The sequence below is a fragment of the Mucilaginibacter sp. L196 genome, from assembly GCF_009765905.1.
Taxonomy (GTDB): Bacteria; Bacteroidota; Bacteroidia; order Sphingobacteriales; family Sphingobacteriaceae; genus Mucilaginibacter.
The window spans coordinates 115,344-172,727 of the sequence record NZ_LMUO01000011.1; the positions used below are offsets into that span (position 1 = coordinate 115,344).

58 protein-coding genes (2 of these 58 running past the window's edge) are annotated in these 57,384 nt (G+C 40.7%); 31 read left to right on the plus strand and 27 right to left on the minus strand.

Annotation, left to right across the window (positions count from 1 at the left end; all coding sequences use genetic code 11):
* The 3 genes in view from GSQ74_RS07950 to GSQ74_RS07960 are tightly spaced (at most 25 nt apart) and all read left to right on the plus strand, a layout consistent with a single transcriptional unit that may run on beyond the window.
* Positions 1-764: the 3' portion of a cyclopropane-fatty-acyl-phospholipid synthase family protein gene (locus GSQ74_RS07950; RefSeq protein ID WP_158991972.1), read on the plus strand. 271 nt of this gene lie to the left of the window's left edge; the window shows 764 of its 1,035 coding nt (coding positions 272-1,035); its start codon lies off the left edge, out of view; the stop codon is at positions 762-764.
* A complete protein-coding gene (locus GSQ74_RS07955) occupies positions 761-1,900 on the plus strand; it encodes an alpha/beta hydrolase (RefSeq protein ID WP_158991974.1) in 1,140 nt (379 codons plus the stop codon). Before GSQ74_RS07950 ends, GSQ74_RS07955 begins: the two co-directional genes overlap by 4 nt.
* Positions 1,901-1,925: 25 nt before the next feature.
* On the plus strand, positions 1,926-3,257 hold the full coding sequence (locus tag GSQ74_RS07960) for an NAD(P)/FAD-dependent oxidoreductase (protein WP_158991976.1): 1,332 nt from the start codon (positions 1,926-1,928) through the stop codon (positions 3,255-3,257).
* Between the two features lie 39 nt (positions 3,258-3,296).
* Here GSQ74_RS07960 and GSQ74_RS07965 read toward each other — a convergent pair whose 3' ends face one another.
* Positions 3,297-5,087, minus strand: coding sequence for an RICIN domain-containing protein (locus GSQ74_RS07965; RefSeq protein WP_158991978.1), 1,791 nt, complete (start codon positions 5,085-5,087; stop codon positions 3,297-3,299).
* A gap of 215 nt (positions 5,088-5,302) precedes the next feature.
* Here GSQ74_RS07965 and GSQ74_RS07970 point away from each other — a divergent pair, with 215 nt between their 5' ends.
* Both GSQ74_RS07970 and GSQ74_RS07975 read left to right on the plus strand, forming a co-directional pair.
* Positions 5,303-6,112, plus strand: coding sequence for a DUF1365 domain-containing protein (locus GSQ74_RS07970; protein WP_158991980.1), 810 nt, complete (start codon positions 5,303-5,305; stop codon positions 6,110-6,112).
* A 61-nt stretch (positions 6,113-6,173) separates the two neighbouring features.
* Complete coding sequence (locus GSQ74_RS07975; protein WP_216846705.1) at positions 6,174-7,415, plus strand: cyclopropane-fatty-acyl-phospholipid synthase family protein; 1,242 nt, start codon at positions 6,174-6,176, stop codon at positions 7,413-7,415.
* A gap of 8 nt (positions 7,416-7,423) precedes the next feature.
* Here the strand turns inward: GSQ74_RS07975 and GSQ74_RS07980 are convergent, their stop codons facing one another.
* The 9 genes from GSQ74_RS07980 to GSQ74_RS08020 form a co-directional block, all read right to left on the minus strand.
* Positions 7,424-8,929 (minus strand): S41 family peptidase, encoded by a 1,506-nt coding sequence (locus tag GSQ74_RS07980; protein WP_158991982.1) that lies wholly within the window; start codon positions 8,927-8,929, stop codon positions 7,424-7,426.
* 28 nt (positions 8,930-8,957) lie between these two features.
* Entirely contained in the window at positions 8,958-10,301 is a 1,344-nt protein-coding gene (locus GSQ74_RS07985) for an MFS transporter (protein ID WP_158991984.1), read from the minus strand.
* A 46-nt stretch (positions 10,302-10,347) separates the two neighbouring features.
* Positions 10,348-11,139 carry a molybdopterin-dependent oxidoreductase gene (locus GSQ74_RS07990; RefSeq protein WP_158991986.1) on the minus strand — a complete coding sequence of 264 codons (792 nt, stop codon included), beginning with the start codon at positions 11,137-11,139 and terminating at the stop codon, positions 10,348-10,350.
* Positions 11,136-11,813, minus strand: coding sequence for a cytochrome b/b6 domain-containing protein (locus tag GSQ74_RS07995; protein WP_174236921.1), 678 nt, complete (start codon positions 11,811-11,813; stop codon positions 11,136-11,138). The genes GSQ74_RS07990 and GSQ74_RS07995 overlap by 4 nt, the downstream gene beginning before the upstream one ends.
* Positions 11,814-11,853: 40 nt before the next feature.
* On the minus strand, positions 11,854-12,615 hold the full coding sequence (locus tag GSQ74_RS08000; protein ID WP_158991988.1) for a thioredoxin family protein: 762 nt from the start codon (positions 12,613-12,615) through the stop codon (positions 11,854-11,856).
* Positions 12,616-12,864: 249 nt separating this feature from the next.
* Positions 12,865-13,752, minus strand: a complete 888-nt coding sequence (locus GSQ74_RS08005; RefSeq protein ID WP_158991990.1) for a hypothetical protein — start codon at positions 13,750-13,752, stop codon at positions 12,865-12,867.
* An 80-nt stretch (positions 13,753-13,832) separates the two neighbouring features.
* Positions 13,833-14,048: a DUF2442 domain-containing protein gene (locus tag GSQ74_RS08010; RefSeq protein WP_158991992.1), complete on the minus strand. Its 216-nt coding sequence runs from the start codon at positions 14,046-14,048 to the stop codon at positions 13,833-13,835.
* A 93-nt stretch (positions 14,049-14,141) separates the two neighbouring features.
* The gene (locus GSQ74_RS08015) at positions 14,142-14,867 is read right to left on the minus strand and encodes a YebC/PmpR family DNA-binding transcriptional regulator (protein WP_158991994.1); all 726 of its coding nucleotides are present in this window, start codon (positions 14,865-14,867) and stop codon (positions 14,142-14,144) included.
* Between the two features lie 106 nt (positions 14,868-14,973).
* Positions 14,974-15,924, minus strand: coding sequence for an NAD-dependent epimerase/dehydratase family protein (locus tag GSQ74_RS08020; protein ID WP_158991996.1), 951 nt, complete (start codon positions 15,922-15,924; stop codon positions 14,974-14,976).
* A 271-nt stretch (positions 15,925-16,195) separates the two neighbouring features.
* Between GSQ74_RS08020 and GSQ74_RS08025 the strand changes: the two genes are divergently transcribed.
* Together GSQ74_RS08025 and GSQ74_RS08030 are read left to right on the plus strand one after the other, a co-directional pair.
* Positions 16,196-17,203 (plus strand): aspartate-semialdehyde dehydrogenase, encoded by a 1,008-nt coding sequence (locus GSQ74_RS08025; protein ID WP_158991998.1) that lies wholly within the window; start codon positions 16,196-16,198, stop codon positions 17,201-17,203.
* A gap of 160 nt (positions 17,204-17,363) precedes the next feature.
* Complete coding sequence (locus GSQ74_RS08030) at positions 17,364-18,065, plus strand: hypothetical protein (RefSeq protein WP_158992000.1); 702 nt, start codon at positions 17,364-17,366, stop codon at positions 18,063-18,065.
* On the opposite strand, the gene GSQ74_RS08035 is transcribed toward GSQ74_RS08030, so the two are convergent.
* Positions 18,066-18,260, minus strand: a complete 195-nt coding sequence (locus GSQ74_RS08035) for a hypothetical protein (RefSeq protein WP_158992002.1) — start codon at positions 18,258-18,260, stop codon at positions 18,066-18,068.
* Between the two features lie 398 nt (positions 18,261-18,658).
* On the opposite strand from GSQ74_RS08035, the gene crtD reads away from it, so the two are divergent.
* Entirely contained in the window at positions 18,659-20,125 is a 1,467-nt protein-coding gene (crtD, locus tag GSQ74_RS08040; RefSeq protein WP_158992004.1) for a 1-hydroxycarotenoid 3,4-desaturase CrtD, read from the plus strand.
* A gap of 313 nt (positions 20,126-20,438) precedes the next feature.
* The gene (locus tag GSQ74_RS08045) at positions 20,439-20,639 is read left to right on the plus strand and encodes a hypothetical protein (protein WP_158992006.1); all 201 of its coding nucleotides are present in this window, start codon (positions 20,439-20,441) and stop codon (positions 20,637-20,639) included.
* Between the two features lie 52 nt (positions 20,640-20,691).
* Here GSQ74_RS08045 and GSQ74_RS08050 read toward each other — a convergent pair whose 3' ends face one another.
* Positions 20,692-21,120 (minus strand): CBS domain-containing protein, encoded by a 429-nt coding sequence (locus GSQ74_RS08050; protein ID WP_158992008.1) that lies wholly within the window; start codon positions 21,118-21,120, stop codon positions 20,692-20,694.
* A gap of 164 nt (positions 21,121-21,284) precedes the next feature.
* Here GSQ74_RS08050 and GSQ74_RS08055 point away from each other — a divergent pair, with 164 nt between their 5' ends.
* The 3 genes from GSQ74_RS08055 (at position 21,285) to GSQ74_RS08065 (ending at position 24,482) form a co-directional block, all read left to right on the plus strand.
* Positions 21,285-21,983 carry a DUF1080 domain-containing protein gene (locus GSQ74_RS08055; RefSeq protein WP_158992010.1) on the plus strand — a complete coding sequence of 233 codons (699 nt, stop codon included), beginning with the start codon at positions 21,285-21,287 and terminating at the stop codon, positions 21,981-21,983.
* 104 nt (positions 21,984-22,087) lie between these two features.
* Positions 22,088-23,824, plus strand: coding sequence for a GMC oxidoreductase (locus GSQ74_RS08060; RefSeq protein WP_158992012.1), 1,737 nt, complete (start codon positions 22,088-22,090; stop codon positions 23,822-23,824).
* Positions 23,825-23,843: 19 nt separating this feature from the next.
* Entirely contained in the window at positions 23,844-24,482 is a 639-nt protein-coding gene (locus tag GSQ74_RS08065) for a gluconate 2-dehydrogenase subunit 3 family protein (RefSeq protein ID WP_158992014.1), read from the plus strand.
* A 183-nt stretch (positions 24,483-24,665) separates the two neighbouring features.
* Here GSQ74_RS08065 and GSQ74_RS08070 read toward each other — a convergent pair whose 3' ends face one another.
* Positions 24,666-25,070, minus strand: a complete 405-nt coding sequence (locus tag GSQ74_RS08070) for a hypothetical protein (protein WP_158992015.1) — start codon at positions 25,068-25,070, stop codon at positions 24,666-24,668.
* Between the two features lie 36 nt (positions 25,071-25,106).
* Here GSQ74_RS08070 and GSQ74_RS08075 point away from each other — a divergent pair, with 36 nt between their 5' ends.
* Positions 25,107-26,447, plus strand: coding sequence for a sigma-54 dependent transcriptional regulator (locus GSQ74_RS08075; RefSeq protein ID WP_158992017.1), 1,341 nt, complete (start codon positions 25,107-25,109; stop codon positions 26,445-26,447).
* 55 nt (positions 26,448-26,502) lie between these two features.
* On the opposite strand, the gene GSQ74_RS08080 is transcribed toward GSQ74_RS08075, so the two are convergent.
* The 5 genes from GSQ74_RS08080 to GSQ74_RS08100 form a co-directional block, all read right to left on the minus strand.
* Positions 26,503-28,065 (minus strand): FAD/NAD(P)-binding protein, encoded by a 1,563-nt coding sequence (locus GSQ74_RS08080; RefSeq protein ID WP_158992019.1) that lies wholly within the window; start codon positions 28,063-28,065, stop codon positions 26,503-26,505.
* Positions 28,065-29,156 carry a DegT/DnrJ/EryC1/StrS aminotransferase family protein gene (locus tag GSQ74_RS08085; RefSeq protein WP_158992021.1) on the minus strand — a complete coding sequence of 364 codons (1,092 nt, stop codon included), beginning with the start codon at positions 29,154-29,156 and terminating at the stop codon, positions 28,065-28,067. The genes GSQ74_RS08080 and GSQ74_RS08085 overlap by 1 nt, the downstream gene beginning before the upstream one ends.
* A 1-nt stretch (position 29,157) precedes the next feature.
* Positions 29,158-29,532: an FdtA/QdtA family cupin domain-containing protein gene (locus tag GSQ74_RS08090; protein ID WP_158992023.1), complete on the minus strand. Its 375-nt coding sequence runs from the start codon at positions 29,530-29,532 to the stop codon at positions 29,158-29,160.
* Positions 29,516-30,385, minus strand: a complete 870-nt coding sequence (locus GSQ74_RS08095) for a beta-1,6-N-acetylglucosaminyltransferase (RefSeq protein ID WP_158992025.1) — start codon at positions 30,383-30,385, stop codon at positions 29,516-29,518. The genes GSQ74_RS08090 and GSQ74_RS08095 overlap by 17 nt, the downstream gene beginning before the upstream one ends.
* Before the next feature lie 163 nt (positions 30,386-30,548).
* On the minus strand, positions 30,549-31,559 hold the full coding sequence (locus tag GSQ74_RS08100) for a sensor histidine kinase (protein ID WP_158992027.1): 1,011 nt from the start codon (positions 31,557-31,559) through the stop codon (positions 30,549-30,551).
* Positions 31,560-31,757: 198 nt separating this feature from the next.
* Here GSQ74_RS08100 and GSQ74_RS08105 point away from each other — a divergent pair, with 198 nt between their 5' ends.
* From GSQ74_RS08105 to GSQ74_RS08115, 3 genes are read left to right on the plus strand one after another with little or no spacing between them, the layout of a single operon-like run.
* A complete protein-coding gene (locus GSQ74_RS08105) occupies positions 31,758-31,961 on the plus strand; it encodes a hypothetical protein (protein ID WP_158992029.1) in 204 nt (67 codons plus the stop codon).
* A complete protein-coding gene (locus GSQ74_RS08110) occupies positions 31,955-32,854 on the plus strand; it encodes an ABC transporter ATP-binding protein (protein WP_158992031.1) in 900 nt (299 codons plus the stop codon). Before GSQ74_RS08105 ends, GSQ74_RS08110 begins: the two co-directional genes overlap by 7 nt.
* Before the next feature lie 4 nt (positions 32,855-32,858).
* Positions 32,859-33,662, plus strand: a complete 804-nt coding sequence (locus tag GSQ74_RS08115) for an ABC transporter permease (protein ID WP_158992033.1) — start codon at positions 32,859-32,861, stop codon at positions 33,660-33,662.
* Positions 33,663-33,852: 190 nt separating this feature from the next.
* Here the strand turns inward: GSQ74_RS08115 and GSQ74_RS08120 are convergent, their stop codons facing one another.
* The 4 genes from GSQ74_RS08120 to GSQ74_RS08135 all read right to left on the minus strand — a co-directional run bounded on the left by GSQ74_RS08120 (position 33,853) and on the right by GSQ74_RS08135 (position 38,200).
* Positions 33,853-34,614: a 1-acyl-sn-glycerol-3-phosphate acyltransferase gene (locus GSQ74_RS08120; protein ID WP_158992035.1), complete on the minus strand. Its 762-nt coding sequence runs from the start codon at positions 34,612-34,614 to the stop codon at positions 33,853-33,855.
* A 58-nt stretch (positions 34,615-34,672) separates the two neighbouring features.
* A complete protein-coding gene (locus GSQ74_RS08125; RefSeq protein ID WP_158992037.1) occupies positions 34,673-35,233 on the minus strand; it encodes an NUDIX hydrolase in 561 nt (186 codons plus the stop codon).
* A 36-nt stretch (positions 35,234-35,269) separates the two neighbouring features.
* Positions 35,270-37,678, minus strand: coding sequence for a beta-galactosidase GalB (gene galB / locus GSQ74_RS08130; RefSeq protein WP_158992039.1), 2,409 nt, complete (start codon positions 37,676-37,678; stop codon positions 35,270-35,272).
* A gap of 129 nt (positions 37,679-37,807) precedes the next feature.
* A complete protein-coding gene (locus tag GSQ74_RS08135) occupies positions 37,808-38,200 on the minus strand; it encodes a DoxX family protein (protein WP_158992041.1) in 393 nt (130 codons plus the stop codon).
* 205 nt (positions 38,201-38,405) lie between these two features.
* On the opposite strand from GSQ74_RS08135, the gene GSQ74_RS08140 reads away from it, so the two are divergent.
* From GSQ74_RS08140 to GSQ74_RS08170, 8 genes are all read left to right on the plus strand, one after another.
* Entirely contained in the window at positions 38,406-38,702 is a 297-nt protein-coding gene (locus GSQ74_RS08140; RefSeq protein WP_158992042.1) for a hypothetical protein, read from the plus strand.
* Positions 38,703-38,796: 94 nt separating this feature from the next.
* The gene (locus GSQ74_RS08145; RefSeq protein WP_254060830.1) at positions 38,797-40,560 is read left to right on the plus strand and encodes a TonB-dependent receptor; all 1,764 of its coding nucleotides are present in this window, start codon (positions 38,797-38,799) and stop codon (positions 40,558-40,560) included.
* A gap of 107 nt (positions 40,561-40,667) precedes the next feature.
* On the plus strand, positions 40,668-40,961 hold the full coding sequence (locus tag GSQ74_RS22740; RefSeq protein WP_371724291.1) for a hypothetical protein: 294 nt from the start codon (positions 40,668-40,670) through the stop codon (positions 40,959-40,961).
* 125 nt (positions 40,962-41,086) lie between these two features.
* Positions 41,087-41,665, plus strand: a complete 579-nt coding sequence (gene msrA / locus GSQ74_RS08150) for a peptide-methionine (S)-S-oxide reductase MsrA (protein ID WP_254060831.1) — start codon at positions 41,087-41,089, stop codon at positions 41,663-41,665.
* 19 nt (positions 41,666-41,684) lie between these two features.
* On the plus strand, positions 41,685-42,479 hold the full coding sequence (locus tag GSQ74_RS08155) for a 5'-nucleotidase, lipoprotein e(P4) family (RefSeq protein WP_158992044.1): 795 nt from the start codon (positions 41,685-41,687) through the stop codon (positions 42,477-42,479).
* A 101-nt stretch (positions 42,480-42,580) separates the two neighbouring features.
* Positions 42,581-45,016 carry a bifunctional YncE family protein/alkaline phosphatase family protein gene (locus tag GSQ74_RS08160; protein ID WP_158992046.1) on the plus strand — a complete coding sequence of 812 codons (2,436 nt, stop codon included), beginning with the start codon at positions 42,581-42,583 and terminating at the stop codon, positions 45,014-45,016.
* A gap of 41 nt (positions 45,017-45,057) precedes the next feature.
* A complete protein-coding gene (locus GSQ74_RS08165) occupies positions 45,058-45,924 on the plus strand; it encodes an aldose 1-epimerase family protein (protein ID WP_158992048.1) in 867 nt (288 codons plus the stop codon).
* A gap of 3 nt (positions 45,925-45,927) precedes the next feature.
* Positions 45,928-46,689, plus strand: coding sequence for a class I SAM-dependent methyltransferase (locus tag GSQ74_RS08170; protein ID WP_158992050.1), 762 nt, complete (start codon positions 45,928-45,930; stop codon positions 46,687-46,689).
* A 179-nt stretch (positions 46,690-46,868) separates the two neighbouring features.
* Here GSQ74_RS08170 and GSQ74_RS08175 read toward each other — a convergent pair whose 3' ends face one another.
* From GSQ74_RS08175 to GSQ74_RS08185, 3 genes are all read right to left on the minus strand, one after another.
* Positions 46,869-47,249 carry a DUF2784 domain-containing protein gene (locus tag GSQ74_RS08175; protein WP_158992052.1) on the minus strand — a complete coding sequence of 127 codons (381 nt, stop codon included), beginning with the start codon at positions 47,247-47,249 and terminating at the stop codon, positions 46,869-46,871.
* Positions 47,250-47,261: 12 nt separating this feature from the next.
* Positions 47,262-49,976 carry a DNA gyrase/topoisomerase IV subunit A gene (locus GSQ74_RS08180; protein WP_158992054.1) on the minus strand — a complete coding sequence of 905 codons (2,715 nt, stop codon included), beginning with the start codon at positions 49,974-49,976 and terminating at the stop codon, positions 47,262-47,264.
* A gap of 141 nt (positions 49,977-50,117) precedes the next feature.
* Positions 50,118-50,669, minus strand: a complete 552-nt coding sequence (locus GSQ74_RS08185) for a YdeI/OmpD-associated family protein (RefSeq protein WP_254060832.1) — start codon at positions 50,667-50,669, stop codon at positions 50,118-50,120.
* Between the two features lie 120 nt (positions 50,670-50,789).
* On the opposite strand from GSQ74_RS08185, the gene GSQ74_RS08190 reads away from it, so the two are divergent.
* A complete protein-coding gene (locus GSQ74_RS08190; RefSeq protein WP_158992056.1) occupies positions 50,790-51,215 on the plus strand; it encodes a nuclear transport factor 2 family protein in 426 nt (141 codons plus the stop codon).
* A gap of 59 nt (positions 51,216-51,274) precedes the next feature.
* Here the strand turns inward: GSQ74_RS08190 and GSQ74_RS08195 are convergent, their stop codons facing one another.
* Positions 51,275-51,814, minus strand: coding sequence for a GNAT family N-acetyltransferase (locus tag GSQ74_RS08195; RefSeq protein ID WP_158992058.1), 540 nt, complete (start codon positions 51,812-51,814; stop codon positions 51,275-51,277).
* Positions 51,815-51,998: 184 nt separating this feature from the next.
* A complete protein-coding gene (locus GSQ74_RS08200; RefSeq protein ID WP_158992060.1) occupies positions 51,999-52,655 on the minus strand; it encodes a GDSL-type esterase/lipase family protein in 657 nt (218 codons plus the stop codon).
* A gap of 93 nt (positions 52,656-52,748) precedes the next feature.
* Here GSQ74_RS08200 and GSQ74_RS08205 point away from each other — a divergent pair, with 93 nt between their 5' ends.
* The 6 genes from GSQ74_RS08205 to GSQ74_RS08230 all read left to right on the plus strand — a co-directional run.
* Positions 52,749-53,285 carry a YceI family protein gene (locus tag GSQ74_RS08205; protein WP_158992062.1) on the plus strand — a complete coding sequence of 179 codons (537 nt, stop codon included), beginning with the start codon at positions 52,749-52,751 and terminating at the stop codon, positions 53,283-53,285.
* Between the two features lie 202 nt (positions 53,286-53,487).
* Entirely contained in the window at positions 53,488-54,552 is a 1,065-nt protein-coding gene (locus GSQ74_RS08210; RefSeq protein ID WP_158992064.1) for a cell wall metabolism sensor histidine kinase WalK, read from the plus strand.
* Between the two features lie 50 nt (positions 54,553-54,602).
* Positions 54,603-55,253, plus strand: coding sequence for a DUF47 domain-containing protein (locus GSQ74_RS08215; RefSeq protein WP_158992066.1), 651 nt, complete (start codon positions 54,603-54,605; stop codon positions 55,251-55,253).
* A gap of 16 nt (positions 55,254-55,269) precedes the next feature.
* Positions 55,270-56,280: an inorganic phosphate transporter gene (locus tag GSQ74_RS08220; protein ID WP_158992068.1), complete on the plus strand. Its 1,011-nt coding sequence runs from the start codon at positions 55,270-55,272 to the stop codon at positions 56,278-56,280.
* 43 nt (positions 56,281-56,323) lie between these two features.
* Positions 56,324-57,046, plus strand: coding sequence for a DUF4197 domain-containing protein (locus GSQ74_RS08225; RefSeq protein WP_158992070.1), 723 nt, complete (start codon positions 56,324-56,326; stop codon positions 57,044-57,046).
* 85 nt (positions 57,047-57,131) lie between these two features.
* Positions 57,132-57,384: the 5' portion of a hypothetical protein gene (locus GSQ74_RS08230; RefSeq protein WP_158992072.1), read on the plus strand. The gene runs 146 nt beyond the window's last position; only the first 253 of its 399 coding nucleotides appear in the window; it begins with the start codon at positions 57,132-57,134; its stop codon lies beyond the right edge, outside the window.

Here is a 57,384-nt window from a genome sequence, read left to right on the forward strand (position 1 = left end):
AACCCGGTGTTACCGATTTGGATACTGCCGAGCGTGATATGCTGGAGCTAACCTGTGAACGTGCCGGGTTACAACCGGGACAAAATGTGTTGGAATTGGGTTGTGGCTGGGGATCATTGTCGTTGTTTATGTCGGCTAAGTTTCCGCAGAGCACATTTACTGTGGTATCAAACTCGCGTACCCAAAAGATTTATATAGACGAGCAAGCCAAACAGCGTAATATCAAAAACCTGAAGGTGATCACCGCCGATATGAACACCTTCGAGATTGAAGACAAATTTGATCGCGTGGTATCGGTTGAGATGTTTGAGCATATGCGCAATTATGAGCTGCTGATGAAAAAAGTGGCATCGTTTTTAAAGGCGGACGGTAAACTGTTTATTCACATCTTCACCCATAAAGAATACACCTATTTATTCGAAGTAAAGGATGCCAGCGATTGGATGAGCAAATACTTTTTCACCGGCGGTATTATGCCGAGCGATGACCTGATGTTTTATTTTAATGATGATTTGATCGTTGAAAACCACTGGCATGTAAACGGCACCAATTACGGCAAAACTGCCGAAGCCTGGTTGGTAAATATGGATAAACATAAAGCCGAAATTATGCCTTTATTTGAAGAAACTTACGGCAAGGACCAGGCCGTAAAATGGTGGGTTTACTGGCGTTTATTTTATTTAGCTTGCGCCGAGTTGTGGAACTTTAACAAAGGCAACGAGTGGTTTGTAAGTCATTATTTATTCCATAAAACCAACGCATGATCCGCTTAATACTTATTGTACTATTATTTCTTCTTTCCTTATTAGCAGTTTTTAAAGCCTTTGAATATCATGTATGGTTACTGGCTATTGCGGTAACAGAGTTTCCATGGTTGCTTTCGAGCATTACCATTATCGTATTGCTAACAGGTTTTTTTGGAGGCAGATATGTATTTCCGGGAACTATCATCGGTTTGGTTGCCTTATTGTTATTCCTATCACCAATTGCAAGGGCTTATATAGTAGCCGGTAGCATAAGGGCAAATTTTGATAAAAGCTTCGGCGTTACCAATACCGACAGTACCAGCGCGCCATTCAGTTTTTTAAAGATGTTTAAAAAGCCAGTAAGTATCTCCTACAAAAAAATAACCTATGTAAAATATGCGGATACCAGCATGAGTCTCGATTTTTACCCCTCGCAAATTTTGGGTAAAAAGCCTTGTGTAATTATGGTTCACGGTGGTTCGTGGGCGGGCGGCGACAGTCAGCAATTGCCGGAGCTAAACAGTTACCTGGCAACTAAGGGCTATAACGTAGCATCTATTAATTATCGCATGGCGCCAAAGTGGCAAACACCTGCGCCGGTTGAGGATATTGTTAACTCCATTAAATACATCCGCGAACATGCAGAAGAGCTACATATCGATACAACTCAATTCGTATTAATAGGCCGTTCGGCAGGTGCGCAAATTGCCTTGCTAGCAGCCTACACCATGAATGAGAAAAACCTGAAAGGAGTAGTAGATTTTTATGGCCCTGCGGATATGGTTTGGGGTTATTCTATCCCCTCAAACCCGCTGATAATGGATTCACGCAAGGTGATGGATCAATATATTGGCGGTTCATATTCGCAAGTGCCTCAAAAGTATTTTGATTGTTCGCCATTGATTTATGTAAACAAACAGTCCGTACCGACATTGATTATACACGGCAGTAACGATGTATTGGTTTCGCCGGAGCATAGTCACCGTTTAAATGGCGCGTTGCAAAACAGCGGTGTTAAACATTATTGGCTTAAATTGCCTTGGGCTACCCACGGGTTCGATTTTAATTTGAACGGCCCGGGCGGGCAGTTATCAACTTACACAGTTTTACAATTTTTAAATACCATATGCCCCCAACCCCTAAAGAGGGAGTAATTAGGCATACGATAACAAATATTAAATGAATAATTCCAATCATAACTCCCCCTTTAGGGGGCTAGGGGGTAAAACAGCAATCATAGGAACAGGCATTGCCGGGATGGGCTGCGGGCATTTTTTGCACAAGCAGGATGACCTTACTTTTTACGAGCAGAATGATTATACCGGCGGCCACACCAATACCGTAACGGTTGATGAAGATGGCAAGCCCGTTTATATTGATACCGGCTTTATGGTATTTAATTACCACACCTACCCTAACCTGTGTCGCTTGTTTGATGAGCTGAAAGCACCGGTCAAAAAAACCGAGATGTCGTTCAGCGTACAGCATTTGCCAACGGGTTTGGAGTACAGCGGATCGAGCATTAACCATCTATTCGCGCAGCGGAAGAATATATTTAACCCATCATTTATCAAAATGCTGATGCAGATCGGCCGGTTTAATAAGGAGAGCATTAAAATTGTTGATGACCCTAAATACGCCAATTACTCCATCGGCCAATATGTAAAGGAGTTTGGTTTTGGCGATGACATGCTTTGGAAATATCTGGTACCCATGAGTTCGGCCGTATGGTCGACCCCAATGGAGCAGATGCTGGATTTTCCGATTGTTACGCTAATCAAATTCTTTCAAAACCACGGCTTTTTAGGTTTGGACACCCAGCACCAGTGGTACACGCTGCACAACGGCAGTCAATCTTACCGCGAAAAGCTGATAGCGCCTTTTAAGGACCGGATACATTTAAGCCGTAAAGCTACCAAGGTAGTACGCAACGAGGACGGCAAAGTAACCGTACATGCCTCAGATGGCACGCAGGAAGTGTTTGATCGCGTTATTATAGCAGCGCATGGCGATGAGGCGTTGGCTTTGTTAGATCAGCCTACGACAGATGAAAAGCGCTTGCTATCAACCTTTAAATATCAATACAACAAAGCGGTGCTGCATACCGACGAAAGTATTATGCCTAAAACCAAACTGGCCTGGAGCAGCTGGAACTACAGTATTGATAATCAGGGCGACAAGTTAATCCCCACCACCATTTATTGGATGAATGAATTGCAGCAGGTATCAGACAAGAAAAACTATTTTGTATCGATCAACCCGCATGATAACATCGACCCTAAAAAGATTTTAAAAGAGATAGATTACTACCACCCACTGTTTGATGTACCTGCCATAAACGCGCAAAAGGAATTACATAAGATTAATGAGAGCGGCCCAATATATTTCTGCGGAAGTTATTTTAACTATGGTTTCCACGAGGATGCTTTTACCAGCGCGGTAAATTTATGCTCGCAATTGTTGGGCAAACCTGTTTATGACGATAAAGTTTTGATCCAGCCACCGGTTTAAAAAAGTTAAAGCCGTAATAGTTTTATTACGGCCTTAACATTATACAGTTGGAGTTTTGGGAGGTATTTCGCTATACTTCCAGTGGAAGTTGAGCTGCTCTAAAGTATGCACATCATTAAAACCGCTTATTTTTTCTAAGCGCCCTTTTAATCCATCGGCAATATCAGCACAAAAATAAGCATGGTATTCTTTGCCGGCACCCACAATTTTACCATGGCTTGTTACAAACCATAAGCCATAAATATGGTCTAAATAATGACCATAGACACTGGTTATAAATTCATCCTCTTCACCGTTGGTTCCTTTATCTAAATTAAGTCTGTCTGTTTTATTACCTGCTTTGCCTTGCAAGCCATTTCCGGTGCCATTGTAGAAAACCTGCAGCCCGCAAAGGTCACCATTTAACGAGTATACCTCAATTGCGGTAATGGTTGAATTATCCACCCCATTAAATGGATTAAAGTGGTTCAATCCACCAAATGCACCTACTTTTACCCGATAGGTTACAGGAGCAGGCAATGGGGTTATCTGATCGAAATATTCCCATAGCAAAGCGGCTTTCCCTAAATCTCTCATCTCAGTGGCATACTGCGCCTGGATCTGTAATTTCCGTTGGTTATAGGCAAACTCGGCCCATTCCTTATAATTTTTAAACCTTGCATTTTTGATATACTCATCATACCAAAAAGTTAAAGACCAGCCGTCAAAATCGTCAGAAACACGTCCTCCTTTTATATAGAAACTGCTTGTGGCTGTTCGCCTTCCCGTAATTTCCTCCCAATGTATCTTCGCCATCCGATTTGTAACCAGCGTTGTAATAGCCTCGTCAAAGGTGGTTTTATACTCGGCAATGGCCGTTTTCAGTTCTGTGAGGTTTTGCTGTTTACTTCTTAGCAATTTTGGACCATCTCCGGGTTCACTTTTTCCCGGAGGAAACAATGTATCATAATCAGTATATAGGGTGCGGCGCAAAGAGAGTTGTACATTTCCCAATGCAACTAAATATGGCAATGCTGTTTTGGCAACCGCCATGTATTTTTCTTCAATATCTACAATGGAATCAACTTTGCCTGTTATACGGGCACCTTTGGGTTTATCATCCCTTGATATTTCAGCAACGCTCTTTAATATGCCTTTAATTTCCATGCTCATATCATTCAGTTTATTTTCCATCAACAAAGTGCGGATACGGACATCAACATAAGTTTTCATCTGTTTCCAAAGATCGGCCAATGGGTCATCTGCCTTCCAAAATAAGCCTACAACAAATGACAAGCCCGCCCCAACTTCGGGTATTTTACCAAGTATGGTTAAAGTAGCGGTTCTTTCAATACCACTTTTTTGGCTAAACGCTATCGGAGGTATATTTGAGGGTACATTAGGCACAGGTGTTAATGAAAAAAGCTGGCCATCATTTTTATTATAAGAACATTGCACGAGCTGACCTTTTTCAGTGGCAGACAGATCGACAATCTCTAGGAACTTATGGCTGTGTAAAGCCATAATACGATAATAACCATTACCTGCGGGCAAAAACTGAAACCGCAAATTGTGTTTCGCAGGCTCCCACTGCCATTGAATAGCCGGTGCTTTTTCGTTCCCTGAACTATCGTGAATGGCTATATAATGTTCCTTAAATGGCGGCAACAGCAACCACCAGTTTTTTTCTCCAGCGGGATCAAACTGAAACCGCTGATGTTCATTATCGCTTTGATATAATTGATTGTTCAAATGTACTCCAAGACTTGCATTTGGAGCTCCAATTACGTGGTTTGTTTTGCCTTTGGGAATCAGATAATAAAGCTGATTAGGCTGTGGTTTAAATGACATGATGATAAGGGTTAAGTTGCCATAAAGATAGATGTAATTATTGCAACACAAAGGATTTATAGTTATTAGGTATAATGTTGCGATGTAATCTGTTCGTTACAATTCTATAAATCATTATACAGCAACGTGCTGACCTCAAAACACCAAGTGCATCCGCTCATTAAAAAATTACGTATATTCAATTAAATAAAACGATCCCTGATTCCGATTAATAAATGAACTCCTGTTTATATAAAGCCACAGTAATGCATCACCGGTTGTCACCGAAAGTTCATCGGTTCAATTACGATGTATTTATGTTTTACCTTGACTTGGATGAGATAGACGGATTGGCTAAACGACTTAAATTTATGAGTCGGAATAAATTCAATCTTTTCAATTTCAGGGATAAGGATCATTTGCAACTACCGCGTGAGAATCCCGATACTACAAAAAATATCCGCCAGCATATTACTGATTATTTGCAGAGTAATGGCGTAACCATCGGTAATGGCCGCATCACGGTACTCACCAATTTGTGTACCGCAGGTTACCAGTTTAACCCGGTGTCGTTTTATTTTTGTTATGATGAACAGGGGCAAATCGTTTGCTCGATAGTAGAGGTATGCAATACATTTTTGGAGATGAAACCCTACTTTTTAGACGCGAAAACCCGCCAGGGCGATCAATTTAAATTAAATACTGAAAAATATTTTTACGTATCGCCATTTACGGATATGGATACCAATTTTGGTTTCGACCTGCATATACCCGGTGAAAAGTTGCAGGTAAAAATTGATGATTATGACAAGGAAGGCAACCGGTTTTTTATCAGCACCTTAAGCGGTGTTCGCAAGCCTTTAACCGATGCTAATTTGCTGCTTTATTTTCTGAGCTTTCCACTCATTACACTAAAAATTATTGGCGCTATCCACTGGCAGGCATTAAAACTTTTTATGAAGAAAATTCCTTTTCACAAAAAAGAGGCAGACAAAAATCTCCAAAAGGGTGTTTTTAGGCCTTACAAATCAAATTATGTATCTTAGATAAAACCTTACCCGGCAGAATATCCGTATATCATTAAAATAACATACGAACATTTTAACCATGTCTAACACCCTTACCCTTGTTAAAAAAAGCAGCTTTTACCAGGATGTAGTCTTAAAGCTAATGTCCAAAATGGATAAAGGCAATTTACACATCACTTTATCCGATGGTGAACAATTGGTTTTAGGTACAGGCGAGGGGAAAATATCAGCCAACATGACTATTAACGATAATGAGTTTTACAAACGCGTTATCCTGTTTGGCGATATTGGTTTTGGCGAAGCTTATACCGATGGTTTGTGGGATACCGATAACATTACCAACGTAATTAAATGGGTGTTACTGAACATTGAGAATGCGCCCAGCGTATCGGGCAGCAATACACAAACGTTAGCCACTAACCTACTTAGGTGGTTCAATAAGCTATCCCATTTTAAAAGGGCAAATACGGTAGAAGGATCACGCAAAAACATTTCGGAGCATTATGATCTGAATAATGATTTCTTTGCCAGTTTCCTCGATCCAACCATGACTTATTCCAGCGCTTATTTTTATAAGGATGGTTTAAGCTTGCAGGAAGCGCAAATAGCCAAATACGATCGCCTTTGCAAGCAATTGAATTTAAAAGCGACGGACCATGTGTTAGAGATTGGCAGCGGTTGGGGTGGCAACGCGATTTACATGGCTAAAACGTATGGTTGCAGGGTAACTTCGTTAACCATTAGCGAAGAACAACACAAAATGGCTGTTGAACGTGTGGAAGCCGCGGGCTTAAGTGATCGCGTGAGCATATTGATAAAAGATTACCGCCAGATGGAAGGCCAGTTTGATAAGATCGTATCTGTTGAAATGCTGGAAGCCGTTGGGCATAATTATATGGAGGTTTACTTTAAAAAAGTAAACGACCTGTTGAAGAAGAATGGTATCCTGGCTTTACAGGTAATCACTTCACCCGACTCTCGTTATGATAGTTTACGCAAGGGGGTGGATTGGATCCAGAAACACATTTTCCCAGGCTCATTATTGCCATCGGTAGGTGCTATCAATAGCGCCGTTAACCGTACCGGCGATTTAACAATGGTTGATTTAAAAGACATAGGTATGGATTACGCTACAACACTAAAACTTTGGTTTGATGCATTTAACGCCAACCTGCCAAAAGTAAAATCATTGGGTTTTGATGACCATTTCATCCGCAAATGGAATTACTATTTGTGCTACTGCGAAGCTGCTTTTGCTATGCGTAACATCAATACCATGCAATTGGTATATGTAAGGCCTAATAATACCTCAAGGGGGTAATTGTTTGACTATTTAATCAAGCTTATCGCTTTTTGTAAATCAAGGTCTTTTTTATTAACAACGTCCTCCGCGGTGTAGTCCACATAATACATGGGCATAATACCACGCCCATGTATGGGGTTGTTTGCTACCGATACCAGGTGCATCCAGGGAAAATCAACTACAATTTTAGTGTTGGGCAGCGTTAATCGCTGTAATGTACCACCGTTGCAGCCTTCCTCGTTACCTGCGGTTTCTCTGCCAATAAATTTTACCTGCTTGCATTGGGCTTTAAAGGCTGCTGTAAATAGCGCTGCCGATGAAAAAGTAGCACCATCAATTAAAGCATATATATTGCCATGGTAGTGATATTTTTTTGCAAGTGATAGTCTGCCGTATAATTGCCCGAACACTGGCTTTATATTAATATGGTACCAATTACCTTCCTTGTTCCCCGGAGCGAATCCATTTTTAAAACTTTCAGTACGGGAGGTGTCAAAATATTCCTCAAAGCGGGTTGCAGAAGGATCTGCTACTCTTGATTTTACATCTCTAACAATATAAAAAGAGGAATCTGCCAAAAATGAAAGCAGTTTTTCCGCTATCCTGATGTCGCCACCGGTATTATGGCGCAGGTCAATAATTAAGTTTTTTACACCGTGTTGCTGTATCTGTTTAAAAGCTTCCGTATAAATGGTGGTATCGGTATATTGAAATGTTTTTGCCTCAAACAATGCCGTTGAGGTGTTTTTTAAAAATCGTAGCGGCAAGTATCCTGTATTTTTTGCTAAAGTCCATCCGGCATAATTATCTACCGGCTTTTTAGGCAGGCTTTGCCATGGACCACCTGTTGCTGCTGCAGTCGCCGTAACTGAGTTTATTGCACCCTGTTTGGTAAGCAATTTAATTCGATACGATCCTTGCCAATGGTAATAGTTAAAGCAGGCATCTTCAAAACCATCGTATTCACTTAAAAATAATTCTTTAAATGTTTGTATATAGCCATCGCCACTATATAAGTCGTAGCCGTTATTTATTATTTGAGTTACCGGTACATCATTAATACTTATTATTTCGTCTCCGGTTGAAAGCTGTTGGGTAGCATGTGTGGTAACCCAGGCGCGGTGATTACGAACCAGCACCTCGAAAGGCAAATGTGGTTCTTTTGGATCAGATGGTAATGGTTTATAACTATCTGAATGGCGTATTTGTGTATGGCCGCATCTAAGCTTACATATTAATGGGTAAATATGAGCTATAAATTCATTCTCAGATAGCGGATGGTTTATAGTTTGATAGGTCTTATCGTATGCTGCCTGTAAACTATCTGCCGGAGTATATAAGCCATATCCCGGGTGCATTTCTTTAATAGCTGACCATAAGATAAAAAGATCACTTTGCATGCTTTTTACCGTTAATTTGCTTGTAGTACTTGTTGTAGGCTTAGTTTGCCTTTGTTGTTGATTGCAGCCAGTAATTACAACGGCAATCAATAAACATATGAAAGTGCAAAGTGTGCCTATAGCTTTTTTCATCACGATTGGTTTTCGGTTAATTGTTTTACTATACCCGCCTTTTCTCTTTAAATCTACTAAAAAATACTACTGCCAAAAGGCATAGTACAAAGCCACATAAGCCATTTAAGCGCAAGCCGTAATCATTACCGGGGTCTTTACCATAAACGGTTAGGAAAGCGAATAAGGCTATCCCCAACGTTTGGCCAAGCTTCACAAACAGGTATTTAACAGCGAAAAACATCCCTTCCCGGTTTTCTTTGGTTTTGATGGCATCATCCTGGGCTATTTCGGCAAGTATAGCATTGGGTAAAATACCCAAAGACGCTAACGGGAAACTCGCCAAAAGTAACAGGCAATAAATTTGTGCCGTAGGCGATATAGGGAACTTCCCAAGGAAATAGATCGCGATAAACACCACACATAATAAGCAAAAGGAAAAAAGCACAATAGGTTTTTTGCCGATCTTTTTAGAAAGATAATTAATGAGTGGATAAAACATCAGCGATACCAAAACCATTACCCCTAATAGTGGGCCGCCTTCTGATTCCGACAGGCCGAGTAATACCGTTACGAAATATAATAAGCCGCTGGATATAATGCTCAGCGCCATATAGTAGGAAAAATCCGAGATGAGGTAATATTTAAAGTTTCGGTTACTGAATGTTTTACGAATAGCAGGCAAAAGCGGTAAATGCGATGGCTTGCTGGTTGAATATTTCTTTTCGTCGATAAACAAAACAGGTATCAGCATAAAAAAACCTGCTACCAAGCTCAGGCCTCCAATGGTGTATTGAACCGCTGAATCGCGACTAACGATATGTAAAAACTTTTGTACTAAATCGGCATAATTATTTACAAAGCCGGAGATGATCATCCCCAATACAAAACCCACCTGTTGAAAAGAGGACAGCTTTACTTTTTCGGATGCGGTTTCGGTAAGCTCGGGTAAAAGCGCATTGTATGGGATGATATAGGTGGTAACGCTCATGAAAAACAAAATGAGCGTACAGGTTAACCATATGGCATTTTTAGCGCTTTCGGTTCTTTCAATCGGGCAAAAAGTGAGGAAACAAAAAATGATGGCAGGCAATATAGCCCATTTCATAAATGGAATCCGGCGGCCTTTAGGATTCTCGCTTTTGTCGCTTAATGATGCGATAAAAGGATCAAAAATGGCATCGACAAGCCGCCCTGATGCGGCAATAACCGACAAGATATTCAATACCCCAAACAACATTAACTGCGGAATAAGCGGCCTTAAACCCGCATTGCTTGGCGGCAGGTAGAAGTAAGGCAGCATAACGATGATAATATTCGTCATGATACTCCACCCGATCATGCCGCAGGCATAAGCTAGCTGTTTTCTGAAAGGGAAGTATACTGCAGGCATTCACCGCAATATGCAAATATTATGGTGAAATTTTGATGATAGAGTGCTACAAGCCTGAATAATAATCATAACCCTGCTCGGCCCAGTAATCATGCGGGCGATGGTTGCTGAAGTTAATGCTGCCTATACGCTTTAAATTTTTGATGCCGTATTTTACAGGTATAATCAACCGCAAAGGTGCGCCATGGCCTACCGGCAATGGCATGTCATTCATTTCATAGGCCAGTATGGTTTGCGGGTGCATGGCGCTATCCATATCCAGGCCAATATAGTAACCTTTATCGGGGGTTTCCATGCCTACATAGTTCAGTTTTGTTTCTGGCTGTAGTCGAAAGTGTTCTACAAAATCAACAAAGCGCACGCCACCCCAATGCTGTATCTGGTCCCATCCCTCAACACATTTAAAATCGAAAACCAAATCTGTTTTCGGCAACGTTTTTATTTCATCTAAGGTGATTGCCAACACTTCGCCTGATAGTTTTTTAACCTGTAATCTCCAGTTATCGGCATCAAGCTTGCTATCGGAACCTATGCTGGTATTTTGGCGCACCTTTTTGGCTGCCATTGATTTTGGATAGGTTTTAACCAGGTGATTATTACTAAAAAAGTTCCTGAAAAATAATTCACTCTTATTCAGCGCGCGGCGTAAGGGTTTATGCGCCCCGCCGGTAATACCGGTAGTTTCAATGGCTGAATTGTAAAGCGATTTCCATCCCCCAAAAGCCGTAGCACCCAAAACCGCGAACGTGCCAAAGGAAATAAAATTACGCCGGTTGATCTGCTTTTGTACAGCTGCCCCGGTATCTGGTTGCTTATCTTCTTCTTCCGGATTGCTCATTCTTCTGTTACTGTTTTAGGTTCTTCATTCACTACCTCAAAGCCGGAAATTACCGACCTGAAGTTATTCCACCCCGCAATAATTACCTGTACTATGTGTATCAAAAAGAAAAACACATAACCCAGTGTAAGAGCAAAGTGAATGATCCTGGCAAAATGATAACCGCCACAAAGCCAGGTTAAATAATAAAATTGCACGGGCTTATAAATTGCCATGCCTGTAATTACTGAGCCAATTCCCATTACAATAATAGCGGTATAGGCTATACGTTGCGCGGCGTTGTATTTGTTTTGCGGAAGTGCCATTTTACGGATGTGCAGATCGTGCAATAAAACCAGCCATGCTTCTTTCCATGATTTTTTTTGCGGAACAAGCTCGCGCCACGCACCCGAAATGATGGTGTAGGCCACGTAAAATATCCCGTTCAGCGTAAAAAACCACATAAATAAAAAGTGGAATGCCATACCCTCCGCTAGCCGTGCCGGGATATGCAGCAGGTTATAATACCAATCCGGGAAAAAACGTACATAGGTATGCCCGAAAATGGTGATCTTATATTCATCATTAGCCCAATAGATCAGCATGCCGCTCCATATCATCACGGTCAATATCGGGAAGTTGACCCAATGCGTCCACCGCATAACTAAGGAGTGTTTTTCTTTTATGGTTTTCATTAATGCTTTATATTAACTACGATAAAATAGATCAAAAGGATTAATTAAGTACCGATTTTGTTGCCCCGGTGATCTCCCCATCTGCTGTATTCTGCACAAAGGCGATAATTTCCGATCCGTGTGCATCAAAATCCTTTGGCAGTTCAATAGTTGCTATGCCTTTATCGCCCTTTAAAGGTATGCTTTCTATGCCGCGTACAATTTGTACATGCAAAAGCGTACGGCCGCTATTCTCGCCACGCTCAACTTTGGTTTGCGCCGATTTTTGGACAACAGCTAACAATAAAACAGAATTAGCGGTTTCCCCTTGTGTTTGATACCGCAATTCAGCTTTGTTTTGGTTGATGGTAATATCGCTTAAGCTAATTTGAGCTGAGGCGTTCTTAGCTAGGTTGATTTTAATGGCGTTACGCAAAGTGCCTTCTTCTGAACCTACAAATTCAGTGCGCCCGTTTACAACAATTTGCGGGGTATAAACCGATGATAGATTTAACCAACGTGCATACTGGTTTTGCCTTTGTGAATAAGCTGCACTGCTGAAAACATCCTTCCAACCCAAACGGTTCCAATAATCAACATGAAAAGCAAGAATATAAATGGGTTTTCCCGCACTCTCTTTCTCAACTTTGGCAACCACCGCATCAGCAGGCGGGCAGCTGGAGCAACCTTCGGAAGTGAATAACTCGATAACGGCAAAGCCCTTGTCGACACCGGTTGGTTTGGTGTTATGTTTATAGGTAAACGAGCTTAACGCTAAGGCAACTACTAATGTGGCTATTGATAATATTTTGATCGACTTCATCTTAATCTGATTTAGAATTATTGGTTAGTCGGCGGTAGAAAGGAATCCTTACAATAAAGTTAAAGTTTTTTTTGGGGTGAATAAAGCTTTATTTGCACATGGGAGGTATGGTTAAACCTGGTAAGTCTACTTATCTATAATTGTCATTCTGAACGCAGTGAAGAATCTCAGAACTTTGCTCGCCGTTTTGTATTGGCGGATAGATTCTTCACTGCGTTCAGAATGACAAATGGTTATTGGAAGTAAGTACTATTCTTCCTCTTTTTTTTTCGGAAGGTTATGCATTTTAAAACGTGGCTTGTAAGCCGGTTTTGGTGCAGTTTCCTCAGCAGGTGGTTGTGGGGTATTTTCTTCAGTTGTTGGTTCGGGCGCTGGAACATCATTTGCCTCAGACTTAGGCATATTAGCCACTTTAAATTTAGGCGTAAAACCTAATTTAGGTACAGGAGCCGAAATAGGCTCAGCTGGTTTTTCCCCGGCGGATGTTTCTTCCTCCATTATCGGTTTTGGTGGTGCAGATGCTTTAAATTTAGGCGTGAAACCTAGTTTTGGTACAGGAGCCGCAACTGGTTCAGCTGGTTTTTCGTCGACAGGCATTTCCTCCGTAACAGATTTTGGTGGAGAAGCCGCTTTAAACTTAGGCGTAAAGCCCAACTTTGATGCAGTGGTATTTGTTGTTTCCGCCGGTTTTTCTTCTGCCGATGGCTCTGTAATAGGTTTTGGTGGTGATGCCGCTCTAAATTTTGGTGTGAAACCTAGTTTAGGTGCAGGTGTAACTGGTACATCCTCCGGTGTTTTTTCTTCAACGGGAGTTTCAGTTACCGGTTTCGGTGGTGCTGCGGCCCTGAATTTAGGAGTAAACCCTAATTTAGGTGCCGTTGCGGTTTCCTCAATCAGGCTTTCAGTTATGGTTTGTTCTGCTAGTGGGTTATCAATTCTAACTTTATCGGTTTTTGGCTCTACAGCTAATGGAAATTCGCGCCTTAATTTATTGAACCAGTATTTTTTGGTGTGATCGAAGCTTTTCTCGCCCATTTGGGTAAAGTGCGTTTCAAATTCAGAAAACAAGGCCGACTGCACCTGTTTCAGCGCAACCATGTCAATTCTCTTCTTTTTGAAAAACTCTTCAAATTCCATATTTTCAGATTTGAGATTTGAGATGGGAGATATGAGACATGGAATTTTTAATATCCAATCTCACGTCTCCAATCTCACATCTATAATGGTATATCCACATCAAGGGCATTAAAATGGATGCCTTTGTCGGTTTGGTCCCAATCCTGTAGCTCTTCCTCCGTCGCGTTTTGTAAAGCGGGGTACCACTCCAAAGGGAATGCCTGTTGCTTACCATTTTCTTTTTCAACAAATAGCAGGCCATCGGCAAATGTTACCTTAACTTTTTTTCCTTGCTTACGCGATGTGAATAGTGGCATATTGACCCCCTCTAAATCTCCCCCGGTAGGGGAGACTTTTAAATGTTTATTAATATAAAGCCCTCCCTACCGGGGAGGGTTTGGGTGGGGCTTTTACTCCGCCATATTATGATAGACCGCCTGCACGTCATCATCTTCCTCAAGCCTGTCTATCAGTTTCATAATATCAACAACCTGCTCTTCGGTAACCTCGTGGAATGATTGGGCAACACGCTCTAATTTGGCCGATCTAACTTCGATGCCTAATTCTTCAAGCGTTTTTTGCATTTTACCGAAATCCTCAAACGCAGTATGGATCACGCCTATATCGTTTCCTTCTTCATCAGCTTCCACAAACAAATCTTCCAAACCGGCATCTATCAATTCAAATTCCAGTTCTTCCAAATCGCGCTCGCCGGGAATGAAGGTGAACACAGATTTGCGCGTAAAAATAAAATCCAATGATCCAGTTTTGCCCAACGCGCCATTATATTTGGTGAAATAACTGCGTACATTAGCTACGGTACGGTTGGTATTATCTGTAGCGGTTTCAACCAAAACAGCAACACCATAAGGCGCATAACCTTCGTAAACTAACTCTTCGTAATCCTTTTCATCCCTGCTGATAGCCCTCTTTATCGCAGCCTCAACACGGTCCTTAGGCATATTTACAGCTTTGGAGTTTTGCACGGCAGTACGCAGGCGCGAGTTGGTGTTTATATCGCCACCACCGGCTTTAACAGCCATTACAATTTCTTTACCTAAACGGGTAAACTGAACGGCCATTTTGGCCCAACGCTTAAATTTTCTCTCTTTACGGAATTCAAATGCTCTTCCCATATGTTCTTTATTTCATGGTTGATGGCCTATGGTTAATGGCATCAATCAGGGTGTAATAGTCACTGCCTATAATTGCAGATCGGATAAATATAATATTTGTTTTCTTTTAAATGATCTTTTTCAGGTTTGTAAGCATGCCGGCAGTTATCGCGGGCAGGTCATATTCCAGTTTCCAGCCCCAATCCTTTTGCGCGTAGCTATCATCAATTGATTTTGGCCAGCTATCTGCAATTGCCTGCCGCGGATCGCTTTCAGCATAACTGATCTCAAAACCTGGTATTATTTTCTTGATCTCTTCAGCAAGTTGTGTCGGTGTAAAACTAATACCAGCCAGGTTATATGCCGAGCGGATCGTCAAGCTTTCCGCAGGAGCATTCATCAAATCAAGCGTGGCGCGTATGGCATCATCCATATACATCATCGGTAATGCTGTTTCGGCAGATAAAAAGCTTTCATACTTGCCTGTTTTCAACGCCTCATGAAATATATGCACGGCGTAATCCGTAGTGCCACCTCCGGGATTTGCCCGCCAGCCGATCAAGCCGGGATAACGTATACTGCGCACATCTAAACCATGTTTGGCGAAGTAATATTCACACCAGCGCTCGCCAGCCAACTTGCTGAAACCGTACACCGTATTTGGGTCCATCACACAATACTGCGGGGTATCAAACTGCGGAGAATGCGGACCAAATACCGCAATCGAACTTGGCCAGAATACTTTAGCTACCTTAAACTCAACCGCTAAATCCAACACATGTATCAGGCCGGTCATATTCAGGTCCCAGGCCATTTTTGGTTTTTGTTCGCCTACGGCAGATAGTATAGCCGCCAGCAAATAAACCTGTGTGGGCTGATGTTTTTGAAAGATGTGTTGCAGGTTGTCGTTATCCAGCACATTCACAAACTCAAACGGACCGGTGTCCCTAATCGCATCTACAGGGTCGTGAATATCCGAAGCGATAACCTGCTCCGCGCCATAAACATTACGCAGGGCGTTTACCAGCTCGGTACCAATTTGGCCGTTAGCACCAATCACTAAAATCTTTTCGGTCATGAAAGTCAGTTAAGTTGCAAAGGTAAAAATTTGGGCGGAATCAATCATAATTTTGGCAAACAAACAGGTGCTTGTAAATGGTTGAAAATTGCTCAAAAAGTAACGTTAACAGGGTTGTTTTAATGATTTTTAAGGTTGAAATCAGCCTAAAAAAAGCGATTTTTACCTTAAAATGAATGATTTCTGCATCAAAATGAACCCTTTTTAGCCTAAAAAAGCAAAAAAAATCGCATATTTGAAGTTTAATTTAATTATTTAACAATTTAACAGAATGAAAGTCGCAGTAGTGGGTGCCACAGGATTGGTGGGCACCAAAATGTTGCAGGTTCTAACAGAACGCAACTTCCCCGTAACAGAATTAATTCCGGTAGCTTCAGCTAAGAGTGTTGGTAAAGAAATCACATTTAAGGGTAAGCAGTACAAGATAGTTTCTGTAGAGGATGCGATAAAGCTTAAGCCCGATGTTGCCATATTTTCGGCAGGGGGCAGCACTTCATTAGAGCAGGCGCCGCTTTTTGCAGCAGCAGGCACAACTGTTATTGATAACTCATCAGCATGGCGCATGGATCCAACCAAAAAACTGGTTGTGCCCGAAGTTAATGCCGACGTATTAACTGCCGAAGATAAGATCATCGCTAACCCAAACTGTTCAACCATACAAATGGTAGTGGCCTTAAAACCATTGCACGACAGGTATAAAATTAAACGCGTAGTAGTATCAACTTACCAATCGGTAACTGGTACAGGCGTTAAAGCAGTTGAGCAATTGTTTAATGAACGTAAAGGTATTGAAGGTGTTATGGCTTATCCATATACCATCGACCTGAATGTTATACCGCAAATTGATGTGTTCACCGCAAACGGTTACACCAAGGAAGAAATGAAAATGATACTGGAAACCCAAAAAATAATGGGCGACGATAGCATTAAAGTAACTGCTACAACAGTGCGTATCCCGGTTATGGGTGGCCACTCAGAATCAGTTAATATTGAGTTTGCTGAGGATTTTGATTTGGCTGAAGTACGTTCAATTTTAGAGAATGCACCAGGCATCATCGTAACTGATGACACCGCTAACCTAAAATACCCAATGCCGCTTGACGCGCATGACAAGGACGAAGTATTTGTAGGCCGCATCCGCCGTGATGAGAGCCAGCCAAACACCCTGAACTGCTGGATAGTATCAGACAACCTGCGTAAAGGCGCTGCTACTAACGCGGTACAAATTGCAGAGTATCTGGCATCTAAAAACCTGATCGGTCAGGCTGTCGAAGTATAACAAAACCTAAATTATTATAAGATGAATAGGGATGGTCGAAAGATTATCCCTATTTGTATTTGAAAGAAATCCTGAATCCACAATGAAGTCAAAAATATGCTTGTTGTTAGTTAGCTGCTTTATTAGTGTTAGTAGTCTTGCACAGACACCGAAAAGTGTTATGTCTGATTTGGTCAAGAGTTATGATAAAATTACAAGTTGGCGTGGAAGATGGAATGATTCAAGCGTTAATGCATATGACTCAATTAAGATGGCGGATAAAGAGTTTGGCGAAAAGTTGAATTTATATACAACTAAATATCCATCGACAATTACCGATAATTATAATCTGATGCATAAGTTCGGTTTTTATTTTGTGGGGGATGGTGCTAATGTTCTTAGAATTTACACATGGGAAACTTGGTTAGGTAAAACAGAACGTGGGTTTGGAAATGTATTTCAATATAAAGTAAACAATAAAACAAATTCTATATTAAAAACAGATCAACAAGGCGATACAACGTGCCTTTTCTCCAAGATAAATACATGCATTATTAAAGGTAAAACATATTACTTAGCTGTATATAATTCATTTTATATATCGAAACAAGCAGCCCAGGGAGTAAAGATATATCGCATTGAAAACGGGAAATTAACTGATGATGTAAAATTAATAAAGACACCAGAAGGATTGGTTAATCACATATCATACGATTATAGCTATGGAACTTATTCTTTAGAGGACTTCGCCACAAGGCCGTCAATTCATTTTAATGGTTATACCAATACCATATTCATTCCGATAGTCGATGCAAGCGGACATACAACTAATCAATTCATCACCTACAAATTCACCGGCGAATACTTCGAGAAAGTAAAATAGCTATTTCTTTTTTTCGTCTTCCCTTTTCGCTGCGCGGGATAAAAGGATGGCGTATACAGCGGTAAACACTACACCTGAAAGCACGGCTTTTAAAATAGAATCAGCATAGTTCGTGTTCGCTTTGATAACATAGTTGTAAAACAGAAATACGATTACCGTGTAAACCAAATACACTATGAATATTTTACGTGCCATAAGGCAAAGATAAAAAACATAAGCAAAAAAGCGCTGCCCTGCGCGATTCCCGCCCCTTTGAATAGAGTAATGTTATTTGTTAAGGGGAAGACTATTTTTTACCCTCTTTCCGGCTTGCCGAAGAGAGGGTCGAACAGCGCAGCGCATTCGGGGTGAGTCAGCTATGCGCCTGGTATTTGCGCCAATGCCGCTTGTATAGTTGACTCACCCGGTCTTTGCTTCGCTCGACCACCCTCTCTTTTGCAAGCAAAAAAGAGGGTAAAAGCAGTACAAGGCCGCCCTGTCATTCTGAACGGAGTGAAGAATCTTTTAACGGTGCAAGGCGAACTATGCAAATCGAAGAAGATTCTTCACTACGTTCAGAATGACAATTTAAAAGATAGGGCTATCTTTACCCCATGCCAAAAAAAGCTTTAATCATCGGTGCTGGAATTGCCGGAATCGCTACCGCCATTCGCTTAGCGGTAAAAGGCTATGATGTTGAAGTTTTCGAGGCGAATAATTACCCCGGTGGCAAACTATCCGAATTTGAAAAGGATGGTTTTCGATTTGATGCCGGGCCCAGTCTGTTCACCATGCCGCAATATGTGGATGAGTTGTTTAAACTGGCAGGCAAAAATCCATCCGACTATTTCCAATACCAAAAGCTGGATGTATTATGTAAATACTTTTATACCGATGGCACTAAACTAACCGCTTATAAGGATACCGACAAGTTCGAACAAGAAGTATCAAAAAACATTGGCGAAGAAGCATCAGCCATAAAAAAATACACAGAGAATAGCAGCAAGATTTATAACATCACCAATCACGTATTTCTCGAAAAATCGTTGCACCGTATCAAAACATTTTTAAGCTGGTCCACATTAAAATCTATTTTCCGGATAAGGCAGATCGATGCCATGCGCACCATGCATCAAGCAAACCAAAGTTTTTTTAAAGATGAGCGGATGGTCCAGTTTTATGACCGGTACGCCACTTATAATGGTTCAAACCCATACAGCGCGCCCGCAACGCTCAATGTTATTCCGCATATTGAGCAGCATTTCGGTGCATATTTTCCAAAAGATGGGATGTACAGTATCACCACAAATTTGGTCAAGCTAGCTGAATCATTAGGCGCAAAGTTTAATTATAATTCGCGCGTGGATGAGATTGTTTTGGAACGGCAAATAGCAAAAGGTATAAGAGTGAAAGATAGGTTGATCGAAGCTGATATTGTAATATCCAACATGGATGTTTGGTTCACCTATCATCAATTATTAAGAACACATCCGGCACTGTTCCCCAAAAAGATACTCAGCCAGGAACGCAGCAGTTCGGCTTTAATTTTTTATTGGGGGATAAACAAACAGTTCCCGCAGCTCGATTTGCATAACATATTTTTTAGTGCCGATTATAAAGCCGAGTTCAACCATATCTGGCAACAAAAAGATATTTATCATGATCCGACAGTCTACCTCAATATCAGCTCCAAATACAAAATAGATGATGCGCCGGAAGGCTGTGAAAACTGGTTTGTAATGATCAATGTACCGTCCAATAGCGGTCAGGATTGGAATAAACTGATTGCCAATGCCCGCAAAAATATCATAGCCAAACTCAATAAAAGCTTAGGCGAAGATGTTAGCGAACTCATCATCAGCGAAAGCATCCTTGATCCCCGTGGCATCGAAAACCGCACCTCATCCTATCAAGGTTCTATCTATGGCACCAGCTCCAACAACCAGTTCGCTGCATTTTTGCGTCACGCCAATAAATCATCCAAAATAAACAACCTCTATTTCTGTGGTGGCAGCGTCCATCCCGGCGGCGGGATACCCTTGTGTTTATTATCCGCTAAAATTGTAAGTGATTGGGTGTGACAGTTAAAAACTGTCATTATCCGGAGTTTCAGTTATAAACTGAAACTAGTTATTGCCATTTTATACGCTCCGAACCTCTTAAACAAGCAATCTCATGAGTTGTCTCTCATTAGGCGCAAGTTGTTTATGAGGCTTTCTTGTTTATACGAATATACGAAAAATTAGTAAATTTGTTATTCATGGCAAAGCAAGACGAAAAAACCCCAAAAGAGGCATCCGACCTATTCCATAAAATAATGAAAGCATCTGTGTCTCCTAAAGCGACTGGCAGTAAAGAAACTGAAAATAAATAAGTTAAGCCAAAGGGTAAGAAATGAGCAAGCAGACGAGCGATATATTGTGGTCGTTAGTAATGCTCATTGTAGGTATTGCTGCTATTTTAACTAACTATAAAAAAGACCCGAGTTATAAAGACCGTTTTGGATATAGAATTAACGGGCTTGTGTTGGGTATATTTGCTACTATATGTGGCATTTATTTGGTTTGTAAAGTTTTGTTTTTTAATCACTATTAAGGTAGTTGGTCTAACACGTATATAGTCTCCTTTCAAGACAAAAGAACGAACACTACGACTGTATATAAGTCTTCAAATGCTCAATGGTTTCCAAATGCGAAAGTATCGTTTCAGTAACCAAATCATTAATAGATATAATCCCCGATAACTCGTCATCCACAAAAACAGGTAAATAACGGATATTGCTTTCGCTCATAATATGCATACAAGTCTCAATTGAGCTTTCGGGCACAATGCGGGGCAAGCCGGTACTCATAATTTCCCGTACCGGTGTTTCGTGTGATGAGCGGCCCAGTAAAATAACTTTACGGGCATAATCACGCTCAGTCATCAGGCCCAGGTATTTACCATGTTCTGATATTACTACAGCGCCTATGTTTTTATCAGCCATCAGCTTTAAGGCATCAAGCACGGTAGTGGCGGCATCAATAGTGACAACGTTGCGACCTTTTCGATTGAGTATGTCAGAAACTTTTTTCATAATACACAGGTAATTGTTTGGTTTACATTGGGTTTTATAAATATACAAATCAATTTTTCAAATTAGAAAGCATCTACGTATAATTTTTATTACCCGGATGCGGTGTTTGTAATAATGTATATATTAGCCTTATTGAATTAACCTATTAGTTAATATCTACCACCATGAAAAAAATTCTTCTATCAGCAATGGCTTTTATAGCCATCAGCTTTTCACTATCAGCACAAACATTAAATAAACTTACTCCTAAAGAAAAACAGGACGGCTACAAGCTTTTATTTGATGGCAAAAACACCGACGGCTGGCATGTTTATTTAGGCACCGATGCCGGGGCATGGCATGCCGAACATGGCGCTTTAGTATTGGATCCCGCTGCAAAAGACCAGGGCGATTTAGTAACCAATAAAGAATACACCAACTTTGAATTGAAGATCGACTGGAAAATAGCTGCCGGTGGCAACAGCGGTATTATTTTCGGTATCCACGAGGATACCAGCTATCATTATACCTATTTAACCGGCATGGAAATGCAGGTTTTGGATGATAAACTGGCCGAAGACAACAAACAGCCAAATCATTTAGCTGGATCATTATATGATATGATAGCGCCATCGCACCCGGCAAAACCTGCCGGCGAATGGAACTCAGTTATTATCCGCAAATTAAATGGTCACCTTACTTTTTGGCTTAACGGACAAAAAGTTGTTGAAACACAAATGGGCAGCCCCGAGTGGAAAGCGCTTGTCCAAAAAAGCAAATTTCATGATTGGCCCGCTTTTGCAACCTACCCTAAAGGGCATATTTCTTTACAGGATCATGGTGCCGAAGTGGAGTTTCGCGATATACGCATAAAGCAACTGTAATATTTTTTATTTAAAATTGTCAGTATAACATTTGCTTAAGTATATTTAACGTAACCAATTACATAATTTAACCTCAGGCTATTAACTAATACACAGTTAAACTTATGAGTGATTTGCAAATCAAAAAAACATCAACATTATATGATGCGGTTATTGTAGGCTCGGGCGCAGGCGGCGGTATGGCTGCTTACGTGCTGGCCCATGCCGGTTTAAAGGTTTTAATGCTGGAAGCAGGTCCGTTTTTCGATCCTGCAAAAAACTCAGCGCAGCTAAAATTTCCATGGGAGTCACCACGCCGTGGTGCAAGCACTAATACCCGCAATTTCGGCGATTTTGATGCTGCCTTCGGCGGATGGAGCTTAGAAGGCGAGCCTTATACCACTAAGAATGGTACCGATTTTCAATGGTTCCGTTCGCGGATGCTAGGGGGGCGTACCAATCACTGGGGGCGTATATCCCTGCGTATGGGGCCGTATGATTTTCAGCCTAAAGATGGAGAAACAACAGCCTGGCCTATCACCTACGACGATGTAAAGCCGTTTTACGATAAGATAGACCGGCTGCTGGGTATCTTCGGCACCGTTGAAGGTTTGGAAAATGAACCCGATGGTATTTTCCTGCCACCACCACCTCCACGCTTAAATGAGCTCTACATTAAAAAAGGAGCAAAAAAGGCAGGTGTTACTACAATCGCCAGTCGTGGTTCTATATTAACTCAGGCACTACCAAATAATAAAGATCGTGGCGCATGTTTTTACTGCGGGCAATGCAATCGCAGCTGCAAAGTATACGGCGATTTCTCGTCATCATCCTGCCTGGTTATTCCGGCTATAAAAACAGGAAACTTAACCGTTATTGCCAACGCTATGGCGCGCGAGGTTTTAACTGATGATAAAGGCCTAGCCACCGGTATCTCCTATATCAACAAGGATGATATGCAGGAATACCAGGTTAAAGGTAAAATTGTAATACTAGGTGCCAGTGCTTGCGAATCGGCACGCTTGCTGCTTAATTCCAAATCATCGGCACATCCCGGCGGTTTGGCAAATAGTAGTGGCGTGGTGGGTAAATATTTGCATGATTCCACCGGGTCGGGTGCCAGCGGTTGGTTGCCCCAACTAATGGATCGCAAACGCTACAATGAAGACGGAGTAGGTGCTATTCATATTTATTCGCCGTGGTGGCTGGGTAATAAAAAGCTCGACTTTCCGCGCGGTTATCATATTGAATATGGCGGTGGTTTACGCATGCCCGGTTACGGTTCTTTCGATGGAATCGAAGCTAAAAATGGCTTAGTCCCGGGCCGTGATGGCAAAATGAAAGAAGCAGGTGGTTTTGGTGCAGACCTGAAAAATGACTACCGTCGTTTTTATGGTGCGAGTGTCGGCATGGCTGGTCGCGGTACTGCCATAGCCCGTGAGGATAACTATTGTGAGATAGACCCGGAAGTGGTTGATAAATATGGTATCCCGGTACTACGTTTCCATTACAAATGGGCAGCAGAGGAAATCAAGCAAGCTAAACACATGCAAGATACCTTTCAGGAGATTATGCACCAGATGGGAGCGATAGCCGACCCACCTGAAGGCCCCGAAACCATGTACGGCCTTAAAGCGCCGGGTGTTATCATCCACGAAGTAGGCACCGTGCGTATGGGCGATGATCCTAAAAAATCAGCCCTGAATAAATACAACCAGGCGCATGATTGTAATAATTTATTTGTGGTTGATGCCGCGCCATTTGTACAGCAGGGCGATAAAAACGCTACCTGGACTATCCTCGCCCTATCCATGCGTACAGCGGAATATATATTGGCTCAACGAAAAAAACTGAACGTTTAATAACTCATATATTAAAATTATGAACAGACGTGAATCCCTCAGAACACTTGCCATAGGCGCGGCAGCAACCGGCTTATTGCTTGATGCTTCCTGCAAACCGGGTACTCAAAAAGTAGCAGAAGTAATTCCACCAAAAGAGGCTGCTCCAGACCCAAGTCGCCTGCCGAATGAGATTGCCCGTGATAAAAAGTTAAGCGAAGAAAAGTTTTTCACCGACCACGAAATGGCTACCATTACTGTTTTGGTTGATATTATTATCCCCAAGGATGAAAAATCAGGGAGTGCATCAGATGCCAAAGTGCCCGAGTTTATAGCATTTATTGTAAACGACATGCCCGAGCACCAAACCCCGCTACGCGGCGGCCTGCGCTGGCTGGATGTGCAATGCCTGAATCGCTACAATACCACTTTTAGAGACGCAAGCGCCCAACAGCAAATTGATATGGTGAAAATGATAGCCTACCCCAAAAAAGCCAAACCCGAAATGGCCCAAGGTGTAGCCTTCTTCAGCCGCATGCGAGATTTAACTGCCACGGGCTTCTTCACCTCCGAAATGGGTGTGAAAGACATTGGCTACGTGGGCAACTCACCCACCATTTGGACAGGTGTGCCTGCGGATGTTTTAAAATCTCATGGGTTTGATACGGTTTGGGGCTAATAGATGTCGCTATAATCTAACTGTCATTCTGAGCGAAGCGAAGAATCTTCTTCGATCTGCAAAGTGGGCTATGCAATGACATAGAAGATTCTTCGCTTCGCTCAGAATGACAAAGTAGTATTGCTTTTGGTCGACATTTTACCGCACCGGGGAATTTTGCCAAGTTTGTCTGAATTATTATATTTAGTTTATGGAACAACCTAAACTATTGTCAATAATCGCATATTCAATTCTACTATTTTTAAATAACCTTGTCGCAATTTCTTCACTTTGGATGCCTTTCTCTGAAACAGATTGTTGGGGGTGTAATATCAAGACCGATTTTTTCTTTCGGCTTGCAGCATATTGTTTAATTATAGCGTTGTTTTTTTCTACGATTTCTTTAGGTATAACATATCTTTTCAACTTATATCTAACCTCGCCTTTTAAAAATCTTTTGCGCTTCTTTATATGGCAATTTTTAATTTTGTTTATTATTTCTACTTTAATAACCGCCGCTATTCTTTTTTTTATATCAATAATGTAATACAATGATATTAGCCTGCGGTCGGTGTTTTCACCGCACCTCCTCCCAATGTTTTCCCCCATCAAAATCTCCCATAAAATCCCCACCTTTGTATCAGCATGTCGAAAGGTAAACTACTGGTTATTGATGATGAAGAGCGTTTGCGCAAATTGCTCACCCGTATTTTACAGTTAGAGGGTTTTGAGGTGATTGAGGCAGCCACCGCAAAAGATGGCCTGCGCAAGCTGGAGCATGAGGTAGTTGATGTGATCATCAGCGATGTAAAGCTGCCCGATATTAATGGCATCGAACTTACCAAAACTATAAAAGCTGCCTATCCGGCTATCGAAATTATTGTGCTTACCGCTTATGGTACCATAGGTGATGGCGTAACCGCCATCAAAAACGGCGCGTTCGACTATATCACCAAAGGTGATGATAACGAAAAAATAATCCCGCTGGTTAACAAGGCAATGGATAAGGCCGTTCTGCAACGCCGTGTGTCTGAGCTGGAAACCAAGCTAAGTTCACGCTTTGGGTTCGACCGTATTGTAGGCACATCGCCGGCCATCGCCACAGCCATAAATCTTGCCCGCCGTGTTGCAGGGACTGATACCACCGTACTTATTTTAGGCGAAACCGGTACAGGCAAGGAAGTTTTTGCCGAGGCGATACACCAGGCAAGTCCGCGTAGTACAAAGCCATTTGTAGCTATCAATTGCAGCGCTTTTGGTAAAGAATTATTGGAGAGCGAATTATTCGGCCATAAAGCTGGGTCATTTACCGGCGCTATTAAAGATAAGAAGGGTTTGTTTGAAGAAGCCAACGGCGGTACCATTTTTCTGGACGAGATTGGCGAAATGGATCACGAATTGCAAGCCAAATTATTACGTGTATTGGAATCTCAGCAATTCATCAAAATTGGCGATACTAAAATTACCAAAGTAAGCGTACGTATACTGGCCGCTACTAATCGTAATCTGCAGGATGAAGTGGCACGAGATCAGTTTCGCTCTGATCTTTTTTATCGTTTATCAGTATTCCAAATCACGCTGCCATCCTTACGCGATCGCAGGAAAGACATACCTGTACTGGCTAAAATGTTCATTCATCAATACGCCTCAAAAGTAAATACCCAAATAACAGGGGCTACAACAGAATTTTACAATAAGCTGGAAGCATATAACTGGCCAGGCAATGTGCGTGAGCTAAAAAATATCATCGAGCGGGCTGTTATCATGTGTGATGGAACAGAGTTGGATACTTCTGTATTACCCTATGAATTTGATTCATCACCCATCACATCAAACACCTCAACCTTCGATTTGGCCGCTATAGAACAGCAACATATCCAACGTGTACTAAAACATACCCAGGGCAACCGTGCCGAAACTGCCCGTTTGCTAAATATCGGTATCGCTACTTTATATAGAAAGTTAAAAGAGTACGGATTGGAGTAATTAGCCCCCTCTAAATCTCCCCCGGTAGGGGAGACTTTTTTATTCTTTTTCTTTTTTAAGCCCTCCCTTCCGGGGAGGGTTGGGTGGGGCTAACCAAACCCTCCGCCAAATAAGGCGCCAAATACATAATTCTCGATGCGTTTTCCAGGTGCCAAAAGTGTATGCGTTCATTTTTATTACCGCCAAGTAATGGGCCAATTACATATAAATTAGGCGCAGCCTCAAAATACTCGTTCACCCAAAAGCCTTTACCCGATAGGTTTACCGCGGCAATGCCACTATGCACCAAATTGTAAATTAGTTTGCTTGATGATTGGCTCAAGTGATCAGACCCCGTGCAGTTAACAACCACTTTAAACCTTTCGGGATAGGTCAGCTTTTGCGGAGGATCAGTAGTGGTATAATGTAACTCACCGCCGTTATCAGTACACTCAATTTTATCAAATGAGCCTTTTAGTAAAACCAACTTTTCCAGTTCGTGCAGCAAGCCACTGCCTGTTTTATAATCAGCCCCCGATCTGCGGAAAAGATTGCTTAACTGCATGCCGTAAATACCAATGAATGCTTTCTTCGCATCCTCATCCAGCGGTTGCAACAACTCGAAAGTAAAACCTATTATTTTATCGATATGAGGGACAATAACACCATCCTTTACGGCAATACTAATATCTTTTTTGGCGGCATTAACCAACGTTTCAATGGTATAATTACCTTCTTTTTTAAGTTGATCTAAATTTTCAGTCAGATGCTCATTTGTTGAATCATTAATAATATGATAAGGCAGCAATCCACTTTTTGATATTACTACCAATTTATTTATTAGCTCGGTTACTTCCGGTAATCCTGCAAGCAAATACAAAAACTCAATACTGCTGGCATTTGAGCCAATGACAAGCACATTTCTTTCATCATCGCTTTTTGTATACGAAAGCGCTGTTGCCAATTTTTGGATATTTTCCTCAGCACCGGGATCATAAAGATCATTAATTACGATAACAGCATCGGTATCTACTGGCAAATCAATATTCCTTACCGGAGCCGAGCCTGTTGCTATTACAACCTTAGCGGCTGAGAGCGAAAGACTGGTTTTATCAGGCAATTCATAGCTAATCGTATATCCATTATTTTTAGGCTGAATATTTGTAACCTCGGCATTAATTAATATGAGCTCAGCAAGTTTCCTTTCTTCAACAATTCGCAGCATTGCATTTAGCTTCTGTTGCTGGTATTCGCCGCAAATATATCGCGGCAGGTAAACGTTTTTCCAATCCGCTGCTTTAATAGCTTCGGCGTTCCTTTGCAACCATTGCCCGGCGGTTGCGCCGCCATTTTGCTGGTACCAGTTTAGTAGTTCAATTTTATTTTGGTTGAACCAGTCTAAAAAGAGGTTTCGTTCATGCTTGTTGGTGAAAAAATCGTAGATAGAAGTAATGGTAAGCGCGTTTATTGAAGAGCGGCTGCCATAAGGCACACCCAACCAAAACTCCCGGTTCTTTTCAATAACGGTGATGAAAAATTTATGGTCGGCAGGTTTGTCTATCAACCTGTTAAAAACCTCAATAAGTGTTGACGTACATGCTATGCCGCTACCAATAATAACCAGATCAGCAGGCTTCATTAATTAAATTTATTTAAGGCCTCAATTACCTGCATAACCTCATCCTCGGTATGAGAAAAAGAGCAGGGGATACTTAGCGTGGTGTCATGTATTTCATCGGCAATAGGGTAAGCGCTTTTTATTCCTTTAACACCATCTAGCGCTTTTTGCTTGTGCGGCGGCACGGGATAATGTATCACTGTACCAATACCATTATCGGTAAGGTATTGCTGCAACTCATCACGCTTTTTGTGCCTGATATTAAAAATATGGAACACATCGTAAAAGTCCGCATTCTGTACAGGTAAAATAAAATCAGCTTTTAAATTATCAAAATACAATTGTGCCAGTTTGTTGCGGTGCGCGTTCATTTCTTTTAGGTACTTCAATTTAATGCTCAGAAAAGCAGCCTGCATTTCATCAAGGCGATTGTTGTAGCCAATTATATCATTATAGTATTTACGTTCCGACCCATAATTGCGCAGCTGGGCCAGCGTTTTTTTATGCGATTCATTATTGCAAATAATAGCTCCCGCATCACCCAAGGCACCTAAATTTTTTGTAGGATAAAAGCTAAAAGCACCAAACTCGCCAAAAGTGCCCGAAAGTTGACCCTTAAAAGTTGCGCCATGCGATTGCGCGCAATCCTCCACCAAAATAAGATTATGCCTGGTTTTAATGGCTGTTATTTTATCCATCTGACAGCACTTACCATATAAATGTACCACCATAATGGCTTTAGTTTTTTGTGTTATCGCCTCCTCTATTTTGTTTGGGTCGATGTTGTAAGTGGCAATATCAGGCTCAACCAAAACGGGTATCAATTGGCAGGCCAGTATGGCTAAAATACTGGCTATATAAGTATTTGAGGGCACAATAACCTCGCTCCCTTCGGGGAAATTACAGGCTTTTAATGACAGGATTAATGCATCTAATCCGTTGGATATACCAATGCAGTAATTTACGTTGTGCCATTTAGCATAGGCTTTCTCAAATACCTCCAGCTCAGGGCCTAAAATGTAATGCCCGTTGTTAATTACTGAATCAAACTTTTCCCTGAACTTATCTTCGAAAGGGGTATTTAGCCGTTTCAGATTTTCGTAGGGGATCATCTTAGCTAATACTTAAAGGTTCGTAAGCGTAATCTTTAGGGTCATAATTTGTTGATGCTATGCCCATTAATACTGCGTCGGGGCTAAGGTCATACATCACATGCCAGTCGCCAATTTCCATTATCAGGATTTTTGAAGGATCAGATAAATAATATTCTTTCTTTTCCCTGCCATTATCAATCAAAACAGTAAAAGTACCGTTCATGCAAATTAAGCCTTCAACGGTTTCAAAATGGCGATGCCCACCCCGGTTAAGTGATTCGTTGACGTTATATATGTAATAGATCCTTTTGATGTCAAAAGGAAGGGCGCGGTCAATAGAATTTAAAGAGCCACGTTCATCAGTATAAGTTTTTAATTCAATAAAGTATGCCATCTGTCACTACGCTGTTGTGTTTATCCAGTAGATCCAATATGTTTCCGTCAACATCCATATTGAATTTACGGCCAATTATATTATCTGTCGTTATTATCTTTTCGTAATCCTCGGTAAGTAATAATTTAGGATGGCTACCGCCTGCAGTCCAATCAATATACCTGAAATTATTATTCAATACACTGTCCTTATACGGCGAGTTCATGATAACAGTTTGGAATACAAACTCATCACTCCCCCATGTGTATCTCAAAAAACGGACTAATTTATGATCGTTTTCAATCTTATCCATTACGTAATAGGCGCAATCGGGGCTCAATGTCCAAAACGTTGAGCTGGTACCATGAAAGCGCATGGTGGTAGGCACTTTTCGTTGCCTAACTATTGCGTTAATTAACCGTTGTACCAAATACCTGCCTTTAAATACCCTATCGGTAAAATGGTATTTGTATATGCGTGCAAAGGCTTCATCCCATTCGGTTTCAAAATCCCAATGCTTTATTAATTGGCTGCCTACCTGCGTCTTTAAAAAATTACTGATATAATCTGCTGATTTTAACGGATAATCCTGCCCGCTTAGTAGATTGATAAAAGCATATTCTTTGCCCGATGCCCTTATTTCTTTTAGCCCGTTAAAGCTGGCCTCAACAACTGTAAAACCAGCCCATTTAATGTTGATACGATCTTTTATGAAAAACACGTTGGGCATATCAAACAGCTCACGGTGAGTTTCTATATCTACTTTTTTATCAAGATGGATGTAAAAGTCAAAGTCGCCATTATCAAGCTTTTGTATCAGCCTTAGCGTTTGTTTTGCCGAAGTATAAGTAACAATTAAACAAGCAAAACGCATTATGATTATTAGGATTTAAGATTTTCTGGTTTACTAATATAATCCAATATAAGGGCAATTGAAACATTTAATAGGTTTTTTTGATCGATTTATATGTTTCGATTAAAATCGACAAATCAAAGTTTCGTTTAATGAAAACTTTAACTAAAAATATCGGAAATGCTTACAGATCAAGCGTAAGTTCGCAGGTATAGGTCTCTTTCCCATCAATAATATCAAGCTTGTATCTGCCGGGGTATAATAAATCAAGCCGCCTTTTAACATTTATAAGGCCTATCCCACCTAAATTATCTTTGTTGTTGTTATGTTTCCTGTTCTGAATAAAAAAGTAGAGGTGGCTTTCATCAACTTCTATCAACAACCTGATGGCGGATCCCGGGTCATTTGCCACGCCATGTTTAAAAGCATTTTCAATAAAAGCGATCAATAATAAAGGCACTATTTGCTGGCCGTCTACCTTTCCGTTTATTTTAAAATCGATATAAGCCTTTTTACCAAAACGTATCTTTTGTAGCTCGATGTAATTTTGCAAATACTGCAGCTCCTTCTCCAGCGATACCTCGTTATCATTGCATTCATAAAGCATGTAGCGCATAATTTCCGATAACTTTAAAATTGCATCGGGGGTAGTCTCCGATCGCTGGTAAGCCAATGAGTAGATACTATTTAGGGAGTTGAATAAGAAGTGCGGGTTTATTTGCGATTTTAAAAAGGAGAGCTCCGCGCTTAGGCGTTGGTTTTCCAGGTCGCGTTGTATGCGTTCATTCAAAAACCAATCGGTAGTAAACTTAAGTACGGTACTTAAAAAAACGAATGTCAAGCTGGTAAATATAGTACCTGTAAAGTACTGCCAAAAGCTAAGCGTTTGTTTCATATGTATAAGCACATATGGCTTAAATATTGAGCCAATGCCATACTTAGCCAAACCGAAAATCACAATGGTTATAGCTATGATAATCCCATAGGAGGCATATTTTTTTTTATCAAGGAAATTAGGGATGTAAACCAGGTAATTAAGATAAAACAAGCTTATATTGATAGCAGGATATAAAAGAAACACAATTGCCAGCCCCAGGTAATCCAAATGGGTATCGTCCTGCGCCAGGAACAAAAACAACGAAATTATGCTTAGCCAAAAAAATACATGCCAAAATATTTGCCAGCTTCTTTTCATAACCAAATGTAATATTTTGGCGGTGTTTATAGCTACAATTTATATATAGATATGCGTTTTACCGATGAACCGGCATTTTTAGCCTATCAACTGGTTTATCGGTGTAAATGAGCGTTCGTCTATGATAAGTGGTGCTTGGTATAAATCTTTATATATGATAAAATAAAAATTAAACCTTTGTTCAACAAATCACTCACAATGAAAAAATTAATTAACAATTCAAATCCATTCATCTTATTACTGGTGCCGGTGCTGTTTGCGCTTGTTATGGGGGTAAGTTATCAGTTCCAGCAAAAAAGGAGCGAAATAGCGGGTACAACCAAACACGCTACGTCACTTTTCTTTAAAGGAGTAAGCCTGGTAAAAATGGTTTGCTCTGTTAGTAAAGAAAACGTGTGGTAATAAGCACCGATGGGTTAACCTTTGATTTTGGCAACCAAACCGTTGTTAAATCATTATCGCTCCAGGTACCTGAGGGAAGCATCTACGGTTTTTTAGGCCCCAATGGTGCCGGTAAAACCACTACTATAAAATTACTGCTCAATTTACTGCAAACCCAGCAGGGCAGTATCCATATTTTCGGCAAGGAGCTTAAAAGCAACCGCTTGGAAATATTGGCACAAATAGGCTCGCTTATTGAGCAACCCGCCATCTACCTACATCTAAGCGGAAAAGAAAATCTGCTCAACCGCGCACTACTTCTGCAAATCGGCGAAGCCCGGGTTAACGAAGTTTTAAAAATTGTTCACCTAACCGATGCCGCGCATAAAAAAGCCGGACAGTATTCCTTAGGAATGAAACAACGCCTGGGCATTGCATTGGCTTTACTATCCGATCCTAAATTACTAATACTGGATGAGCCCACTAACGGCCTTGACCCTAACGGGATTATTGAAGTACGTGAGCTATTGATAAAATTGGTGAGTGAGCACAAAAAAACAGTTTTTATATCAAGCCATTTATTAGCCGAGATTGAACGGATGGCTACACATGTAGGCATTATCAACCATGGCGAATTATTATTCCAGGGCAGTATACATGACCTTGAAGCGATGAGCAAACCTGCCATACAAATTGAAACCGATAACACCATTGATGCCGCAAACTATTTAACCCGTAATAATTATACCGTTACCGAAGTTACCGACACCCACATATTTGTACCCTACACTACCAAACAACAAATGGGCAACATCAATAAGCTGCTTAATGATATGGGCTATAACGTATATAGCATCATTAAGCAGCACAAGGATCTGGAAAAACTATTTTTAGACATCACCCAAAACGCATAAAACTATGAAAGGATTTATACTATCATTCCGCTCGGAGTTTTATAAGAGCCGTAAAACAGCCGGTTTCTGGAGTGCCGTTATATTGCCGTTGCTGCTTTGCCTACTAATATTCGCCGGGTTTTACAGCCGAAGCGATAAAATGGTTATGGAACCCGGCATGATGCTTTGGGTTCAGTTTTCAGGTGCTATTTTAGGGGTGATGGGGTCGCTGTTATTGCCCATGCTTATTGTTTTTATTGGTTATTCGGTAAATAGCATCGAACATAAAGCCGATACCTGGAAAACGTTGTTCTCATTGCCAATATCCAAATTCGCGGTTTATAGCGCTAAGTATTTTTACGCCCTGTTCCTTGTATTTTTATGCCTTACCTTATTTGTACTTTTTACAGTTAGTTTCGGTAATTTATTAGGTATGATAAAGCCTGAGTTGAAATTTCACGACTATGACATGTCGGGCGTTTTATCGCAGTTATATTTTAAACTGTTCCTTTCATCATTAGGCATATTATCTATACAGTTTTTATTGAGCCTGTTATTTCGGGATTTTTTAAAGCCGATGGGGATTGGTTTTGTGGCTACCATAACCGGTGTTATATTGGTTATAAATCAGTGGAAATATGATTACCTGTTCCCATATTCGCATCCAATGCTGGCACTAAGCGCATTGCCACAGCATCACAGCCATGCCGCAGGTAGCAACCCAATCAGCGTTGATCTATTCACCCAGGAAATTTATGTAAGCCTGATTATAGCTGCGGTAGTATTTATAGCTGGATATTTTATTGTGCTGAAGAAAAGTGTGAAATAAATATTGAAATACAGAATTGTCATTGCTTTTAAATTGTCATTCTGAGCGGAGCGAAGAATCTTCTTCGATTTGCAAAGCGAACCATGCACGGTGCAGAAGATTCTTCGCTCCGCTCAGAATGACAAGAAGATTATGGTAATCGTACAGAAAGTTCGCGATTGCTTCGTTCCTCGCAATGACAATCCATTACTTATTTCACCTCGTAAGGCTTGGCAGGGGCCTGCCCTAAAGCAGCACGGATGTTGTTCTCAGCAGTTAATACCAATTCTTCAGCAGGCGTTTTGCCCGGCTCAATAGGTGTTAAAACTTCAACCTGCATTTGGGTAAAAGCGTTAACCGGGTAATAACCATATTTTATAACGGCCCACGAGTTTTTAATCACAATTGGGACTAATAGAGCTTCGGGGCACTTTTTCAAAAGAGTAGCAATACCGGCAGCACGAAATGGCTTTACTTTACCATTTTTAGATCTTGTACCTTCAGGGAATATCACTGCCGACCATTTGTGCTCTTTCATCCGTTGCCCCAGTTTCACAATCTCCATAATGGATTGGCGCTGATCTTTACGGTCGATATTTGCCGCGCCGCCATATTTTAGGTTGAAGGAGATGGATGGTATACCACGGGTCAATTCAATTTTCGAGATAAATTTTGCATGATATTTACGCAGATACCAAATCAGTGGCGGAATATCAAACATACTTTGATGATTGGATATAAAGATAATCGGGCGCCCTTCCGGTAAATGTTGATTATTAGTAAATTTTGTAGTATTGCCTGATAAGTACAGGCTGCGCATCAAACACAGGTTTAAAACATCGACTACTTTTTTATGTGCCGAGTAGCCACCCAACTTATAAGCTAACCACTGTAAAGGATGAAAAATGCAGAGTGTCAGAAAGAAAACTACTGCAACAATGGGGGTTAAAATATAGCCGAAAACCTTTTTCATGAGTGTTTGATACCGCTAAATTATAAATTTTCGACGAAGAAATCTAAAGCTCTGATTTTCACAACTTCCCTTCCAGTATCATCAATTTAACCTTCAATATGGTGGCGACAGCGACAGAGTCGGTTATTTCGCCATTGCAAACCATTTGGTAAACAGTTTCAAAAGGTACTTTATTAACGATTAGCTGTTCGGTATCTTCAGGTTCGGCTTCGAATTGTTTTAAGTCGCGGGCTAAATAAATAATACATAGCTCATCACTAACCGAGTTTGACAAATGCATGCGTTGTATTTCAGTCCAGTTATCAGCCTTCAGGCCTGTTTCTTCCAGCAACTCCCGTTTAGCCGAATCAAGGGTGTCAATGCCAATAATACCTCCGCCTTCAGGTATCTCCCAGCTATATTGATCCAGCGCGAAACGGTATTGCCCAACCAGATAAGTGTTCAAATCATCATCCAAAGGGATAATACCTATGGCAATATTTTTAAAATGCACCTTGCCATAAATACCCGGGTTGCCCGATGGATTGATCACCTGGTACTCGGTTAAATTTATCCATGAGTTGTCATAAACAACCTTTTCCGCGGTTACTTTCCAGGGGTTATCTTTAGGATGATGCATGCGGTAAAGGTAAAAATGTTGTTTATCCTTTCAAACCTATTTTGCCTTTATAGTTAAAGTAGCACTTTGCAATCCTTGTGATGTAGCTGTGAAATTAATAACACCCGGTGTTTCTTTACTCTGAACAATTGCTAATGCCAAACCATGGAACGCCTTGCGATAGTTCACTTTAAAAGAATCATGATTAACCGGGTCGCCATTGTCAACACCGGCTATAAAGGCATTGTTATTTAGTTTAAAGTTTACCAAATTATCAGCATCTGGAACTACATTGCCGTCCTTGTCCAATATCTTAACCGTGATGAACGACAAATCTTTGCCATCGGCATTAATCACTTTTCTATCGGCAATCAGCTCAATTTTAGCAGGTGCGCCCGCAGTGTGGATCTCTTGTGTTAAAACAACCTTACCATCCTTACGCGATACCGCTTTTAATGTACCCGGTACATACTTTACACGCCACATTACATGCAGGTCATCACCGGTTTTCTTTTTGATGCCCAGGGATTTTCCGTTTAGGTATAATTCCACTTCGTCAGCATGGTTATAAAATGCCCAAACGTCAACCACTTTACCCGGCTGCCAGTTCCAATGCGGAAAAATGTGCAGCACTGTTTTATTGGTCCATTCACTTTGATACATGTAGTAAATATCTTTAGGGAAACCAGCCAGATCAACAATACCGAAATACGAGCTGCGCGATGGCCAGCTATACGGTGTAGGCTCGCCTAAATAATCAAAGCCGGTCCAGATGTAGAAGCCGGAAAGAAAATTATATTTCTTCATTACTTTCCAGGTAGCTTCATGTGTTGAACCCCATGGCGGTCTAACATTATCATAAGCAGATACGGTATGGTCCGGGTTACCCACAAAGCCTAAATTAGTTGGCCAAATTCTTATGCTGTCAGATGGCATATCATAATACCCGCGGGTTTCTAAGCCCGAAGTAGTTTCCGTAGCAATGAATTTTTTGCCCGGATACCTATCATGAAAAGTCGCGTAATCAAACTGATGATAGTTATAACCAATCAGATCGATAGCACCCGATTTAATGATTTTGTTGGATGTGTCCGGACGGTCATTAGCTGTTGTAATTGGCCTCGTAAGGTCCAAGCTATGAACAATTGCAGCCAGTTCAGGCGCTATGCGTAATGCACTGGTATCGTGTTGCTGCGGAATTTCGTTGCCAATGCTCCATATAAAAACACTTGGGTGGTTACGGTCGCGAAGGATTTGATCTTCCAGGTCTCGTTTATGCCACTCTTTAAAATACAGGTGATAATCATATTTAACCTTCTCCCATTCCCAGCAATCAAATGCTTCGTCCATCACAATAAAGCCCATTTTATCGCATAGATCCAAAAGTTCAGGGGCAGGTGGGTTATGCGATGTGCGGATACCATTACATCCCATCGCTTTTAATATTTGTAATTGACGCTCTAATGCGCGGGTATTTAATGCTGAGCCTAAGCTGCCCAAATCGTGGTGATCGCAAACGCCTAATATTTTTACTTGTTTACCATTTAATAAGAAACCTTTATCTGCATCAAAATTAAAATAGCGGATACCTAATGAGGTGGTATAAGTATCTAAAACACTCCCATTTGATAAAACTTTGCTTACAACCTTATAAAGGTAAGGGCGATCAACCGACCAAAGAATCGGATTTGTTACCTCAATGTTTTGATTGATAACAGCTGCAATATCACCTGCATCTTTTACTTCGGATGTAATGCTTTTAACGGTTTTGCCTGATTCGTCGACTATGCTTGTTTCTAAATCAACTTTGCCCTGTGTTGCTTTTACTAAGCTTGTTTTTATATTGATTTGAGCTGAATGATCACTCACCTGCGGGGTAGTTACATAAGTACCCCAATGGCTTATTGCTGTTTTGTTAGTAGTCACCAACCAAACATTCCTATAAATACCTGAACCCGAATACCACCTTGAATTCGGCTGTACTGAATTATCAACCTTAACAACAATGGTGTTTTTGCCACCAAAATTTAAATAAGGCGTCAATTCATACCTGAACGAGATATAACCATTCGGCCTGAAACCTAATTTGTGCCCGTTTATCCAAACAGTACTTTTTTGGTAAACACCATCAAAGTCAACATAAATCCTTTTGCTTTGGGCCGATACAGGCTCAATAAATGTTTTACGGTACCAGCCTATGCCGCCCGGTAAGGCACCGCCTTCGGGTGTTGCGGGGTTGTCTTTACTAAATTTACCTTCAATACTCCAATCATGCGGTAAATTAAGATTACGCCAGTTAGCATCGTTAAAGGTGGTTAGCTCAGCGCCATTCACATCCCCTAAATGGAAATGCCATCCTTTATCAAAATCAGCAATAGTTCTGCCTTGTGCAAAAACGGTTGATGTAAATAATAATAATGCTATAGCTAGCATCGCTGCTCTTTTTATAAATTGAATAGCTGGCATAATTGGTTTAATTGGAATTAATGTATAAACGACAGTAAATGTAATTAATATATCTTAATCACAAATAAATAAATAAAAATGCCACGGTAACGTTACCGTGGCATTTCATAATATTAAATAAAGGTTAGCTTAAACTGTTGGCGAAGCAGTAAATATGCTTGTATAATACTTGCGGTAAGCATAACCCAAAAATAGGTTGATTAATATCATCGGCGCTGCCATAGTCAAGCCTGCCGGTTCCAAAAACGCATGGAATAAAAAGATATTAAGTGTTATCGGGAAAATGACTAACAAAAACAATGCAGTGTATTTGTTGATTAATAAAAATATGCCGCTTACAATTTCAACCACTTTTAATAGCGGGAAAAAATAGCCTGCACCAAATAGTCCACCTTCAAAACCAGCTGCTGCTTTTGACATTGGAGGGGGTGACATGTGTAAAAAATGTAGGAAAAACTCAAGGCCAAATACTAAATAAACAAGACCCAATAATGATCGGGTAATTAATACTGCAATTTTCATGATTATGGTTTTAATGAATGTTTAAACATTTGAATTTAGTAATAATATTGACATATTCAAATTATGCGTAGCTTTAGTAAAAGCTGCTACCTTTGTTGTAATGGTATTTAGGAACATTACACTGTGTTACTTAATCTGCGTATTCTTAATAGGCAGCTCCATCCTACCATTAGGCGATTTTTCTTTGGCGAATGACCTGCCTAAAATGTATCAATCTTACACAAAACTGGCAAATCCTGAAGAAGTTGGAATTGTTGATTTTGTTGGAGATTATCTGTTTGCCGGTAGAGCTTTATTGGGCCATAACAAAAACGATAAATCCGAAAACTCATCAACATCGGTACAGTTTCAACATGCACCTATAGGCTTTAATTTGGTTTACAGTCGTGCCGAAACGGTTTGTATCCTTATAAAGGATTTCAAAATCACTCACAGCCAATTTAAAAATCCTATTGAAACAACCGGGTATCATCCTGAATTATTTCGACCTCCTTTAGTTTAGTCTTATTTCTGCTTTAATTAATTATTAGCATCCTCTAAAGGGTATGCTGTCATCCGCTTATGGGGCTGTTAACGGCCTAAAGACTAAACAATTCATGAAAAAAATATTAACCATATTGGCAATACTGGCTTGCAATGCTGTATACGCCCAAAATATATTTAAAGCGATAATAAGGGACGATGACACCAAAAAAAACCTACCTGGTGCAACAGCAATAATTACCGCTTTAAACAAAGGTGCTACTGCTGATACTTCCGGAGCGATTATTATCAACAATATTCCCGATGGAAAAATAGAGATCACGTTTAGCTTTGTTGGGTACATCTCACAAGATAAAACAATAAATTTTCCGTTGAAAAATAGTGACCCATTGGAAATTGACCTTGAGCCACTGGCTGGTGAACTGGCAGAAGTTGCTATACAAACCACCCGGACCAATCAAAACCTAAGTGATATACCCACACGTGTTGAAGCGCTACCTCAGGAGGAAATGGACGAGAAAGGCACTATGCGTCCCGGTGATATTAAAATGCTGCTGGGCGAGACAACAGGTATACAGGTACAGCAAACTTCTGCTGTTAGTAATGATGCCAACTTTAGAATAGAAGGGCTCGATAGCAGATATACACAACTGCTGCAAGACGGAATGCCGCTTTATCAGGGCTTTTCAGGTGAGTTAAGCTTGTTGCAAGTATCACCTTTGGATTTAAAACAGGTAGAGTTTATTAAAGGATCTGCATCTACCTTGTATGGAGGCGGAGCCATAGCCGGATTGATCAATTTGATAAGTAAAACACCATTGGATAAGCCCGAATTAACTTTTCTAGTAGACGGTAACTCAGCCAAGGGCGCAGATGCTGATGTTTTTTATTCGCAAAAATGGGCAAATATAGGCACTACTATATTTGGTTCTTACAATTACAATGGGGCATATGCTCCCGGTGGCACAACATTTACTGCCATCCCTAAAACAGATAGGTTTACTTTAAACCCCAAAGTGTTTTTTTATCTGGGTGATAAAGATTCAGGTTGGGTTGGATTAAATGGAACCTACGAAAACCGGTTGGGTGGCGATATACAAGTTGTTGATGGCCACCCCGATGATCTGCACCAATATTTTGAACAAAATAAAACCTACCGATTTTCTACACAGCTGTCATTCACCCATAAAATTGATACCGCAAGTCAAATCAATTTTAAAAATACGGTGGGTTATTTTAATCGCAGCTTAACAGAGCCAGGTTACAGTTTTAACGGAAAGCAAACATCTTCCTACAGCGAAGTAAATTATGTGTACCATAATAAAATATTCAATTGGGTAGTAGGTAGCGATTTACAAACCGATAATTTGAATGTACCCGGATCAATGAGCTATTTGAGTTATAATATCAATACGATCGGGGTATTTGTTCAAAATACATACAAGGCAACCAGATGGTTTTCGTTGGAGACAGGTTTGAGATTAGATTACAATACTCCCGCACCTATCAATAAAACTAATGGTGTTTTTGTATTGCCCAGGGTAAATGGATTATTTAAAATAGATGAACATTTAACCAGCAGAATAGGAGGTGGATTAGGCTATAAAATGCCAACCATATTTAACGATCAAACCGAGGAGCAGGGTTATAAGGGGATTGAGCCCGTAAATGTTTCCAATCTAAAAGCAGAACAATCGTATGGGCTTAACGGCGATATTAATTATCGCAATACTATTGGCGATGGGGTTATTAATGTAAATCAATTGTTTTTTGTCACCAAAGTTAATCAGCCGCTTTTGCTGGAAAATAACATTTATGCCAATGCTCCCGGTAATCTAACCACTTCAGGTGCTGAGACAAACCTTAAGTTTTTGTAGACAACCTTGGCATTTACTTAGGTTATACCTACACTGATACTAAACAGCATTTTAATAACGTCACCACAACGCAGCCCCTCACCCCAAAGAATAGGATAAGCGCGGATGTGACTTATGAAGTTGAGAATAGCTTTAGAGCTGGTGTTGAAGGTTTTTACAATAGCCAACAATTAATGAGCGACGGAACGACAGGCAGAGGATTTTGGACTTTCGGTTTACTGGTCCAAAAGATGTGGGCACATTTTGATATATTCATAAATGCTGAAAATTTGACAGATCAAAGGCAAACAAAGTGGGGAAGCATTTACATTGGTACTATAACTAACCCTGTTTTTAATGATATATACGCCCCACTGGACGGTATTGTGGTTAATGCCGGATTAAGAATTAAGGTAAAATAAACAGTGGCAGCAATTGCCTAATTTATGACCTACGTAAAACATTATCACGTTAAATGATCTTTATAAAATGAGTAAATTTGGTAAAGAATAAGTATTTAACCATGTATATTAAATATGGTTAAGAAATGGAAGGAGTTAAAAATAGCGCCATGTCTTCAAATCTTCAGAAAATAACATTTGGCAATGGATGCTTTTGGTGTACCGAAGCTATATTTCAAACAGTTAGGGGTGTAAAAAAAGTTACTTCAGGGTATATGGGTGGCCAAACCGATCATCCTACCTATAAGCAAATTTGCAGGGGAGATACCGGCCATGCCGAAGTAACCGAAGTAGAGTATGACGGCGATCAAATCACTTTTAACGAATTGTTGCTGATATTTTTCCGTACGCATAATCCAACCACGCTTAACCGCCAGGGGAATGATGTGGGCACGCAATATCGCTCGGCTATATTTTATTATACCGAGGAGCAGAAACAACAGGCAGAAGAAATGATTAAAAAGCTGACCGCCGAAAGTGTTTTTGATGACCCGATAGTTACCGAAATAACCCCTGCCAGCAAATTTTATATAGCCGAAGATTATCATCAGAATTATTTTAATGATAATCCTTCGCAGCCGTACTGTTCTTTTGTGATACAGCCTAAATTAAATAAGTTTGCAAAGGAATTCACCCAAAAAATAAAGCCGGAATTATTGCAATAATCCCGGCTTATTGCTCACCATGAAGAAAATTTATAGCTGTTTGTTTATAGGCATAGTATTGATTGCCGCCTGCTCAAAAAAAGTAACTAATACCAGCCTTGTTAACAACGGCAAAGTTTGGGCATCCATCTACCAGCAACAAGCAGCGGAATATAAAGCTCTGTGCTTCCAGGCATATAATATAGCTAAGTTACGGTTGGATGCCGCGACGCAACAACCATCCACAAAACCCTACACTGTAATTACCGATATTGACGAAACCCTGTTGGATAACAGCCCCTACGATGCCAAAATGGCCCTGAATAATTTAGGCTACGATAGCAAAAGCTGGAAGGTGTGGACAGCCAAAGCCATAGCCGATACGGTGCCCGGTGCCCCGGCATTTTTTAAATACGCGGCAGCGAAAAATGTAGAGGTGTTTTACATCACCAACCGCGATGAGGACGAACGTGCGGGCACACTAAAAAATCTGCAATTATATGGTTTGCCTTATGCTGATGATACCCACCTGATTATGCGCAAAACAGGATCGAGTAAAGAAAGCCGCCGCCTGGATGTATTAAAAACACATAATGTTGTGCTGCTTTGTGGTGATAACCTGGCCGATTTTGATGCCTTGTATGATAACAAACCATCGGAAGAGAACAGAACCGCATCAACCCAAACACTAATGCAAGAGTTTGGCAGCAGGTATATTGTGTTGCCAAATCCGGAATATGGCGACTGGGAAAGCTCCCTCTTCAACTTTAATTATAAACTGACCGATGCGCAAAAAGACGCTATCATTAAAGCGCAGTTAAAACTGGAAAAGTAAGAGGTTTTACCTGATTGATTAAACTCATATTAAGTTTCTGTTAACAACGGCTTTAGCTGCTTAACATTGCTTATTTTTGATTGGTTTAATTGATCTGCCCCATGAAACTAAAATATATTTTCAGTCTGTTTTTATTACTGACGGTTATCGCTGCACATGCCCAGTTACCGGGCAAAATTGAACAAACCCAACAGGTTTTATTACCCAACGGCTGGAAGCTGAGTCCGGCTGGCCGCCATCTGCAATTAGGCGATCTGCCGCTAAATATGCAATTGTCGGCATCCGGCAAATTACTTGCCGTAACCAATAACGGGCAAAGCACACAGTCGGTACAACTCATCGACCCAATAAATGAAAAGTTATTGGATGAAAAGATATTAGGCAAATCATGGTACGGTTTGGCTTTTAGTCACGATGAGAAGACGCTATATGTTTCCGGTGGTAACGACAATGTGGTTTTGGCATTTAGCATCAAAAACAATAAAATAGGAGCAGCCGATACCATTAAATTAGGCAAACCATGGCCAAAGGACAAAATATGTACAACCGGCATCGCGGTTAATAAAAGCAATACCATCTTATATACTGTTACCAAGGAGGATAGCGCTTTATACGTAATCAATCCACAATCTCACCAAATCCTCTCAAAAATCAAATTAACTGCCGAGGCTTATAGCTGCATATTATCACCGGATGAAAAAACGGTTTATATTTCTTTGTGGGGTGGTGAGCAGGTAGCAGTATATCACACCGAAACAAAGGAACTAAACACCATTAACTGTGGCAGCCACCCCAACGAATTATTGCTCAATAAAAAAGGCACATGGTTATTTGTTGCTAACGCGAATGATAATTCGGTTTCCATTATCAACACAACAACCAAAAAAATAGTTGAAACCGTAGCTACTGCACTTTACCCAACCCGTTTAACCGGATCAACAACCAACGGGCTCGCATTATCTGCCGATGAAAAAAACTTATACATTGCCAATGCCGATAACAATTGTTTGGCTGTATTTGATGTTAGTAAGCCGGGCAATAGTAAAAGCATGGGTTTTATCCCGGTAGGCTGGTATCCAACCAACATTAAAGTTTTGGGTAATAAAATATTGGTAGCTAATGGAAAAGGCTTTACTTCTATGGCTAATCCGCTTGGCCCACAGCCGCTGCGGAAAACGGATAATAGTGGCTATCAAAAAGGAGCGATAAACTCACATGAGCAATATATTGGTGGCTTGTTTAAAGGCACGCTCTCTATTATTGATAAACCAACTTCCGCCCAGTTAATTACTTACACCAAGCAGGTTTATGCCAATACGCCATTCAACAATGAGCGGGCAAAGCAGGCACCAGGCGAAACCGGTAACCCAATACCACGCATCCGCAACGGCAAATCGCCTATAAAGTATGTTTTTTATATTATTAAGGAGAACCGTACTTACGACCAGGTGTTGGGTGATATGACTAAAGGGAATGGCGATACATCGCTTTGTATCTTCGGACAAAAAGTTACACCTAATGAACATGCCGTAGCCGATCAATTTGCGCTGTTGGATAATTTTTATGTAGATGCCGAAGTTAGTGCCGATGGCCACGATTGGAGTACAGCGGCCTATTCTACCGATTTTACCGAAAAAACATGGCCCACAAGCTATGGCGGCCGCGGCGGTAATTATGATTTTGAAGGTACACGTAAAGCATCCCGCCCCCGCGATGGATATATTTGGGATTATTGCCAGCGGGCGGGTGTAAGTTACCGCACCTACGGCGAATTTGCTGCAAACGGAAAAGCTACTTTAAAATCAATTGAAGGGCATCTTTGTCCGCAATCACCTGGCTTTGATTTGAATATTAAGGATGTCGAAAGAGAAAAAATATGGGAGCATGATTTTGATTCGTTGCTGAGTATACATGCAGTGCCACAGTTTAATTCGATACGGATGGGAAACGATCATACCAGCGGGCAACGCCATGGCGCCATATCGCCAATAGCGGCTGTTGCGGATAATGACCAGGGAATAGGTATGCTGATCGCCCATCTTTCAAAAAGTTCCATCTGGAAAGAGTCGGTAGTTTTTATATTGGAAGATGATGCTCAAAATGGCCCGGATCATATCGATGCGCACCGTTCGCCGGTACTAGTTGCCGGTCCCTATGTTAAGCACGATGCTGTTATCCATCACATGTACTCTACATCCGGTGTGTTACGCACTATTGAGCTAATATTAAATTTGCCGCCAATGAGCCAATACGATGCCGCGGCATTGCCGTTATATGACTGCTTTTCTGATACACCCAATATGGCACCCTATGTGGTAAAACCCGCGCAGGTGGATTTAGAACAACGCAACGTTGCCGTAAATGAAAGCAGTAAAAAGTCTGATAAATTTAATTTCGCCGAAGAGGATAAAGTTCCCGACCTGCAGTTGAACGAAGTAATATGGAAATCGGTAAAGGGCGAAAACGCGATTCTACCTGCACCAAAGCGTAGTGCATTTGTGATTTTGGAACAAAAAAAGAAACAGGATGATGATTGATTTGTTAAAACTGATACCTTCGTTTAAACCATCAACCCACTATGACAGTTTTAGAAAACGACCAACTAAAAGTTACTATTGATAATCAGGGGGCACAACTCACTTCTATCTACAACAAAACAACCGGTGTTGAACAATTATGGCAGGCTGATGCCAGCATTTGGCCTTGGCATGCACCAAACTTATTCCCTATTGTAGGTGGCTTGATCAATAACCAATTATTAATTGATAACCAACCCCATCCAATGGGCCGCCATGGTTTTGCAAGGCAGTCGGAGTTTGTGTTACTGAAAAGCGATGATGTACAGGCCGTGTTTTCATTGCCCGGCGCCGAAAAATTTAAGGATATATATCCCTACAAATTCGATTTCGAGGTGATGTATATGCTGATAGATAATGCGCTGCGTGTTACCTACAAAGTCATCAACCTGGATAAAAAAACAATTTATTTTTCGGTTGGAGGGCACCCTGCTTTCAATGTGCCTTTCCATAAAGATGAAAAATACGAAGACTATTATCTGGAGTTTGAGACAGAAGAAAAGTTAACCGCTCACCTGCTATCGTCTGAAGGGTATTTTGACGGGACTACTGCCAACGTGCCTTTAGATGGTAAGAAATTGTGGCTCACCAAAGATTTGTTTAATAATGATGCGCTGGTATTTAAAAACCTGCAATCGCGCGAGGTAACAATCAAAAGTAAGAATCATAGCGAAACCCTGTCTGTAGAGTTCCCGCATTTTAACTACTTAGGTTTATGGGCCAAACCGGGTGCGCCATTTGTTTGCATTGAACCGTGGTTAGGTTGTGCCGATACTGAAGGCGAGCCAAAAAACATCAGTAAAAAAGAAAATATACAAAAATTAAGTGTTGGTCACGTTTTCGAGGCCGCGTTTTTTATAAGCATATAATACATGGAAGCCGATCCAACCAAAAGATTCTCAGATCGCGTTGATAACTACGTTAAATACCGCCCAACCTACCCGCCGGAGGTATTGGATTATCTGAAAGCTGAATGCAATTTAACAACAAGTTCAGTTATTGCTGATGTTGGTGCGGGCACAGGTATATTCACTAAGTTGCTGCTTGATAAAGGTTATAAAGTTTTCGCTGTTGAACCTAATCAACCCATGCTTGATGCCGCAATTGAACAATTATCAGGTAACCAAAATTTCAACCCTGTTGCTGGTACAGCCGGGGCGACTACATTATCCGATCATAGCATTGATTTGATAACCTGCGCACAAGCCTTCCACTGGTTTAGTAATGATAATACAAGGGTAGAATTTAACCGGATACTAAAACCCGGCCACAAAGCCGCGCTCATATGGAATAATCGTGCCACTAATACCGACCAGTTTTCTATTGAATACGATGCGTTATTAAAGAATGATTCGGTTGATTACAACAAAGTAAATCATCAAAATATTAAAGACCTGGATTTTAAGGTGTTTTTTAAAGATGGTAAATATGGGGGTAAAAAATTTCCCAACGTACAGGTTTTTGACGAAGAAGGACTGATAGGCCGTGCATTTTCATCATCCTACGTACCACCACAAGAGACCGATAAAGGTGAAGTGTTTTTAAAATTACTTCGAGAGTTATTTGCCAAATACAATGAAAACGGTAAAATCAGGTTCCATTACCAAACCGAGATTTATTTAGGCGAAGTTTAATAATATTGGCTGTCATGCGTAGTCGAAGCATGTGCGTAAAGGCCTGCCCACATGCTTCGACTACGCATGACAGCGCTTTTTGATCTTTGTCATTCTGAACGCAGTGAAGAATCTATCGATAGACTCATCATTTGCAGATCAGCGGATAGATGCTTCGTTCCTCAGCATGACAAATCGCATTAATTTCTTGCCACTCTCTTCTGAATAAAATTAAAATACACAGCCAGCAAAGCCGCTATAAAAAAGCCTGCTGCCGTTAATGTATCTATAAGTGATGCGTTAACCGAACGGCCCACGATTATATCCGCATAATACTTAATAAAGGAATCCGGCAGGTTATGCTCGCCTAATTTTTCTTTGATCTGCCAATCCCAATCGGTGATGGGGCAGTAGCCAATGCCAAACCAAATACCTAAAATAAACCAGCAAGCCGCTGTTACGCAAACTACAATTAAATGCAGTTTGCGGGTACGTTTCCAGATCCAACCGAGCAGGTTGAACCCAATAATTACAAAATGGAGTAAAGTCAATAACAGGTCGAGTATTCTTAATCCTATCATTGGCTTTCTGCATTAAAATAAGCCTATCTGCCCTTTGTCATCTATATCAATATCATCAGGGTTGGTGATCTCAAACTCTATTTTCTTAGCAGGTGGATCAATTGGTTTGTCAGTATCATCTTCCGGTGATGGAGCTTCGGACGCTTCCTCTATTTCCGGCGATGGCGTTTCTTCCATTTCGGCAATTTCTTCCGGCTCTGCATCTGCCTCTTGTGGTTCTTCTACGGCTATCAGTTCAATTGATTGTATGGTGTGCTGACTTACCCGGTTACCCATCGCTTTCATGCCTTTAACATCAATAAGGTCGGCCAGGTTTATCTCAATAGTTTCCGGGGTTTGTGCTTTTCCTTTAAGTTGATCGAGCTTGGCAACAGGTCGTGCAGCTCCGGATATAAATACCAATTTTGAGCCATTTTCATCGCTTATAATACTTGTTTCCTTACCCTGCGGCGTATTCTCAAATGCGAAACGTTTAACCAGGTAGTTTTTTGATTTGCCATCAAAATGAACCACTGTAAATACCTTTTCCGGATCATACTTTTCAATCAGGATCATGGTATCAAAAAAGTGATTGTTCAGGTCGAAGCCCGTTAGCTCATATATCCCTGTACTTAATACCGATAGTATGCGGTCATCACCATCAAACTCACCTAAATATTTACCACGCCCATCAATATTTAAGCGTTTCAATATATCATCATACCATATCTTACGGCCAGATAGGGTAGATACACCTTTGCTTTTCAATAAGATTTTTTTAACCGGATATTTGGTTACGATATTCCCCATCGAGCCACGACCTTTAATAGCTATGGCAGCAAAATCCTCATCAAACTGTAGTTTTTTAAGCTTGGAGTGTGGTTTTAACTGTATGTTGATGATCTCTGCCTCACCATTAGGATTAGCGCTGAAGTACAATACTTTTGATCCTTTAGAACCCTTGGTCAGGTCATATTCCTTATCACGGGTAACGCCAGTAACCGCGAACCGTTTGATGTAACTTACGCCGCTTGCACCATCTTTATAGATCATGTTATAAATGGTACGCTCATCATTCTTCTTAAATACCGCTATGTGAATAATGTCTTTACCAACAAATACTTTTTCCTGTACCTTGGTTATCACACATTGCCCATCGCCACGAAAAACAATGATTTCGTCAATATCCGAGCAATCGCATACAAACTCATCTTTCTTTAAACCTAAGCCAATGAAACCATCTTCACGATTTACATATAACTTAACATTTGCCAGTGCAACTTGTGCCGCCTCAACTTTATCAAAAGTTCGTAACTCTGTTTTACGGCCTCGTTCTTTGCCATATTTTTCTTTCAGGCGGGTGAACCAATCTATGGTGTATTCGGTAAGATGTTTAAGGTGATGCTTAACCGTTTTTATTTCACTTTCGAGGTTTTTGATCTGCTCATCCGTTTTCTTTAAGTCGAAACGGGTGATGCTGCTCATCGGTTTATCGATCAGCTTCTTATAATCCTCAGGCAAAATCTCCCTGTAAAACAGCGGGAAGAATGGCTCAAACAACTTGTTTAATACCTCCAACACCTGCTCAAAATTAGCCGAGCTTTCATAATCCGGGTGCTTGTACATGCCTTCGGAAATAAATATTTTCAGCAACGAGCTAAAAAATATCTTTTCCATCAAGTCCTTCAGCTTTATCTGCAATTCCAGTTTTAGCAGTTCGCGGGTAAAATGCGTGCTTTCGCTAAGCATATCGTTCACGCTCATAAAGCGTGGCTTGTCATCCTGTATTACGCAGGTGTTTGGCGATATGGATACCTCGCAATCGGTAAAAGCATAAAGCGCGTCAATAGTAACATCCGGCGAAATGCCCGGCGCTAAATGAATCACAATCTCTACATCCTTAGCGGTATTATCCTCTATCTTTTTTATCTTGATCTTGCCCTTATCATTGGCAGATATAATACTGTCAATTAAACCACCTGTAGTAGTTGTAAAAGGTATCTCAGTAATAGCAAGTGTCTTTTTATCTTTTTCAATGATCTTAGCGCGCACACGCACACGGCCACCACGTTGCCCGTCATTATAATTGGAGGCATCAGCCATACCACCCGTAGGGAAATCGGGTAATAAATTTGGCTTGTTCCCTCTAAGCACCTCGATGGATGCATCCAGCAACTCATTAAAATTGTGTGGCAATATTTTGGTAGCCAAACCTACGGCAATACCTTCAGCTCCCTGCGCTAGTAACAGCGGGAACTTTATTGGTAAAGTTATCGGTTCACGATTACGCCCGTCATAACTGGCTTGCCAGGTAGTTGTTTCAGGATTAAACGCAACCTCAAGCGCGAATTTAGATAAACGCGCCTCGATATACCTTGGCGCAGCTGCCGAGTCGCCAGTTACCGGGTCGCCCCAGTTACCCTGGCAATCTATCATCAGGTTTTTTTGGCCTATCTGCACCATCGCATCACCAATAGAAGCATCCCCATGCGGGTGATATTTCATGGTGTTACCAATAACGTTGGCAGCCTTGTTAAAGCGCCCGTCATCCATTTCTTTAAGCGAGTGGAGTATACGGCGTTGTACGGGCTTTAATCCATCATTTATGTGAGGTACGGCCCGGTCAAGAATTACATACGATGCGTAATCCAAAAACCAGTTTTCGTACAATCCGTCAAGGGAGGTAATGGTATGTAATTTTTCTTCGCTATTAGCAGGTATATCGTTCGGGTTTAAATCTTCGCTCATTATTAGCTATAAAAAATATGGATGGGTAAAGATAAGTATAATGTGCAGATGTGCGGATTTCAGATGTGCAGATTTTTTTAACAAATAGTCAGATTCCAACATCTGCAAATTTGCACACCCGCATATTCGCACATCAAATCATCAAACATCCTTCCTCATCTCTTTTATCATCACGTTATAAGTCCATTTGCGCAGCATGGCATTAACCGTATTTACAATTCTTTTTGCCCGGGTTTCGCTGGTTTTGGCATCAGTTATCCATTTGATAAAATAATTACGATGCGATTTTGGCAGGCTGTGAAAAAAGTCGGCAGCCTCCGGTTCAAAATCAAAACACTCCTGCAAATCATCGGGAATATCTATCTTAAAGTCTTTATCGTATTCAAGTTTAACTTGTAGCACAGCGCCTGCATTTTTGTGTATAGCTCTCCTTATATCCGCTTTTAGCGGCAAAATAAAATTGCCTTCACCCATTGGTATTAAAGCCAGGCCAGCGAAAGCAAAGCCATCCAGCATACCCTTTACCCTGAACGATTTTTTATTGTTGGGCAATAATTGGCAGGCTAAATCTGCTGAAACCTCAATATAGCTCCATCCGGTTTTTTCGCCCTGTTCCGCAAATTGCAAAATAATGGTATTAAACTCAACCATGTTAATGGTACTGCTTGTGTTTGGTTCAAATTTATTAATCAATCGGTCCTTGTGTTAAATGTCTGTTAAATCTGAATTTTAATATCGATTTGTTGTAACACTTCGATAAGTGTTAGCGTCATATGGTTATAAATTTAAGAAATAATCTAACTCACAAAAATTATGAAAACACTAAAATTAATGCTTGCCGGTATAGCTTTACTTTTTACCAGCGTAGCTGCTAATGCTGCTGTAAAATCAGCGAAAAATGGACCTACACAAAGCGATGTTGTAAATATGTATATCAATGCGATAAAAACTGGAACTACAACTGATTTAACCAAGATATTGAACAGCGATATGCAATTTAACTTAAAGCGTGGAGAAAATGTTAACACGCTTAATAAAGCACAATTGCTTGATTATTTAAAGAATAATACTGTAGCTAATCCGGATGTAACTACAACTACTACCATATTGACTGATGATGGGAATGCTGCCCGTGTTAAGGTTGAATTTAAATACGATGGTTATACCCGCGTTGACGAAATTACTTTAACCAAATCTTCAGGTTGGGGAATAGCTAATGTAGATAGTACTTTTAGTTAAGAATTTAGGTTTTGTTTATTGTTTACTGGGGCTTTCGGTTGGGTAACCGAAGGCCCTTTTTATTTTGAATTTAATTCTTTCCGCATTTTAACCACTTCCAATTTTTCACCATCGGGCATGTCAACAATAATGTTCGAAATACTTTTATAGCCCATTGCTTTGTATAACGGCTCGCCAGGTAAGGTGGCGCCCAGTTCCATAGCTGCAAAGCCATTATTCATTGCTTCTGTTTCACAATGCTGTATCAGCATTTTACCAATACCTTGTCGGGCCCATGCGGGGTCAACAAAAAATGCACGTATACGGGCGGCGTCGGTATTTGGGTCAAGCAACGGGTCGGCTATGCTTTTATGTTGATCGCCACCGTAAAGGGTTTTTCTTTTACTCCATCCGCCGCAGGCTATAATTTTACTGTCTTCTTCAATTACATAATAAGTACCGTCAATCAATAGCTGTGTATCAACCCCGAAAATGTATTTTATCGAGCTTTCTATTTGGTTGGCGGTGTAATATCCATTACTAAGGCCCCTTACCGATAAGGCAATTAATTTTTGCAATACAGGTATATCGTCGGTAACTGCTAAGCGGGTAGTAAACATTTAGTTAAGTATAAAAAAAAATATTTGTTTTTGTGCAACCTGCGTTGCTTTTCCTGTGTCTTATAGGTGCAGGCATGCATTAATATAGCAATGCCAGAAGATCATAAACGTGTCCAATTATGATTGATTGAATTACGTTTAGTAGTTTATGAGTTGCCCCCATCCAGGATGGGGGCTTTTTTGTTTAATTTACATACGGTTGCAGCACCTTCTGCCATTTATCATAACCCTTGCTGTTTAAATGCAAATAGTCGCCCTGAAAAAGACTCGAATCCGGAGCAGTTGTGCCCGGTTTATCAATAGCATCTACCAAATCAATATAATGGGCTTTAGGTTTATTGCTCAAATATGCTTTTACAAGGGCGTTGGCTTTATAAACTTCGGTAAAATACCTAACCCTGCTCGGGCTTGGTTTTATCGACATAAAATAGATCTCGGCCATCGGTAATTTCTCTCTTATCATCAAATACAGTTTGGTAAACTCATCAGCAATAAATGTTGCCGATTTGCCTGCCGCTATATCATTTTCGCCTGCATAAATAAATATTTTGCGGGGATGATAGGGGAATAAAATATAGGGCGTATAGTAATCTACAATCTGCCACAGTTCGCAACCACCAACACCACGGCGGATGATAGGCTCATTGGAAAAACGCTGTTCCAGGTCAGTCCATTTGCGGATTGATGAACTACCGATAAACAAAATGCCATCCGGCTTTGGGAAACTTAGGCTATCCTGGTGTTTAAAGGCACGGATTTCATTTGCAAAAGGAAAATCTTGTTGCGCGAATGAACGGGTAAATGCAAGCAGCAGAAAAAATAATATTAGTTTTACTTTCATTACAGTTAGATGTTATAAATTGGTTGTTATATCCACGAAATTAAAAATACTTATACTTAAATCATAACGCGCGAAATCTGCGTTATATAGCCTATGAATAAAAAATATCTGCCCTTATTGTTTTTGTTGTTAGCAATGAATTGTGCCATAGCACAGGTAAAATATACATTAACTAAAGCAACCGTCACCTTCCAGATAAAAAACATGGGCTTTAATACCGGTGGCAATATAAATGATGTGCATGCTAATATCCTGTTTGATGCCGCTAACTTAGGCTCGAGCAGTATTGAAGCATCTGCCGATACGAAAAGCCTGAACACAGGTAACGACATGAAAGATGAGCACCTCAAAAGTGCCGACTATTTTGATGTTGCCACATATCCCAAAATCAGCATGAAATCTGTTGCTATTAAACACAAAGGCGGCAATAATTATTTGGGGCAATTTAATGTCACCATAAAAAATAAAACCCAACTATTGGATGTACCGTTTACCTATACCGAAAGCGGAAGTACAGCCGATTTTAATGGCATCTTAAAACTAAAGCGTTCCGATTTCGGGATAGGGGGTAGTAGCATGGTAATGTCAAACGATGTTACGGTAAATATTGATGTGGAAGCCAGTAAATAAAAATCATGTCATTGCGAGGAACGAAGCAATCGCGAATTTGCATAGCTAACCAATTGTCATTCTGAGGTACGAAGAATCTGTACTGATGTAAACTACTTTACAGATTCTTCGCTAGCGCTCAGAATGACAATTATTAAAACCTATTAACATAAATATAACCTCTGCGCTGTAAGCTAATCATTTACAAATTGTAAATTAGCGCATGAAATTGCGCGTACTTGTTTTAATAAACGCGGCAGCGGTTGCCGTTACCTTATCCGCACTAAACTATTATTTCAGGCATAATTGGTACGATGTGGCAATAACCTTTGGGGTTACCATAATTACCAGTTTCTTGATTTTTTATTGGTTGATAGAAAAATATATCTACTCCAAAATAAAGCTCATTTATAAACTAATCCACAACCTTAAATTAGGTCGCGACCTGCGTGATGCCTTAGGTGAGCACGTAAGCGCCGACCCAATAAATGATGTAGAGAACGAGGTAAAAGAGTGGGCCAAACAAAAGAAAATAGAGATTGATGAACTACGTACGCAGGAGAAATTCCGCCGGGATTTTTTGTCCAATATCTCTCACGAATTTAAAACACCGCTATTCGCTATACAGGGATATATTGAAGCTATACAGGATGATGAGTTTGATGACCTGGATATGGCCAAAGACTTTTTAACCAAAGCCGCTCGCAATGTTGATCGTTTAAGCTACCTGATCAAAGACCTGGATGAGATTTCAAAACTGGAAACCGGTGAAATGGCTATCAATTACACCAAGTTTAAAATAAATGATTTGATTAAAGAGGTTTTTGAATCGATGGAGATGAAGGCTTCACAGCACCATATTAAATTAGTATTCAAACAAAAATATGACGAGCCGATACCTGTTTATGCTGACAGGGAAAAGATGGTGCAAGTATTGGTGAACCTCATTGATAATTCCTTAAAATATGGTAAAGAAGGTGGAAGCACCTCGATAAGTTTATTTGAATTGCACGACCAGGTTTTGGTTGAAGTAACTGACGATGGCATAGGTATCGAAGAAAAATATCTGCCACGCCTGTTTGAACGCTTTTTCAGAACAGATACCAGTCGTTCAAGGCAGATAGGCGGCTCTGGATTGGGGCTGGCTATCGTAAAGCATATTGTGGAGGCCCATCAGCAAACCATTAATGTGCGCAGTACCGAAGGCCTGGGCTCTACTTTTGGCTTCACTTTGCAGAAGAATAAACCGGCTTTACAATTCCCTAACATTCCTGTTTTAAAAAGTTAACATTAACTTAACATAGTTAGCGTACATTTGTTAAAATTCCATCAAAAAGTATGTCATTAAACAGCATATTCCAGTACTTTGTACCCAAAGAGAAGAAGATATTTTTCCCTTTATTTGAGCAGGCAGCCAGCAATGTTGTAGCTATAGCTACTATACTTGTTGAAGCAGTAAACTCTGCAAACCCTGTAACCCGCGAGGAGTTATTTAAGCAAATTGATAAGCTGGAAAACAAAGGTGACGAGCTTACCCACCAGATTTACCTGGAGTTAGGAAAGAATTTTATTACCCCATTTGACCGCGAAGACATACATGCGCTTGCAACCGCGATTGATGATGTTGCTGATAATATACAAGGTGCGGCAAACCGCATGAGCCTTTACCGTATCGACGAATATAACGAGCATATCCGCAAACTATCCGACCTGATATTACAGGGTAGTGTTGATCTGGAAAAGGCCGTACGCGAGTTGAAGGATCTGCGTAATATACGTGCCATTGCCGATTCATGTATCAGGATAAACAGTATTGAAAACCAGGCCGATTATGTATTTGACCGCGCGGTTGCCGATTTGTTTTTATATGAAACCGATGCGATCAAGCTTATTAAATACAAAGAAATATTAGCCGCCCTTGAAAACGCCACCGATATGTGCGAAGATGCCGCTAACGTAATGGAATCAATATTAGTTAAAAACGCTTAAAGCACTATTCTATTAGATGGTAACCACCTTACTTGTTGTTGTAGTTGCACTGGCGTTAATATTTGATTACACCAACGGCTTTCACGATGCTGCAAACTCTATTGCCACCATCGTGTCAACCAAAGTGTTAACACCTTTCCAGGCTGTAGTTTGGGCTGCTGCATTTAACTTTCTGGCATACTTTATTGTTAAGGATCACAAAGTAGCCAATACGATATCAAAAATAGTTAACGAGCATTTTATAACTATGCATGTTATCCTGGCAGGTTTAGTTGCCGCCATTACATGGAATTTAACTACCTGGTGGTTTGGTATCCCCTCAAGTTCATCGCATACCTTAATTGGTGGTTTTGCGGGTGCGGGTATCACCAATGCTTTTTATATGGGTGTTAACGGCTTAACCGCCATTAATATAAAACTAATTCTTACAACAATCGCCTACATAGTATTGGCCCCGGTAATTGGTTTAGTGATAGCCTATATTGTAACAATAATCATCCTGCATATCTGTAAACGATCGCGACCATCAACAGCTGAAAGATGGTTTAAAAGGCTTCAGTTGGTATCATCAGCTGCATTAAGCTTTGCGCATGGTACCAACGATGCGCAAAAAGTGATGGGTATTTTATATGTAACGCTTATCGCCTCAAAAATAATAGTACCCGGTGCCGCAATGCCCGATTGGATTCCGTTGGCTTGTTACTCAGCCATCGCATTAGGAACCATGTCTGGTGGTTGGAAGATCGTAAAAACTATGGGTTCCAAAATCACCAAAATTACCCCGCTTGAAGGCGTAAGTGCCGAAACTGCCGGCGCAGTAACATTATTACTTACCGAGCACTTTGGTATCCCGGTATCAACCACGCATACTATTACAGGTTCAATTATTGGTGTAGGCTTAACTAAACGTGTATCTGCTGTACGCTGGGGTGTAACCATCAATCTAATTTGGGCATGGATAATAACTATTCCGATTTCTGCGTTAATTGCAGGAATAGTTTTTATGCTGCTTAGGTTTGTTGCATAAACGCAATTAGTATCAACCTCCTAATCATTTAAATTTACCCCTGATGAAGAAATTCTTACTATCAATACCTTTTGCATTTTTTGCAATAACTGGTTTACAAATTATTACGCATAGCGCCCAGGCCTGTGCACAACAACAGCCGTCAATATTTGATATGTCTGCCGGTATTAAGGATGCCCTGTTGCAGGGAACCAGTAAAAGCACCAGTCAATTATCGGCCCTTAATGGTTTTTTTGGCAATCCGGCAGTTAAAATACTTTTCCCGCCACAGGCGCAAAAGGCTGAACATACTTTGCGCGGCTTAGGCCTTGGCAAGCAATGCGATCAGGTAATATTATCACTAAACCGCGCTGCCGAAGATGCCGTTGCTCAGGCTGAACCAATATTTATTGATGCCATAAGGCATATGAGTGTTGATGATGCCGCCAGCATACTATTAGGCCCGCCTGATGCTGCTACCCAATATTTCCGCCGTACAACCAGCGTGCAGCTTGCTATGCAATTTAGGCCCATTATACAAGCCAGCTTAAATAAAGTGGGTGCAACAAAGTATTATGGCGATGTAGCGAAAACATATAATAAATTACCCTTCGTATCGCACATTAATCCTGATTTAACCGATTATGCTACCCAACAAGCTATTAACGGTATTTTTATTGAGATAGCGAAAGAGGAGCTAAATATCCGCAGAAACTTGAATGCACGTTCAACCCCGTTGATGCGTAAAGTATTTTCTTTTGCAGATCAGGGTAGAAAAGCGTTTTAATTCACTGGTTTTGTTCAGTAACAAATAACTTACTTTGCCAGTGTGCATTAGTATCATATAAACAGTATTTTTAAATAAAAAAGATATGAAAAAAGTGCTGTTTACCCTGTTGCTATCTATAAGTACATTCCTTGTATTTGCCCAGTCATATAAAAAGGTCACTGTTTATTGTACTATTTCCTCAAATGGGAAGGTAGATTACGGCGATCTGAAAAAGCTTTTACCTGATAGTACAAGTGCCAAACTATTGGTTGACCCCAGAACACAGTATGGGATTAAAAAAACAAATCACGTTCTTTTATTAATGAGCACCTATGGATGGAAAATTGCTTCTGTTA

Excerpts from the sequence above, each read along its gene's own strand:
- GSQ74_RS08200 (WP_158992060.1), bottom strand. The coding sequence starts at position 52,655 with ATGAAAGTAAAACTAATATTATTTTTTCTGCTGCTTGCATTTACCCGT.
- GSQ74_RS07975 (WP_216846705.1), top strand. The coding sequence starts at position 6,174 with ATGTCTAACACCCTTACCCTTGTTAAAAAAAGCAGCTTTTACCAGGAT.
- GSQ74_RS08170 (WP_158992050.1), top strand. The coding sequence starts at position 45,928 with ATGGAAGCCGATCCAACCAAAAGATTCTCAGATCGCGTTGATAACTAC.
- GSQ74_RS08120 (WP_158992035.1), bottom strand. The coding sequence starts at position 34,614 with ATGAAAAAGGTTTTCGGCTATATTTTAACCCCCATTGTTGCAGTAGTT.
- GSQ74_RS08060 (WP_158992012.1), top strand. The coding sequence starts at position 22,088 with ATGAGTGATTTGCAAATCAAAAAAACATCAACATTATATGATGCGGTT.
- GSQ74_RS08075 (WP_158992017.1), top strand. The coding sequence starts at position 25,107 with ATGTCGAAAGGTAAACTACTGGTTATTGATGATGAAGAGCGTTTGCGC.
- GSQ74_RS07985 (WP_158991984.1), bottom strand. The coding sequence starts at position 10,301 with ATGCCTGCAGTATACTTCCCTTTCAGAAAACAGCTAGCTTATGCCTGC.
- GSQ74_RS08100 (WP_158992027.1), bottom strand. The coding sequence starts at position 31,559 with ATGAAAAGAAGCTGGCAAATATTTTGGCATGTATTTTTTTGGCTAAGC.
- msrA (WP_254060831.1), top strand. The coding sequence starts at position 41,087 with ATGGAAGGAGTTAAAAATAGCGCCATGTCTTCAAATCTTCAGAAAATA.
- GSQ74_RS08020 (WP_158991996.1), bottom strand. The coding sequence starts at position 15,924 with ATGACCGAAAAGATTTTAGTGATTGGTGCTAACGGCCAAATTGGTACC.
- GSQ74_RS08165 (WP_158992048.1), top strand. The coding sequence starts at position 45,058 with ATGACAGTTTTAGAAAACGACCAACTAAAAGTTACTATTGATAATCAG.
- GSQ74_RS08140 (WP_158992042.1), top strand. The coding sequence starts at position 38,406 with ATGTATCAATCTTACACAAAACTGGCAAATCCTGAAGAAGTTGGAATT.
- GSQ74_RS08010 (WP_158991992.1), bottom strand. The coding sequence starts at position 14,048 with ATGCCACTATTCACATCGCGTAAGCAAGGAAAAAAAGTTAAGGTAACA.
- GSQ74_RS08225 (WP_158992070.1), top strand. The coding sequence starts at position 56,324 with ATGAAGAAATTCTTACTATCAATACCTTTTGCATTTTTTGCAATAACT.
- crtD (WP_158992004.1), top strand. The coding sequence starts at position 18,659 with ATGCCAAAAAAAGCTTTAATCATCGGTGCTGGAATTGCCGGAATCGCT.
- GSQ74_RS08055 (WP_158992010.1), top strand. The coding sequence starts at position 21,285 with ATGAAAAAAATTCTTCTATCAGCAATGGCTTTTATAGCCATCAGCTTT.
- GSQ74_RS08155 (WP_158992044.1), top strand. The coding sequence starts at position 41,685 with ATGAAGAAAATTTATAGCTGTTTGTTTATAGGCATAGTATTGATTGCC.
- GSQ74_RS08180 (WP_158992054.1), bottom strand. The coding sequence starts at position 49,976 with ATGAGCGAAGATTTAAACCCGAACGATATACCTGCTAATAGCGAAGAA.
- GSQ74_RS08035 (WP_158992002.1), bottom strand. The coding sequence starts at position 18,260 with ATGGCACGTAAAATATTCATAGTGTATTTGGTTTACACGGTAATCGTA.
- GSQ74_RS08000 (WP_158991988.1), bottom strand. The coding sequence starts at position 12,615 with ATGAAGTCGATCAAAATATTATCAATAGCCACATTAGTAGTTGCCTTA.
- GSQ74_RS08115 (WP_158992033.1), top strand. The coding sequence starts at position 32,859 with ATGAAAGGATTTATACTATCATTCCGCTCGGAGTTTTATAAGAGCCGT.
- GSQ74_RS08005 (WP_158991990.1), bottom strand. The coding sequence starts at position 13,752 with ATGGAATTTGAAGAGTTTTTCAAAAAGAAGAGAATTGACATGGTTGCG.
- GSQ74_RS08210 (WP_158992064.1), top strand. The coding sequence starts at position 53,488 with ATGAAATTGCGCGTACTTGTTTTAATAAACGCGGCAGCGGTTGCCGTT.
- GSQ74_RS08090 (WP_158992023.1), bottom strand. The coding sequence starts at position 29,532 with ATGGCATACTTTATTGAATTAAAAACTTATACTGATGAACGTGGCTCT.
- GSQ74_RS08105 (WP_158992029.1), top strand. The coding sequence starts at position 31,758 with ATGAAAAAATTAATTAACAATTCAAATCCATTCATCTTATTACTGGTG.
- GSQ74_RS08215 (WP_158992066.1), top strand. The coding sequence starts at position 54,603 with ATGTCATTAAACAGCATATTCCAGTACTTTGTACCCAAAGAGAAGAAG.
- GSQ74_RS08045 (WP_158992006.1), top strand. The coding sequence starts at position 20,439 with ATGAGCAAGCAGACGAGCGATATATTGTGGTCGTTAGTAATGCTCATT.
- GSQ74_RS07955 (WP_158991974.1), top strand. The coding sequence starts at position 761 with ATGATCCGCTTAATACTTATTGTACTATTATTTCTTCTTTCCTTATTA.
- galB (WP_158992039.1), bottom strand. The coding sequence starts at position 37,678 with ATGCCAGCTATTCAATTTATAAAAAGAGCAGCGATGCTAGCTATAGCA.
- GSQ74_RS08085 (WP_158992021.1), bottom strand. The coding sequence starts at position 29,156 with ATGATCCCCTACGAAAATCTGAAACGGCTAAATACCCCTTTCGAAGAT.
- GSQ74_RS08160 (WP_158992046.1), top strand. The coding sequence starts at position 42,581 with ATGAAACTAAAATATATTTTCAGTCTGTTTTTATTACTGACGGTTATC.
- GSQ74_RS07980 (WP_158991982.1), bottom strand. The coding sequence starts at position 8,929 with ATGAAAAAAGCTATAGGCACACTTTGCACTTTCATATGTTTATTGATT.
- GSQ74_RS08080 (WP_158992019.1), bottom strand. The coding sequence starts at position 28,065 with ATGAAGCCTGCTGATCTGGTTATTATTGGTAGCGGCATAGCATGTACG.
- GSQ74_RS08070 (WP_158992015.1), bottom strand. The coding sequence starts at position 25,070 with ATGGGGGAAAACATTGGGAGGAGGTGCGGTGAAAACACCGACCGCAGG.
- GSQ74_RS08175 (WP_158992052.1), bottom strand. The coding sequence starts at position 47,249 with ATGATAGGATTAAGAATACTCGACCTGTTATTGACTTTACTCCATTTT.
- GSQ74_RS07990 (WP_158991986.1), bottom strand. The coding sequence starts at position 11,139 with ATGAGCAATCCGGAAGAAGAAGATAAGCAACCAGATACCGGGGCAGCT.
- GSQ74_RS08030 (WP_158992000.1), top strand. The coding sequence starts at position 17,364 with ATGTCTGATTTGGTCAAGAGTTATGATAAAATTACAAGTTGGCGTGGA.
- GSQ74_RS08205 (WP_158992062.1), top strand. The coding sequence starts at position 52,749 with ATGAATAAAAAATATCTGCCCTTATTGTTTTTGTTGTTAGCAATGAAT.
- GSQ74_RS08050 (WP_158992008.1), bottom strand. The coding sequence starts at position 21,120 with ATGAAAAAAGTTTCTGACATACTCAATCGAAAAGGTCGCAACGTTGTC.
- GSQ74_RS07965 (WP_158991978.1), bottom strand. The coding sequence starts at position 5,087 with ATGTCATTTAAACCACAGCCTAATCAGCTTTATTATCTGATTCCCAAA.
- GSQ74_RS08125 (WP_158992037.1), bottom strand. The coding sequence starts at position 35,233 with ATGCATCATCCTAAAGATAACCCCTGGAAAGTAACCGCGGAAAAGGTT.
- GSQ74_RS08220 (WP_158992068.1), top strand. The coding sequence starts at position 55,270 with ATGGTAACCACCTTACTTGTTGTTGTAGTTGCACTGGCGTTAATATTT.
- GSQ74_RS07960 (WP_158991976.1), top strand. The coding sequence starts at position 1,926 with ATGAATAATTCCAATCATAACTCCCCCTTTAGGGGGCTAGGGGGTAAA.
- GSQ74_RS08065 (WP_158992014.1), top strand. The coding sequence starts at position 23,844 with ATGAACAGACGTGAATCCCTCAGAACACTTGCCATAGGCGCGGCAGCA.
- GSQ74_RS08145 (WP_254060830.1), top strand. The coding sequence starts at position 38,797 with ATGAAAAAAATATTAACCATATTGGCAATACTGGCTTGCAATGCTGTA.
- GSQ74_RS08095 (WP_158992025.1), bottom strand. The coding sequence starts at position 30,385 with ATGCGTTTTGCTTGTTTAATTGTTACTTATACTTCGGCAAAACAAACG.
- GSQ74_RS08135 (WP_158992041.1), bottom strand. The coding sequence starts at position 38,200 with ATGAAAATTGCAGTATTAATTACCCGATCATTATTGGGTCTTGTTTAT.
- GSQ74_RS08025 (WP_158991998.1), top strand. The coding sequence starts at position 16,196 with ATGAAAGTCGCAGTAGTGGGTGCCACAGGATTGGTGGGCACCAAAATG.
- GSQ74_RS08015 (WP_158991994.1), bottom strand. The coding sequence starts at position 14,867 with ATGGGAAGAGCATTTGAATTCCGTAAAGAGAGAAAATTTAAGCGTTGG.
- GSQ74_RS08195 (WP_158992058.1), bottom strand. The coding sequence starts at position 51,814 with ATGTTTACTACCCGCTTAGCAGTTACCGACGATATACCTGTATTGCAA.
- GSQ74_RS07995 (WP_174236921.1), bottom strand. The coding sequence starts at position 11,813 with ATGAAAACCATAAAAGAAAAACACTCCTTAGTTATGCGGTGGACGCAT.
- GSQ74_RS07970 (WP_158991980.1), top strand. The coding sequence starts at position 5,303 with ATGAACTCCTGTTTATATAAAGCCACAGTAATGCATCACCGGTTGTCA.
- GSQ74_RS08190 (WP_158992056.1), top strand. The coding sequence starts at position 50,790 with ATGAAAACACTAAAATTAATGCTTGCCGGTATAGCTTTACTTTTTACC.